The organism is Psychrobacter sp. NG25 (assembly GCF_015234355.1).
In the GTDB taxonomy this organism is placed as follows: Bacteria; Pseudomonadota; Gammaproteobacteria; order Pseudomonadales; family Moraxellaceae; genus Psychrobacter.
In genome coordinates this window covers 115343-156528 of the sequence record NZ_JADGMV010000009.1, presented here as the reverse complement: position 1 = coordinate 156528, position 41186 = coordinate 115343, and the positions used below count along the sequence as shown (strand labels likewise).

The window sequence follows — 41186 nt, the reverse complement described above, 5'->3', positions numbered from 1 at the left end:
CCCATGATGGCGATGACGATTGCTGATATGATGAAGGCTTGCTGAGAGGTGATATGGGTGAGGATTCTTGGAGGCATGATGCGCCCTTATGATGCAGGTTGGTTTGAGATATTTAAGGGTTTACTGGTTTCGTCTGTAGCCATACTCTCTACTGGTTGCTGGCTTTTTATTGGTACCCTGTACTTCTACTGGATTCATCGGCCAAATGCTTTGAATACGAATGAGTGGTTGTTTATAATCAGTCTCGACCAAATTTTATCCATAAAAAAAAGCCTCACTGTGAAGTGAGGCTTTTTGCGCTTTTTCAAGCCATATTTGGAGCGGGAAAAGAGATTCGAACTCTCGACCCCAACCTTGGCAAGGTTATGCTCTACCACTGAGCTATTCCCGCTGATTATCGAATTGTAGTGTTGTTAACAACAACTCCGTCTCGATAGGCTGGCTATTCTATCAAAATTCCTGAGTGTGTCAACACCTTTTTTCATATTTATTTCTAATATTTTCACTTTAAGTCTCTATTTCTAGAGAGTCTACCTATAAGTAATTGATTTTATAATAACTATCTCATTTAATAAAATCATCATTATTTTTTACTAATGATGAAAATATTATGTACCGTCATCATGAACTATGTTTAATCGCGTCTATGACCCTCAGCCAAACTGCTATTTTCGGAGTGCATCGCTACGTTATTCTATAAATAAACCTTAAAAATATTTTCCACTCTAATACATACGATAACTGTCAAAAATCAAGGTGTTCGATACAAACCAACCAAGTAGAGATAATACGTATAGCAAAGTTGATACAGTAGCAGAGCAAGCAATGTTTGATGATATTCCACTTACAATCATACGTTATGTTGTTACTGTTTCTACATTGGTTTTAGGCTATTAACATTATTATACTTATGGGCAATGCCAGTTCGGGTAGAATTTTACTATTAAGACAGATAAATCGAGTAATAAGTGCTGGCCACATACTAGCCAAGAATTATCATTTGACCTATTTTATAGATATATACTTTGTACAACTTTTACTTTTATCATTTACAGCGAGGATATTTTTATGAAAAAGCTACTGACCACTACCGTGATGGCAGTGTCACTGTCCACACTGACTTTAGCAGGCTGTACTAGCACGACCAACACGGGTGCCGTTGGTGTCAACCGTCAGCAGCTGCTATTAGTTTCTAGTGAGCAAGTCCTTCAGTTATCAGCGGAAAGCTATGCGAATACGCTGAAAGAAGCCAAATCAAAGGGCGTACTGGACAAAAATACAGCTCAGCTTAATCGTCTAAAGATTATTGCTAATCGTTTAATCGGCCAAGTTGGTACCTACCGTACAGATGCGGCAGCGTGGGACTGGGAAGTGCATACTATCCAATCTGATGAACTGAATGCTTTTGTTGTACCTGGTGGTAAGATTATGTTTTATTCAGGTATTATCGACCGCTTGAGCCTAACTGACGATGAGATTGCAGCGATTATGGGACATGAAATGTCACATGCGCTACGTGAACACTCACGTGAGCGTCTGTCGCGTGAATATGCGACGCAAACAAGTATTGGTGTGGCTGCCAGTATATTTGGCTTATCACAAGGACAGGCTGAGTTAGCAGGTACTGCTGGCAATTTAGGTTTGAGCCTACCCCATAGTCGTACTCAAGAGTCTGAAGCTGACCAAATTGGTCTTGAGCTGATGGCACGTGCAGGCTACAACCCACAGGCAGCGGTCAGCTTATGGCAAAAAATGCAGAAAGCAAGCGAAGGTGAGCCACCACAATTCTTAAGCACTCACCCATCTAGTAGCAATCGTATTTCTCAACTACAATCATTGATGCCTAAAGTAATGCCGTTGTATCAGCAAGCTCGTCGTTAGTCAGAACTTATTTGTAAATATCACGCTTTGAGTCCATATTTATAGATTATAAGAGCAGAGTTCACATTAAGTATTGTGCTCTGCTCTTTTCATTTTTAATCAGCAAAGATAGTAATTATTAAGCTTGGCAATTGAGCGTATCGCAATTAAGTGCTTTATCACTGATGACTATATTTTTTAGCCATATGAATGGCGAGTAAGAGCGATTGATTTGTCTACGGAGTTTAAGAGCACGCAGTTTAGATAATTGCGTCTGCTATAATGTACAAAATATATTATCTACACATTGCTAAATATTATTGAAAAAAATACTGTTAAGCAAAACATATGGAAGGATTGTTATGACAACTACACCCACTGCTGATGCACTTAATGCGGAGCTACAATCTTTACAGCCACAACATTTAGAACTATTAAATGAGTCAATGAATCATGCTGGTTATTTCGATGGTAAAGAAAGCCACTTTAAGCTCACTGTTGTCAGTGACGCTTTTGAAGGCAAGCGCTTGGTCGCACGACATCAGCTTGTATATGGATTGGTTCATGCACTATTGACCTCACAAGGTGGTCAAGTACATGCTCTAGCTATTCATGCTTATACTCCCGTTGAGTGGCAAGGCCAAAGCCCTGATAGCCCGTTATGCGCTGGACAAAACAAAGCTTAGAATGTTGTTGTTTAGATCACATGTTTTCATATAATAATTGAATACTATAAACAAGCTGACCAATGCAAATTTAAGGAAAACCATATTCAATGAAACATTTACATATGCTAATGGCATTACTGATCATTGTGGTATTTATATACCAGAGTTATTTAGTATTAAGCTCTAATAGACGAGCGCCACGTGCGGTGAAGATAGCGTCTCATATTCTCTATGCGCTCATTATCGTATCAGGCGCAGTGATGCTCATGCAGCTAATGAGTGTCAACGCCCCTGTCCAATGGGCATTCGCCAAAATAATTTTGCTCTTCACTGCTATTAGCGCTAGTGTAAAAGCATTCAAGAATCATGCAACACCTGCCCAAAGAAAAGCGGGTATTGTCATTGCGGGTATCGCGTATTTTGGTATTGTAGTACTGGCCTTTACAAAGCCTGGCAATTTATTTTGATCCGTCTGCCGTATTAAAGTTGCACATATAGCAAACATAATAAGAGGCAAAATATTGGATAATCGATGGACTTTCAATATCTTAATCACATTATTTTTGCTATCTTGAATACATACAAAGACAATAATTCAGCCTAATGGAGCCACCATGAAAACTCTTACTACAGCGACGTTACTAGCCACAGCTGGTATTTTGGGGCTCTCAGGCTGTGCTTCTACAGGTAATGTCACACCGCAGTATGTGCCGCCAAGCACCTATCAAAACTACGATTGCCAAGCACTCAGCCAAGAATATACTCGTGTTAATCGCTATGCAGACGCAGCACGTAACGAGCAGTCAAGCTTATCTGCCTCAGGTGTGGGTGTTGGAATTTCTGCAGGGCGTTGGGGTATCTCTCCTAACATCAGCTTTGGTCTTGGCAAAAGCAACAGTACTCAAGCACGCGATGCCAAGTTATCACGGCTCTATGGCGAGAGTGATGCCATAGTACAATCTGCACGTATTCAACGTTGTAGCTTCGTCAACGGTATCAAGATTTATGGTGAGTAGCATCTAAATAAGATGAGCTATATTCGATAGCTTCGAGTGTCCATAGTGTTAGACAGTTGTAGTGATTAAAAAAAAGCCAATACGTTGATCGCGTATTGGCTTTTTTATGACTAATTATCACGACTATAAACTTATCTGAAGCTTAAGCGCTCAAGCTTCGCACCCACTGGGCGATTTGGTCGCTAGGCAGCGCGCCTGACTGCCGCGCGATTTCTTTACCGCCTCTAAAAGCAACCATGGTCGGCAAGCTGCGGATATTATAAGGGGCTGCTGCTTGCTCATATTTATCTGTTTGTATCTTTGCAAAAACTACCTGCGGCAATTGACTGGCGGCCACTTTGAATTGCGGCGCCATCATAATACAAGGCTGACACCAACTTGCCCAAAAATCAACGATGGTCAACACATCATTCTTTTGAATGAATTTGCTGACCGTTTGCGCGTTCAACTCGTGAGGGCTTGCCGTCAGTAGTGGCTGACCACATTTACCACATTTTGGTTCAGCACTTAATCTGACTGCTGGTACGCGGTTGGTCGCATGACAATGTGGGCATACTAAATGAAAACTTTGTTCGCTCATAATTTGATTCCTATTCTAATTATTCTATTGTCTTAACAGTTCGTCTTGTATAGATTGATTATACAAGCAAATTTATTATAATTATTCATGGACATTTTCTATACCACTTGCGCTGCCACACCACTATACACATAACTCATTGGTCGTGGACCTGGCAAGTATGCTTCGCTTAACTCATCGATGACAAAACCACCTGCTCTAATTAGCGCTGGAATATCACGATCTAGATGACACCCTCCCGCCATAGGTTTCCAAAAAGGCGTCAATCGATGCTGCCAACGCTCAACAGAAAGATCTGGCGCTAAGCCATGCTCACAAAATAACAAGCGACCATCAGGTTTTAGCACTCGTGCCATTTCTTGAAGTGCCGATACCGGATCATTGATGCTACATAAAGTAAAGGTCATCACAATCGTATCAAATCGATCCGTATCAGCGTGAATGCCTTGGACATCCACTGCTATCACTTCAACTGGAATGCTAATGTCACTCGCCCGCTTACGTGCGAGCGTCTGCATCTGCGCCGCTGGGTCGATACCAATAATAGAAGTGACTCGTTTGGCATCATAATACTGTAGATTCAAACCGCTACCAATCCCAACTTCGAGTACTTCACCTAGCGCTTGAGGAACAATTTTAGACCGCGCTTTCATCACATTACCTGCGCTACAAGCGACATCGATTAGCTTGGGCAATACATAACGTTCGTAAGGGTTCATTGCTATCTCCAGTTATTACCGACCTTAGCGCTTGCAGGTATTCATACCAAGCATGCTGTACAACGGACAGAAGCGTGATAGTCCTGTTAGCAAAGGCACCAAGCCTATCATGCCCCACCAACTTCCATAATACATACCTAATCCGATAATCACCACGCCAGCAATAATACGTAATAACCGTTCAGTACTTCCAATATTCATTTTCATGGCTGTATCCTTTATGGTTTAATTATTAGGTAACAATGGTCAATCATGGCGCGGTGTGGTTTACTCACCGAGCGCATTAATCGGTATCTTTAGATAGCGGATGCCATTGTCTTCTGGTTTTGGAAAGTGACCCGCATCGATATTAACTTGTACCGAAGGAATAATTAGACGCGGCATATCAAGCGTAGCATCACGGCGCTCACGCATTTCTACAAATTCTGCTTCATTAATACCCTCTTTCACATGGATATTACCCAATTTTTGCGCTGCCACGGTAGTGGTTGGACAGTGTTTGCGGCCCTTGCTTGGATAGTCATGACATAGATACATCATCGTATCTTCAGAGAGTGCTAGCAGCCTTTTGATTGAATGATATAAGGTTTTGGCATCCCCACCTGGAAAATCGCAGCGAGCCGTACCCACATCTGGTGCAAACAAGGTATCTCCGACGAAGACCACTGTTTTTTCATTATCAGCAGCAACATACGCCATGTCAGCTCGCGTGTGACCTGGTACATACATAACCGTAATGGTGATATCGCCAAGCGCCAATGTCTCACCATCATCTGTCAAAATATCGAATTGACTGGCATCGGTGCGAAAACTGGTATCGAAATTAAAGATTTGCTTAAATATTTTTTGTACTTCGGTGATATGCTGACCTATGACTAGCTGACCACCTAGCAACTCTTTGACGTGGGCAGCACCGGAGATATGATCTGCATGGGCATGGGTTTCTATAATATAAACCAGCTTCCAACCATGCTCACGGACAAACTCAATCACCTCATCGACACTCTTAGTGCCAGTACGTCCTGACTTGGCATCAAAATCTAATACCGGATCAATGATGGCACACACTTGCTTCTGAACATCTGCCAGTACATGAGTATAGGTCTCTGTATCGCTATGTAAGAATGAATGGACTTGCATGGCTGCCTCTTTGCATTTTTATGAATATTTTAGTTTTTTATAGATTCTTAAGTATAATATGCGCTTGGTTCTCATATCTGCAGCGCCATATTAATTGACTATGCATACTAACATAGCAACCACTATACATTTTATCAATTTATATAATGTAAATAAATATAACTTGATAAAACTTGTAATATAATTGATAATCAATTACGTTTACTCGTAGTACTATTTATATTCTATATAAGGAGCTCGCTCTGAATACTTCAGCACTGAGCACATCTACAGCGAATACTGATGGCAATATGTCATACAGTGACGCAGATTTTGCCCCTCAAGATCTTGCCACACAAATGAAACAAGCCTCGATGCAGGCCAGCCAGTTGTTAAAGTCACTCTCGCATCCTGATCGCCTGTTACTGCTATGTCAGCTGACTCAAGGAGAGTATTGCGTCAGTGAACTGGAAAGCTTAGTCGGTGTTGGCCAACCAAGCTTGTCACAGCAACTCGGTATTTTGCGCAAAGATGGGCTGGTCTCGACACGCCGTGAAGGTAAGCAAATTTACTATAGCATCGTCAGCGAAGATGCTTTAGCCGTACTAGAACTACTTTATCAACGCTTTTGCGCCAAAACAGGCGTATAGCTTGCACGCTAGATGATAATTGCTTTTTTATTCTGACGAGGTATTGTTATGCCTTCTATTGCCACTCATCTAATTCCTGCTTGGCTGCGTCAATATAAGCTGTCTGCGCTGCCGACTGACGTCATCGCAGGATTGGTCGTTGGTGTGCTCGTGATTCCACAAAGCTTAGGCTATGCGGTGCTAGCAGGGCTGCCCCCTGTATATGGCCTATACGCCGCTATCGTACCTGTCATGGTCTATGCATGGATAGGCTCAAGTAATATTCAAGCGGTGGGGCCTGTCGCTATCACTGCGATTATGACGGCCAGTAGTCTGCATCCTTATGTTGCAGAAGGCTCTCAACAGTATGTGTTGATGGCTAGCTTGTTATCATTGATGGTTGGGGCGATGTTATCGCTAGCTGGTTGGCTGAAGCTTGGTTGGATCATGCAGTTTATCAGTCGCGGGGTTTCTGCTGGTTTTATCAGTGGTGCTGCGGTGCTTATCTTTGTCAGTCAGCTGAAATACTTAACGGCTATTCCCATAGCGGGAAATGGCTTATTTGGCTATTTATCCAGTATGCAACTGTATGCTCGTCAGCTGCATCCGCTCACCTTACTTATTGGTGTGATCGCTTTTGCTCTTTTGGTTGCCAACCGCTATGCAAGTAAATGGGTATGGCAATCTTGGTTACCATCTACGTATGCTAAATGGGCAGAGCGTTTGTTTCCGCTTATCCTACTCAGTATTGCGATTGTCATGAGTATGAGCTTACACTGGACCACAAGCGGTGTGGCAACGATTGGTAATATTCCGCAAGGGCTACCGACCTTTACCTTTCCCTATGTACCCAACTTCGATGTCGCCCTCAACTTATTACCTAGCGCAGGGCTAATGGCGCTGATTGTGTTTGTCTCAAGCAGTTCAGTCGCTAGCAATTATGCCCGTCTACGCGGTGAAAGCTTTAACGCCAATCGTGAGCTGACTGGACTTGGCTTTGCCAATATTGCAGGTGGGTTCTTTCAAAGCTTTGCAGTCGCTGGCGGATTTTCTCGCACTGCTATCAATGCTGACTCAGGTGCCAAAACGCCTGTTGCCAGCTTGGTAACGGTGCTGGTTATGATTGCAGCCTTGATCGCTTTTGGTAGTGCATTATCACCCCTGCCCTATGCGATATTAGGCGCGACCATCATGGCCTCTATTATCAGCCTCATTGATATCACGACATTGAAGTCAGCATGGCAACGTGACCGTCTAGATGCTGCTAGCTTTATGGCGGCATTTGTAGGTGTGCTGATATTTGGTCTAAATACAGGCCTAGTCATTGGTCTTATGGTGTCTTTTGCTAGCCTGATTTGGCAATCGAGCAAACCACATGTGGCTATCGTCGGACAGCTAGCCGGTACGGGGCACTTTCGCAATATCAATCGTCATGATGTGCTGACGTTTAGTCACTTATTGATGCTACGTGTCGATGAAAGCTTGTTTTTTGGTAATAGTGAATCCGTACACCGCCGCGTGATACATGCCACCCAACAATACCCTCAAGCGTACGAGATTGTCCTTATCATGTCAGCCGTCAATCACATTGATTTGACTGGACAAGAGATGCTCATCAGCTTAAATAAAGAGCTACTAATTCAGGATAAGCACTTAAATTTCAGCTTTATCAAAGGGCCGGTCATGGATATCATTGAGCAAACACCTGTGATCACCGACCTCTCAGGACACGTTTATTTGAGTACGATGGATGCAGTAGATGCGCTAAAGGATATATGAACCAACGCTTATAGGCTAAATCAATGACCATTATTGTCTGTGGCAAGATATAGCTATGATAAAAGCTGTGTTATGCTAGTCATTAAACATATTATAGAGAGACGGCACCTAGCCATACTTCTATCTTCAAATGCCTTTTTATACCCGTAACCGAAGCGACTTATGACCGATAACATCACTATCTATAAGCAAATCTATCCAAGCCAATGTCTCAAAATTGCTGAGCTTGGCTACCGCTCTGTGCTCAATATTCGTCCTGATGCTGAGACAGAAACGCAGCCGAATAGCTGTGACTTTGCCAGTGCCACTGCAAACGCTAATTTAACCTATCATCATCTGCCGTTTGATGATGAGCGCTTGAGCATGCTGACTGTCGAACAGTTTGCTGATTTTTATCACTCTATGCCCAAACCTATACTTATGTTCTGTGGTACTGGTGCACGCGCCAAACTGCTTTATCAAAGTGCCTTAATGCAAGGTCTGCTATAAAATCGTTGAATTTATAAAGACTGTTACGATGTTTACATAGCTCATCTTTAGAATTTTGCGCATTCAGCTTAGGCTTAGTACAGTCATTAAAGACCAAACACTTCATTCTCTCATATAAAAAATAACAAGGAGCTCCTATGAGCCATCAAGTTAGTTTTACTGGACAAATCACCCCTGACCAAGTACCGATGATTGCTGAAAACGGTTTCAAAACCATCATCAATAACCGTCCAGATGGTGAAGAACCAAATCAACCGACCAGCGCTGATATTGAAGCCGCTGCGAAAGAAGCAGGACTTGCTTATAAAGAAATTTCTTTTGCAGGTAATGAGCTAAATCAAACCCACGTCGAAACGTTTGCGGACTTTTTTAATCAAGCTGAACAGCCAATGTTGATATTCTGCCGTACGGGTAACCGCTCAAACGGTATCTATGAAGCAGCCAAGCAAATGGATTTGTTAGACGATTAATTCGTTGATTGATGCATTAAGACAATCATCATAGATCATTAATACTTGCGCCCATCCAACATTTGGATGGGCGTTTTCTGTTATAGCTATCATTAATAATGAGCTTGCTATTGCTCCTATACTAATAGAATATCGTACTAATAAGATTGTAGTGCTGAGAATATAATTAAATGCTACTTATAAAACTTAATAGGAAACCGTTATGAGACATTCACAAAGACCTCTACTCATTATTGGTAATAAAAACTATTCGTCATGGTCATTGCGGGCTTGGTTATTGCTAAAGGCATTCGACATTGATTTTGATGAGCATCTGATCGAGTTGCTTCATCCGTCATCTAAGCAAATTCTTGACGAGCACGCGCCAACGGGCAAAGTGCCCGTTTTAGTATATGGTCAAGGTGATGATAAGGTGACGGTATGGGATACTTTAGCGATTGCCATTCATGCCAATGATTACCTGACAGATATAGATATTTGGACGGGGTTGAGCAAATCTGACGCTGACACTACTGATGATAATAGCCACAGAATAAATAGCGCCTATTGCCAGAGTATCGTTGCTGAGATGCATTCAGGGCTGATGGGTATTCGTAGTGAGATGCCGATGAATATCAGAGCCACGGCGAAAATACAGCCAAGTGCTGCATGTTTGAGTGACATCGCTCGTATAGAAGATATCTTTGCAGATTGTTTAAAAAGTCGCTCAACAGACAGCTATCTGTTTGGTCAATTTACGGCTGCCGATGCGTTTTTTGCCCCTGTGGTTCTACGCTTGCAGACTTATGCGGATGCCTCAAGCGTAAAGTTAAAACCAATGACCAAGCAGTACTGCGAGGCAATGCTAAACAACCCTCATATACAAGCGTGGCGAAATGCTGCGCTTACAGAAACTCGCATCATTGAAGAAGATGAAGCGGGCCAGATAGTCTCATTGGTTGGTGCATTAGCGGAGTAAAACTGAATCGAACCCACATCAAACTTTAGGTGAAAGGTTTACTAAATTTTTAATAACACTTAAGATGATAGAGACACAAGGAATGTGATCTATTTAGAAAGTCATTTTAATATGGCTTTTAATTCAACAAGGAATGTTTTATGAGCGGTACTGCTCTGGCTTTACTCCCACTGGCTCTTGCCTACATTATGTTTACCTTAGGAACAGGGCTAAAACCCAGTGACTTTAAGGTTATCGTCAATTACCCCAAAGCTTTTTTTGTAGGCCTCGTCAATCAAGTTATTTTCGTGCCTTTGATTGCTTTGGCAGTGATTTTAGTAATGGCACCACCACCAGAAATCGCTTTTGGCATTATGCTGATTAGCTTTTGTCCAGGCGGCGTCACGAGCAACATGCTCACCTATTATGCCAAAGGCAATGTCGCGCTGTCAGTCGCCCTCACTGGCGTGGTCAGCCTATTATCTGTCATTACCTTGCCTATTCTAATCACCTTAGCTTTTAACCACTTTATGCAAGACCAAACGGGCTCTATTAGCGCGGTAAAGATTGGCGCTGTCATGTTTCTCTTGACAACGTTACCGGTTACCCTTGGTATGCTCGCTCGCTATAAATTCACCGATTTTATGGTACGTAGGAGCAGTGTTTTAAATGGCTTGGCCAGTATCTTTTTCATATTGATAGTCTTCGCTGCCATCGCTTCTAACTGGGAGCTGCTAAAGTCACAGTTGACATCAATGGGGCTTGAGCTTGTCCTTATCATTATGGCTTTATTTATATTTAGTATTTTGACTTCTAAATTATTAAAGCTGAGCTGGTTTGATACCAAAACCATCTCTATAGAGACGAGCATTCAGAACAGTACGACTGCGATTACTTTAGCACCTATCATTATGGGAACAGCTGTTGGCCTGCCTGCCATCGCTTTGCCTGCGGCGGTATATGGTGTGTTGATGTATGTGATTGCGCTACCAGTTATTGCGTTGATTCGGAATAAGAACTGATTTTAGTGAACATAAAAAAACCACCTCAAAAGAGGTGGCTTCTTAGGCTAACTTTAGTACTTTACAGTTTCTATCTAAACAGCTTATTGCATGACTAAATATTCAAACGCTGACAGTGCTGCTTTACTACCCTCACCCATCGCAATGTTGATCTGTTTAAAAGGAACAGTCGTTACATCACCACAAGCAAAGATACCTTTGCGATCCGTACGGCAGCGCTCATCAATCTCAATCTCACCGAAACGGTTCAAATCAACAAAACCTTTGATAAATCCAGTATTCGGTACTAAGCCAATTTGTACAAACACCGCTGCCAAATCTAACTCTTTGGTGTCACCCGAGTTGCGGTCTTCATAAACAATAGAGCTAACTTTACCGTCTGTGGCTTTAATTTCTTTGGTCGCCGCGCTGGTAATGATGTCAATATTGGCTTTTTCTTTGGCCTTGTTGATGAGCACCTGATCCGCTTTTAAGTCGTCAGCAAACTCGAATACCGTGACATGTTTCACGATACCTGATAAATCAATCGCGGCTTCAATACCAGAGTTACCACCACCAACGACCGATACATCTTTACCTTTGAAGAAAGGTCCATCACAGTGAGCACAGAACGCTACGCCTTTACCGATGTTCTCATCTTCGCCCGGTACGCCAAGCTTACGCCATTGAGCACCTGTCGCTAGGATAATACTACGAGTCTCAAACATCTCACCAGTATTCAGATGGATACGGTAGTTCTCATCTTCAGTTTCACTGATTTCTTTCACGCTCACGTGTTCTTTTAGCGTGATGTTGTATTCGTGCAGATGCTTAACAAAGTTGTTTGATAAGTCAGTACCGTTCGTTAATGGTACCGAAATCAAGTTTTCGATGTCTTGCGTGTCTTTGACCTGACCACCGATACGATCAGCAACCATAGTTACTTTTAGGCCTTTGCGAGCGGTATAAATAGCTGCCGCCACACCTGCAGGACCAGCACCGATGATAGTAACGTCTTGCTGCTCTAGTTGCTCAGCATCGTCTTCTACTTCTGACAATAAATCAGGGAACTGCTCTTGCAATTTTCCGATCAATTTAGCAGTGTCAATCAAACCATTAGCAAATGGCTTACCGTTTAAAAATACCGCTGGTACACCTTGGATATTGTTCGCTTCTACCTGCTCTTGGAACAATGCACCGTCGATCATCTCATTGCTGATGTCATCATTGAGTAGCGCAAATTGGTTTAACGCTTGGACCACTTCTGGGCAGCTATGGCACGACAGAGATACATAGGTTTGGAACTGTAAGGGCTTATTAAAACGCTTGATTAACTTCTGGATACCTTCATCCAATTTTAGCGTATGACCGCCCGCTTGCAAGATAGCCAAAATAAGCGAGGTAAATTCATGACCACCTGGAATACCGCTAAAGACGATACCCGTATCTGTCAATACGCCATCGATATGGCCAACTACTTTAAAACTGATTGGGCTTGGCAAACTGTCATCATTCGCTGTCGCATCAAAATTGATTTTATCCGTCGTACCAGCAATTTTAGTCAAAAAATCAATCAATTCGGCACGCTTACTATGCTCACCGCTACCCAATACAAAAGTAATAGGACGAGTCATGTTTTCACTGTAGCTCTTAATCGCGTCTAATAAACCTTGATCTATCATGTTTGTTCCTCTTCATTACTGGATATGTAACGGCAACTGTTATGTTGCGCGTTCAAATAGGGATTATTTAGTATTAATAATGTTGTCTAAAATATTATAGGCAATAAGCTTATGCCCTTTGATGTCTCTATTATCATAGGTTTGAAGGATTTGGGCAAGCTGAGAAACTCAAACCTTATGTTTTATAAAACCAATCGTAGATCATTATTTAAAATTAAATATTAATCCATATGCAGATTAATTATCATAGTATAGAGGTTGTTTTTTCGCTACAATCAAGTAAGGCCGATAAGAAAAATTCTTATTTGTCTCGTAACAGATTGGCTTTTTCATAGGTTTATCATGAGGCCTCTCTGCTGGTATTAAGCCTTATCAATATTGAGTGAGCGTTTTGGCTTAATAAAAATCAAGTCTCAAAATCATAACGACAATGCGCGGATGCTTATTGTTAGCTTGCGCTTCATAACAAGGATGAACACATGAGAAAGACTGATACTTTGCAAGACAACCGAGATGTTATTACTGAACTTAGGCAAAAAGACAGCCATTTTGCCAATATTTTTGATGAGCATACTCAGCTTGATCAACAGATTAATCATCTGGAAAAAGATTTGGTAAAGCATGCTAGCCGTGATGAAGAAATAGAACAAATGAAGCGGCGAAAGCTGCAACTAAAAGATGAGATTTATAAAATAATCGATAAAAACAAACTACAATCTCATGCTTAATACATCATTTATGATTACGCAATAAAAACTCTGATTAGTAAACGACATAAAAAGACCCCATCAACTTATGCTGATGGGGTCTTTATTCATAACACTGATATAACCAATAGCTTTATATACAACACTACAAATATCTAAATAATTTGACTGATTAAGCCATTACTTAGATTTTACCAACAAGATCAAGACTTGGTTTTAGCGTTTCTTGACCAGCTTCCCAAGCTGCTGGGCAAACTTCGCCATCGTTTTCACGAACGTACTGTGCTGCTTTCACTTTACGTAGCATGTCTTTTGCACTACGACCGATACCGCCAGCATGGATTTCAGCAACCTGAATCAAGCCATCTGGATCTACTAGGAACGTACCACGTTCAGCTAGACCAGCTTCTTCGATCATAACGTTGAAGCCACGGGTGATTTTACCAGTAGGATCGCCGATCATTGGATACTGTACTTTACCGATTGCATCTGAAGAATCATGCCATGCTTTGTGCGTGAAATGAGTGTCAGTTGATACTGAGTATACTTCTACGCCTAGGCCTTTTAGCTCGTCATAATGAGCTGCCATGTCTTCAAGTTCAGTTGGGCAAACAAAAGTAAAATCGGCTGGGTAGAATAAGAAAATAGCCCAGTTGCCTTTTACGTCTTCTGAAGTGATAGTTTTGAACTCACCGTTTACGTACGCATCTGCTGAAAATTCTGGGATTTCTTGATTGATGATAGACGCCATGATTGGCTCCTTTATAGTTAAGTTAATTGGAGTTTATTGGTATGAATGTTTCTGTTAAGCCTTTAGTACTTTGGGCTACCTGACAGACTATACGCGAATTCTATCGTTAATCCAGTTAAAAGTTTTTAATGTGATGTTTTGTTTTATTAAACTTGTTAAACTATTATCTCTATTTTTTATCATCAGTGCGTGATACGTCATTGACTATATAACACATAGATTACATTAAGGTGACACCAAGGTCAGATATCGAACGGATACACCAAATAAGTCACCACAGTGTACCTTGTTAAAAGCCCATTAATAGAGAGGTTTTATGATTACTTTACGTCAGCTTGAGTTTGCCTTAGCAGTGGCCAAACACCGTCATTTTAAACGTGCAGCGGAAGACTGTAACATCTCTCAGTCTGCGCTGAGCTTGGGTATTGCCGAGTTAGAAAAGCAGTTGGATACACAGATTTTTGAGCGTAACAATAAGCAAGTATTGATTACCCCTATTGGCGAAGACATTCTAACGCGGGCGCAGCGAGTATTTTCTGAGGTTAGTGATTTGACCACACGTGCCCACAGCCATCAATCACCGCTTGCATATCCGATGACCGTCGGCATCATTCCAACGATTGCGCCGTACCTGCTACCGAAAGTATTGCCTGCCCTGCGAGCTCACCATCCAGAGTTTCGCATGACCATCGTTGAGCAACAGACAGAGCGCTTGCTAGAGCAAGTACGTTACGGTCATATCGACACTGCTATTATTGCATTACCTTATGCGGTAGATGGACTACATAGCTTTGAGTTTTGGAGCGAGGATTTCTTTGCTGTATTCCCAAAAGAAGACGTGCATGCCAAGCTTGAAACCATCAATGCAGATGAGCTAGCAACTGCCAATCTCATGCTGCTGGGCGAAGGGCATTGCTTGACCGACCAGACGCTCTCTGTCTGTCATTTTGATCGTGCACAGATGAAATCAAGTTTCTCAGATGCCAGTTTGAACACACTTATTCAAATGGCACTTGCCAATATGGGCACAACGTTAGTACCAGAGATGGCATTAGATCAACTTCATCTACAAAACCAAAATGCCGTTGCGGTACCATTAGCTGAGCAAGGCCCTCATCGCCATATTGCCTTTGTCACCCGTCTGAATTACGCCCGTGTCGATGATGTCAATCTGCTTGGCAAAGTATTCAAGCAAGCTTTTGAAGATGCGGCCAATAAAGTATAAATGGTAGGTTATAAAGGATGAATATGAACGAGTTGTCGCAAATGAACACTGAGCTAGGCAATCGTTTCTATGTTCATCTATCTGCTATTAACAGGGATGTCACGCCAAAAGAAGCACAAGCACTCTGGCAAGATATCGCTGTGCGTTATAACGAAGAACAACGCGCCTATCATACCCTGCACCATATTCAGCAATTATTTGGACAGTTCGAACAGATTAAACCCCACTTTAACGAGCCAGATATTATCGCATTAGCAATGTATTATCATGATGTGATATATGAGCCGACACGCTCAGACAATGAGCTAAAAAGTGCAGAATTTGCAGTAGAAGTGTTAGGGCATTATTTAGACGCTGATCAATGCCGACATATATATGCCCTGATTATGATGACTGCTAGCCATGAAATTGACAAGATTGATGAATGGTCAGACATAGCTAAAGAGAAAAACAGCTATAGCGATGCAGCGTATTTATTGGATATCGATTTAAGTATTTTGGGTACCTCGTGGTCGGCATATGAGAAATATGCCAAAGCGGTACGCCAAGAATACCTGCATGTTCCGATAGCAGATTATTGCGCCGGACGAATGGCCGTCTTAAAAGGGTTATTAGCACATCCCAAACTCTATCTGACTGACTATTACTATGAGCAGTTAGAAGCGCAAGCTCGGGATAATATCAAGCGTGAGATTAACTCACTACTTCACGCGCAGCTTAACGAATAGCTCACTACCCTGCCGTGCAGAATGCGAGTTATAGCTCGGCTCCATTACTTCGATATCGAAAAGACTTTCAAAACGCTGTTGGTATTCTTCTTTCGTGCCACCGAATGGTGGTTCTTGTCGCCCAAAATCTCTATCAAATAGCAGACCGATCAGCTTACCTTTAGGTTTTAGCAACGCAGCCATTTGCTCGACATACTCATCACGGCGTGCTGGATTTATCGCACAAAAAAATGTCTGCTCAAGTACCCAATCAAACTGATGTTGCTCAGGCGATAAACCAAAGAAATCTGCGCAGATTAAATGCTCAGCTGGAAAGTCGGGATAACGCTCAGCAAATGCTTCAATCGGAGCAGGTGCAAAATCAACCAAGGTAACATTGGTAAAACCTTGCTCATGCAGATAACCTACTTCGTATGCATTGCCCGCACCCGGTACTAAAATCGTCTGACCTTTCGCAGCCTCAGGTAACTGATCAATATAAGCTTTGAGCGGTGGTGATACCTCTCCCATGTCCCAACCGATACGGTCTTGCTCATAACGCTGCTGCCAAAAATCAGCCTGATTGACATTGTTCATAGAATATCCTTATCCACCTGACTCTATCATAAACTCTAAATTTCATTTAAACGGTACAAAATACACCGTTATAATTTAGCATGTTTGGCTTATTAACGTTACAGATATTGAAGATTAGATTTAATCTAGCTTTCCCGTTTTACCTGCCAGCATATTATGCCAATGCTGATAATCTGGCATCGCTGTCGCTACAGTCTGCCAAAATGCAGAACTATGATTGGCATGATGCAAATGACACAGCTCGTGGACGATGACATATTCGGTGCATTCAATGGGATAAGCGGGAAGGTAGACAGATAACCAGACCCGACGCACACGCGTATTGCAGCTGCCCCAGCGTGTATGCATTTTTTTTAGGCGGACTTCATTGGCACGGGCACCAACGATGGGTTGCCATTTGTCAAACAAAGAAGGGATAACGTCGGAGAGCTGTTGCCGATAATAGGCGATTGTGTCATCAGGGCTGAGTGTAAAGGACTGTGCTATCCCCCATAATAACAGCGGGCTATTGGCAGTTGAGGACTCAGTTAAGGTGTGCTGTTTACGCTTATATTGTTCCAATACTTGTGCATGGTTAGCCACTGCCCATGATACGCGCTGAGCAATGGCCTGTGCAATCTGTGCTGTACTCATAGATACTGGTACAGACACCATCAACAGATAAGGCTTTAGACGAAAATTGATATTTTTGACACGTTTTTTAGTAACCTGTAGCTCAATGCCTGCTTGTGCCAGTTGTTGCTTAGCGAGTATTGATATCGATGTCGTATCCTGTGTCGCCATCGTTATCCCCTGCCTCTCTCACTTATCACAACAATGCCTGCAAGTGATTATCAAAAGACATTTTGTGTCGCTGACTGTCTTGAATAATTCGATCAGCTAACGCCATTCTCTCATCTCGTTTTTCATCTGTTTGGTTTGCTGCTTGTGTTGATGGAGCCACATTCAAAGTTGTCAGTTGCCCTTGCCCATCGCTAACGATAAAACCTAGTAGTTGATTGTCTGATAACTGCGCATTATACCCGTTAGACTCGTTATAACTATCACGAGAAGATACCGATGCCCCTGCACAATCTGGCAAACTTACTGTATCAATCAGCGCACGAGTGGTTAAATCATAAATAGCCGCACATCCACCAATAGGCGTCGTTACGCATAATAGATTGCGCTCACTGTCGACCGCCACACTGGCGATATATTGATGAAAGCGTTGCCATTGATTATTCGGCATCGTAAGCGGCTCAAAATCAGTATCGCCGCGCTTATGTGTGAGCACTAATGGCACATTAATATGCCTCTCACCTTGGAACTGGATACCAATCATCACCGTACCATCGTCATGCATGGCTAAATGGCGTACGCTCATCTGATTGTGTTCAGGAATGACCTGTTCAAGCAATGTGCCGTCATGACGGTTCAGATACACCAACGATGGTCGCATGGTATCTAAATTTAGCTCTTCACGAGAAGCTTGCTCAGTCTTAATACCACCATTCGCGATAACGAGCGTCTCACCATCTGGATGCATAATCAGCTCATGTGGACCGATGCCATGTGAGTCAAACTCTGCAATTTTTTGATAGCCTTGATTGATATCATAGATACCAACTTTACCTGCTAAATCAACCGTATTGTTTTCGGTGACATACAGCAACGTGCCGTCCAAACTGTAGCAAGCATGACCATAAAAATGACGATCGACAGATGCTTCGATAGCATACTTTACTTGACCAGTTGCCGTGTCCAACACCCAAAACTTTTCACTGGGACGGCGACCCATGACGACGACATCACGAGTTACTTGGCTACTAGAGTCAGCTAAAGATGGCTGAACGACAATATCATGTACACGCTCTGGCATCGTCGTCTGCCAAACAATTTGGCGATCTGCATCGATGCCGACCACCCCATAGCCATCGACGCTTTCCTCATCGCTCGTTAAAACGGCTGACTGTGGCATTGATGCGACACCGCTCACCCAACATACGGGTCGTACCAGCATGGTAGTAGTATGGGCTGCTGAAAAATCTGCAACCACGTCAGCACTATTAATATGACTATCAACATGACTATTAACACAACTATCGCCATCATAATCCATGCTCGATGAGTAGCTTTGATAAGCCTTATGCCAAGCATTCGTGGTCTGCTGATAGGCGTACTGTAGCCTTGATAGTTGTTGCGTAGCGGCTGACTGGGGTGACGTCAGTAATGATAGCTGTGATGACACCTTTAACGACAGTGACTGAAGTTGTGTTCCCACTCCTATTGCATAGTCTTGCAAACGCGCAGATGGATAACGCTGCTTACGGTAGCGATGATGTATTCCAACCAACGCTGCCGTACTAAGCACTGTCAGTGCCGACGTTTTCAGCACTTCCGGCTTAAAGCATCTATCCAAAAGACCTAAACGCTTGATACCGTTTGTTTCAGTAGCGTCTATTTCGGTAGTATCTTTTACTGTATCACCCTGTGTCTGCATAGCTTAATCACCATCTGTGCTATTAAATCCGACACGAATACCGAGTGTGGGAATCAATTGACGTTTAATCAGGCGTGTTATCGTCGTTAGATGGTCATACAACGCTTGCTGCGAGTCTTTATCTGCCGTCGCCAAATCCTCTGGCATTTGCGCCAATAGCGTGGTGGTTTCAGCCAGTTCGGTTGATAAATTATTACCCACTTCGCTGTCGTTATTACTGTTTAGTATTTCGGTCAATACTGGATCAGTCAGCACTTTATTCAATGTCGCAAGCTTCGCATTAATAATCGCGCGACTTTGTGCGGCAGTAGCAGCAGGTAGATGACCTTTCGCTTTACCAGTTAGACCCAATGGTTGATCGATGGCGTTAGACTTCATGGTTTCGACCAACGATAGCAAAGAGTTGAACCATTGATTCAGTCCTTGGTCGCTATCAGATACTTTATCGATTGCCAATAACTGCGTTGAATTCTGCTGCCAGTTTTTCTCAATCTCTTTTAGGCGTGTGCTCAACGCACTGCTTGCACTGATGACATAAGCACATTGACCAGCGTCTAAACTGTCATTCGCATATAGTGCTTCTTCTAGCCCTGGGACACCTTGGACAATCGCACTTTCGTTAGCGAGTTGCTCAGCGGTCAGCTGCGGGTTGGCAGTGATGAGATCTGCAACGCCACTATGTACCAAGCCACGTTCGTCAGGATAGTAATTGATATATAGATTACTCATGCTGGCAGTCGCAGGACCAAAGTTAATCATCTCAGCGCCCGCCCATGCTTGTGCTAAAACGAGCCATTGATCGCGCAGCGCTTGTAGTTCCTCACCACTGACTGGTCCTGACTGGCAATGCGTTTGTGCCAAATCATGCAGTAGGTCGCTTTGTTTGGCCACATCAGCATATGCTGGAATGACAATATCATTGGCCACATGGGTCAGATAAGCGGTTTCGGTATCGGTACTGATGTCTACTGCATTAATTTTAGCAGTAATATCACCATTCTCTTCTGCTGGGCTGCTAGCAGCAGCGCTGTCTTGCGCAACTTCTTGGCTGTCCGTCTCTGGTGCTTTATTGTCATCAGCAGGCTTAACACAGCTGATTAGCAATCCAGCGCTTAATGCAGATAACGCCATTGCCAAAGCATGGTTTATTTTCATAGGTTTCTCGGTATTTATATGAGTAATTATTTCAATCGTTGTATCTGTAATAGGGCAGATTGTATTATTAACATCTGCCCTATTTAGGTATTAAATGTAAATAAACAACCGCGCTTTTATAATGATTTTAAGAACGCATTCAATTCAGCACGCCCTTGTTTATCAAGTTTAAGCACTTCTTTCTGTTGTTTTTCAGACTCTCCACCATGCCATAGAACGGCTTCCATCAAGGTGCGAGCACGACCATCATGCAAGAACGTTGCTTGTGGATCCACAATCTGAGCAAGACCCACACCCCATAACGCAGGGGTACGCCACTCATAAGAATTGGCCAAAAATTCAACTTGCGCCTCTTTTGGTGGTAGCTTGCCAGCAATCGTACGATCAGCAAGATCATCACCCATATCATGTATCAGCAGATCCGTATAAGGATAAATCACTTGTCCATGCTGCTCAAGACGATCATCGTCGGTTTTTGGCAACTGATATCTTGGTGTATGACAGCTCTGGCAGCCAATGTCATAGAAGCGTTTTTTGCCAGCCAAGACCAATTCATCATCCGCATCACGACGATTTGGAACCGCTAGGTTACGAGTATAAAACTCTACAAACTTTGCCACGTCATCATTAACTTCAACAGGTGGTTTACCGTTACCTTGCTCATCAGCACCCGTCGTCGCATTCAGACAAGCGGTTTGCGTCGGCATACAAGACTCATTAGGGCGGATATTTGACGTTAGCCCCATGTCTTCATTAAAGGCACTTTGGTTTTGGGTAATCAGCTTGGTTTGTCCCGCTTTCCAACCAAAACGTCCGAGTGCATTTTTACCCGTTTGCGGATCCATAACCCAGTTGAATTTTCCGCTAATATCACCTTTTGACTTCATAGCTTGATTCTTGATAGCCTCATCTGGAATCTGCTCCAGTAGCCCAAGCCCAATCATAGGTAGAGCCACACGCGGTGATACCATCAATTCATCATCTAATTTACCGTAACCAGGTTGGGTTAGGTTAAAAGTAGGTGCACGTAACGTTTCGACGTAGCCATCAGCGAAAGTGACTGGCTTATCTGTCCACTGTACAGATATCCTAGCTTCAGCAGGCACACCTTGGATGCCACGATCCTGAAGCTGACCACCATACATGGGATGCACTACTTTTTCGATCAAAGAATCCCGTAACTGTTGACGCTGCTCATCAGTCGTCGCAGGCATAGCCAGACGAATGAGCAAGCTATCGGCATCATCATCGGCGTTCATAGGCGCATGACCACGCCCGTCTTTTACATGACAGGACTGACAAGCAGCAACATTAAATAATGCGCCCAGACCATCACGACTGTCTGTACTAGCAGGTGCGATGACCCACGGCTGCTTAAAGAACGCATTACCAATAAAAAACGAGCCTTTACGTGATGCCGTCAGATTGGATGAAGGCTTCGAGTAACTCTCTGCACTACTAATACTGATACCAGTATCACCGCCCTGTTTGATCTCTTGTGGGTCAAAACTTGCTAACTGCTGCATTGGCACGCCAGCGAGCGTTTCTATCGTCTCCATACGCTCAGGAACGACTGCCTGGTTTTCACCACTTTCGACTTCAGCTTGTTCATTAACATTAGCATCAGCGCCATCAGACGTACTGTCATTCGGCTGACAAGCACTGAGAGACAGCGCACAGAAGATACCAATTGTCAGTTTTGACGGTACATTTTTATTGATAAAAGAAGAATAAAATGAGGCAGGTTTTTTGACTTTTGAGACGTTTGCGGTGTTCATAGAATTTGCGGTGTTCATAGAAAAGGTACCTTAGTTCTAGCATAGAACCATTAAAATCGCGGGCTATAAAGTTCTTCACTTTTAGTCGATAAGGCACAGCTAGACACCGACCTCTCAAGCTATTTTAATACGGCAAAAAAACACGTTGCCAACTTGGTCGACAACGTGCGTATTATACCTAAATTATTTTGCTAGGAAAATAATTCTCATTAGGGCGCATCCTCATTTTAAAAATGGTAATAAAAATGAGATAAATTGCAGTCAAACAAGGAAAATAGCGCAAATAATATCGAGATATTAGTCAGCTATTTGACGCTGTTTGGCAAGATTTAGCCATTTTTAACCCATTTAGATAACTATCGATTGAATTGAGGACATGCCCTAGCTTATAGCGACTTATCAGGCATTATAAACAAATACAGTTGGGCTTTTGGCATACTGAGAATGTATAGCTCTCAACTTAAAATTGCGAACCTGCATCAGCGTCTAAATTATCGATACCAACTGCTTTTGCAGCATTTTCGATACCAACAGTCAGCTCTTGTAAGCTAGTGATACCAGCCTCAACCCATCCACGGCGAACGTTTTGTTCTTCAGCAGAGATACCTTGCTTGCTTACTTGACCTGCAGTAGCAATCATTTGATCAATTTTGATACCTTCTTTTTCGCCTTTTTCAACAATCACGTTAAAGGCAGCTTCTACTTTAGCAAAATCTGTAACCAATTGATCAGCAGCTGCTTTGTTATCAGTATCAACGAGGTAGTCTTTTAGGCCATAACCGCCAACCGTTTTACCAGCGACTGTCTTGTAGTTACCGTTAAAGACATTTTGAATGCCGCGAGCATTATTGGCATAGCTTAGATGTGTTAAGTCACTGAAGCACTCATGCTCATCTTCGGTAGAGCCAGTAACAAACGCAACCTGCATACGCTCAGAGGCAAGCTCGCCCAATGCTAGACTGCCCATTTGATACATAATCTGGCGTAGGCCATTGTCATATTTACGTGCCATCAGATCGCTACGCAGGGTGTTTTCGCTCTCAGGCTGCCACTCGGCTTCCATCGCGGTTAGATCGTCTACTAGTAACTGCGTAGCAGATGTTAAAAACTCGCCGCGACGCTCACATATACTAGCATCATCATTGACAGTATCACCACTGGTACATTGACCTGCTTCTGTTGCATAATCAGTCACAGGGCGATTACCAGCACCTTCGTTAACGCCATTGGTATCTTGACCCCATAGCATGAATTCGATGGCATGGTAGCCAGTCGTCACATTGGCTTCACTACCACCAATCTCATTCATCTCTGCTAACAGCTCAGGCGTAATAGTGCTGGTATCTTGATTGATGCTACCAACCGTAATAGTATCGCTATTGATGATGTTGTCTTGACTGTTGTACTCGCCTTCATAGCTGTCACTGACATAATCAATCAATGCTTCGTCAAGTGGCCAAGCGTTCATTTGTCCTTCCCAACCATCGATGCTACCAATAGCACGTTTGTCGTTTGCAGTCACAAAACCTTCATCAAAACGGAAAATCTCAGTTTGTGAGTACGGTTGGCGGGCAGCTTTATAAGCAGCTTTTGCTGCATCAAGGTTTTCTTGAGTTGGTGTTGCCACGTATGCTTCTACTGCAGTTTGCAACAATTTAGCCGTATCTAACGAGTCTTTGTATGCAGCGTGTGCCATGTTTGCATAACTGCTGATCAGTCTGTCATTGTGCGCTTTATCAGCAGCTGACAACTCTGTACTGTCAGTAGCTTCTGCGTTTTGCACCTCTGTTTGCGTATCCGCACTAGTATCAGTATTTTCTTCGGTTTGCTTGGTACAACCTGACACCAATAACAACCCTGCAAGCGCAGCAGCTAAAGTAGTTGGTAAAGTCTTGCGGCTCATTACGGTAGTAATCGTCATACATATCCTCAAAATATAGCAAAAAATTGGTTTTGATGAACAAGCATCAATGATATTAGTGTGTGTTGCCGCAAAACATTCTAACCAAGCACGTGAGCTATTTGTTGTGCAAGGTAAGAGAAATAGAATTACAACATTAAAAAACTTTACAAAGTATAGTAGTATTGATAATCATTATCAATATTTAATTTTGAACTGGCCTTCTACTAGCTTTCTAATTAACTAAAAAAGCAGTCATATTAAAAGTACTATTCAAGCGCCTGTCTACTATGTTGATTTTCTGCTATCAATGCTTCCTGGTCTAAAAAACAAATAATCAAATTTAACTCACAAAAAAAGACCAGCTTATCGCTGATCTTTTTTATGAATAATCCTAATACTTATAAAGATTATTTAAACAATCATTATATCGGACTATTAATTAGTTTACGCTCTGTGGAGCGTTAACAGTTAACTCAACACGGCGGTTTTGTTGACGACCATAGTCAGTGCTGTTATCGGCTACTGGACGTGACTCACCATAAGCAACAACATTAACACGGTTAGAAGCAACACCGCGAGCCGTTAGATAGTTAGCAACTGAGTAAGCACGATCACGTGACAGACCCATGTTGTAAGAATCTGAACCTTGGCTATCAGTGTGACCTGCGATAGTAATCGTGTTTTGATTATACTGGTTCATGGTAGTAGCAAGTTTATCAAGCGTTGGCTTGAAAGATGAGCTAAGAGTCGCATTATCAAAAGAGAATGTGATGCTACCTGGCATTACTAGATCGATGTTGCCTGTCGTTGGATTCTGTTCAACAGTTACACCAGTACCAGCCATTTGTTGCTCAAGCTGCTTAGCTTGACGCTCCATATAATAACCAACACCAGCACCTAAAGCTGCGCCGATAGCTGCATCACGACCAGTTTTATCGCCACCAGTTGCCTTAGAAATTGCTGCACCACCAACGGCACCAGCTAAGCTACCAATAGCTGTTTTATTCAGACGTTGTTGTCCGTCAGCAGTAGTAGTACAACCGCTAAGAACTAGACCTGATGCTACCGCTGCAATCATTAATGTATTACGCATAATATTTCCTCTTAAGTTTAAAAAATTGTGCTTTTTATAGATATTGTCTATTAATTGACGCTATGTAGTTACATACACTCTTCATCATTATGGCAATTGCAGTCTAACTATGTGTAATATTTTGTCACAACTGTGTACGAGAAGTGAAGACTAACTTTTCATAATTCTAGCGATCAACATGAGACCTTTTGCTACTGACTATAAGGTGTTATCACAAGTCACGTTTGTATTCGTACACTATGATTTGTTTCTGCTAAAATTATGCTGCAGCAATACTCAGAGCCAAAAATATGAACAACCTTGCTAAATAAACACCCATATTCGTCGGAATTTTAACTTTATTTATCTTTTTAAGCGTATCTGACGAAAGAGTTACTAGTGAAGCACTGAATAATTTATAGACCAATAAGACTGACCTAAAAGGATTAGCATGCGACTGACCTCCACTATTAAAAAAATACACAAACGCACGCCTAAACTAGCAAAAGCGATCTCACTTGCGACGGCAACTGGCGTTATCGCAGCCAATAGCTTCGGCGGTAGTATTCCTCTATGGTTGATGGGCGTTGGAAAGATTATCACTGGTGCTCCTATTGCGGATAAAACCGTGATAAAAATCGCCACTCACTGGATCAGTAGTAATAATGCTTTAATCGACAACATGTTGCCACGTAAAGATTGGCGTATTAACTTACCAGATGATGTTCATATCAATGGCAAATACCTACTGGTCAGCAATCATCAGTCTTGGGTCGATACCAGTATCGTGCAGTACATTAGCGAAAAACGCCTACCGCTGACACGGTTCTTTACCAAGTTTGAATTAATCTATATCCCCATTGTTGGTCAAGCTTTTTACTTTTTAGATTTTCCAATGATGCGTCGACATTCCAAAGAAGCCGTTGCGAAAAACCCTGCATTAAAAGGTAAGGACATCGAAGAAGCCAAACGTGCCTGTGCATTATTAAAAAACAAGCCTTTTACCTTATTAAATTACCTAGAAGGCACGCGCTTCACCAAAGCCAAACAGGCTAAGCAGCAGTCGCCTTATACTCACCTATTAAAACCACGAGCGGGTGGCCTATCATTAGCAATTAACGCACTGGGTGAAGATATCGATGGCATGCTCGATATGACGATTGTTTATCCCGATGGTGTACCGACTTATAGCGATCTATGGAAAGGTAATATTAAGCGCTTGGGCGTCGATGTACGATATATCGAGATACCTGACTCATTATTTGCTGGTATCCAAAACGGTGGCTACGAAAATGATGAGGCAGTAAAGGCGCAGATGTTTGATTGGGTTGAGCAGATATGGCACGAAAAAGACCAACTCATTACCGATATGCTGGCTGATTTTGACACCAACCCTAAAATCCAAGATGCTTCAAACCACTAAAAAAATAAAGGCAAAGTAGTAACCTTATTGAGCGCGTATTAGCGTCATAAGTAATCACTAGTTTTTTAAACACTGACCTTAAATGATAACTCGTAAATAGTAATGCTTAATTATAATCAAAGATGGGTTGTTTTTTAGCCCTATTCATTGATAATGTGAGCAGTCACTAGCGTATGAATTTCTGAACAGTAGCGACTTTCATAACGCTATATTAGGGCGTATCATCAATTAGCACATAAATATATTTAGTGGCCTTAAAATGGCTAAATTTTGCTAAACATCGTCAGTAATTTTGCCAATATGTTCATATTAACGGCAATTGCTTCCTTGTTTATCTACAATTTTTCTCATTTTAAGTCTCACAATCTAATTGATGACACGCCCTCGCTAAGCCGCTTACTTCTTATGCCATTTATCATTTATAAGGTTTGACTGTGCCCGCCTCTCCTACTACTAGCCCGCAGCTAGACTCAGCGTCATTACCGGACCAATCCCCTAATCAGTCGGATAATAAGCCGTCACGACCAAATAGACCCAAGCCAAATCGTCTAAAGCTGACTTACGATATCGTAATGATGATCATCATTAGTATTGATCTCTTATTGATTAGTATTGATGCTATTTTGATGAGTAATTTTAGTGCTCATATCGCAGGGTGGCTGACCATTGGTGAGGCTCTCAGTTGGTATCAAAACACCTTGCATGATCCTTTGCGTACTGCTGGTGGCTTCTTTACGATATTCTTAATCGTTGAGCTATCACTGCGTTGGATGATTGCTATTAAAGAAAAAGCCTATTACCGCTGGTTCTTTTTTCCCTTTGTACACTGGTATGAAGTATTGGGTTGCTTTCCGCAGCTGCGCGCTTTACGTTTGTTTCGGGCAGTGGTCATCGGACGACGCTTATATCAGCTTGGCTACCCAGTGCTGCCGCAGCCGTGGATTAATCGCATCAAGTTCTATATTAACTTACTGCTAGAAGAGTTATCGGACCGTGTCATATTGACAACCATCCAAAACTTTCGGCAAGAGCTGACCGACCCTGAAGCGCACAAATCATTTATCGAATCGACGATTTCACGAAATCGTGATGAAATCGAATCGGTGTTGTTGTCTTTACTACGTACAGAGCTAACACCCAAATTGCAGGAATTAACGGCAGCATCAGGTGGCGGCAGTATCTTAGCAGCCGAGGTTGGCAATGCCATTGAAGAAGGCTTGGCCAATACGCCTGAGCTACGTCGTTATCTACGCATGATTCCTATCGCTGGCAGTTTAATTGAATCACAGTTGCAACATGTTGGGCATAATATAGGCGAAAACGTCGTTTACGCACTGAATCAACGTCTCCTTGACCCTAAACTTCTCGATTCATTAATGGTCGCGATTGCCCGTGGTGTTGCACAAATAAATACGGATAATACAGCGCTAGACACTTTGATTTCGAGTATCATTGAAGACAGTTTGACTGAGTTTGAAGCGCAAGTAAAAGTGCAACAGTGGAAACACCAAGACATGCTTAACCTATAAGCCCTACTGCTAATAATATGCTTCGATGATAAAATAGTATGGCAGAGTTATAACATAGACTAAAGTCATAGCACAAAACAGTATGGCTCGATAATAAAAACAGCACCGTGAACACAGCGATAGAATGAATTTTTGAGGATTTATATATGACAGTTTTAGATAGTGACAACCAGACCTCGAACGCAGCACCAACGCCAGCACCAACGCCAGCACTGGCATTTTATGGCAAGATGCTGACCTTTTCACGTTTGCAGTTCAATACAAATGATTTGAGCGCTATTGAATCACAGCTGAATGAAACCTTTAGCAACAAATCTAGCAACATTCCCATTCTTATTGATAGTGAAGTCGAGCAAGATTTGTCAGCGTTAGTAGAACTGTTATGGTCATGTGGTCTACAACCCATCGGTGTAGTCACGGGTATGATGGATTCTCAAGCGCGCGCGCAACGGTTGGCAATATTTCCCGCCGATGGTAAACGTATCGAGCGTATCGTACCCACTAAAAAGTCCACTGCTCCAGTGAGTAAAGCTCTAGAAGACAGTGAAACAGATTCAGCCATTAACGACCATGCGACTTACGTCAGCGAGTCACCTACTGAAACAACCATATCTGATACCTCAACAGAGTCACTAGCAAGTGATGATCATATCACTAGCCTAATCTATGACCAAATGCTACGCTCAGGACAAAGTCTCAATCACGTCGGTGGCGACTTGATTTTGACCAACAGTGTCAATAGTGGTGCTGAAGCAATTACTGACAACAGTCTTCATGTTTACGGCCGTGCTCAAGGCCGATTGGTTGCAGGTGCTACTGGTGACAAAGATGCTCGCATTTTTTGTCAGGTTTTCAATCCTTCACTGGTATCAGTTGCAGGTACTTATTGCTTACGAGATAACTTACCGCCACATGTCGTTGATAAAGCCGTACAAGTAAGATTTGTAGAAGGTGAAGGCTTGGTGTTTACTGTAATAAGTGATACCTAATTTGAATGGCTTTTAAATAAACTCTCAAATGCTATAGTAAGTTTATTTAACAAAACTGTTCTATGATGAATCACTAGCTATGCCACTATTTGTACCTTTCATAAGCGTTTATTTTATTATTCATCATAGGCAGTATTGGCTAATAAATTTTAGGCAATATTACCTTGTAGCCTATATATGAGCAGTTTCCCTGCTTTAGTGCAGACTCGCTATAAATTTTTGTTTATTTATGCTAGGCTAGCTTCGCAGGTAGTGTATATATGCTATAAATGTAATATACAATTGCGCTATTCATATAAAGATATCTCATTGATTCATAGGAGTGTGCCATTGTGGCGAAGATAGTTGTAATCACTTCAGGTAAAGGCGGTGTGGGCAAAACCACTACAAGTGCCTCTTTTGCCGCTGGTTTAGCATTGCGTGGCTATAAAACAGTCGTTATCGATTTTGATGTAGGTCTACGTAATCTAGACTTGATCATGGGTTGTGAGAACCGAATTGTTTATGACTTTGTTGACGTTATTAACGGCAATGCACGTTTGTCTCAAGCTCTGGTTAAAGACAAACAGCTTGAAAACTTGTTCATTCTACCCGCCAGTCAAACGCGTGATAAAGACGCATTGACAGATGAGGGTGTAGCAGAAATAATGGCTGAGCTGTCTAAGCAGTTTGATTATATTATCTGCGATTCACCTGCTGGTATCGAACGCGGTGCTCAGTTGGCTATGTATCATGCTGATGAAGCGATCATCGTCACCAACCCTGAGATTTCTTCAGTACGTGACTCAGATCGTATTATTGGTATTTTGCAAAGTCAGACCAAAAAGGTTGAAGAAAATCAAGGCTCTGTACGTGAGCACTTGATTATTACTCGTTATAACCCTGAACGTGCAGCGGCTAATGAAATGATGGATATCGATACGATTTCTAATGATATTCTAAAAGTACCTTTGCTTGGTGTTGTTCCTGAGAGCCATACTGTGCTTGAAGCATCTAACCATGGCGAGCCTGTCATCCATTATACCGACTCGGTTGCTGGTCAGTGTTATGATGATATTGTTGCCCGTTTCTTGGGTGAAGAGCGTCCACTCCGTCATCTTGACGTGAAGAAGAAAAGTTTATTACAGCGCTGGTTTGGGGGTTAATGATGACTAAGAAAAAAGGATTTTGGAGTAGCCTATTTGGTACTGATGACAGCAACGGCACAGCAGGTAGCGCTAATTTGGCGACTGAACGCCTTAAGGTTATTGTTGCTAGTGAAAACCGCTTAAATAACCGTCTCACTGCTGATCGTATCGAAAAGATGAAGCGTGAAATTTTAGAAGTGGTCAATAAATACGTTAATGGCGTGCAGATTGATGATGTCAATATCAATCATCGTTCTGAAGATAGCCTAGACGTACTAGAGATGAATATCAGCTTGCCTGAGCACAAAAAGTAAAGTTATCGTCATTCCATTATAAAAGCATTACTGAGTTAACCTCGCTTGAAGTATTTAATATATATCTTCACTCGGTTGCTTTGTACTACTTTTAAATTGAATCGACTATATAACAGCAGACAGTTTCAGTTGATGCTTTTATGCTGTATTTCAAAAAAGCCCTCAGTATTATTACTGAGGGCTTTTTTAGTTTGAGTCATGACATTTCTGCTAGCAATATTTAAAACTTTTAGCAACACACAGCTATTTTACAATGGACTATTTCATACGCGCTATCAGATTATCTTTTTTGACAAACTGATGATATAAAGCCGCGCTAATATGAACAGCCGTAAACGCAATAATAGCTTGCCAAATAACATCAGTATGCAGGTTGTTATAGAAACGAGCCAAAGTTCTGTCTGGCGTGACAAATACAGGTATTTGAAACAAGCCAAAAATATCAACAGGTCGACCACCATAGACAGTCATCAACAAACCAACCGTTGGCATTGCTATTAGCAAAGCATATAGTCCAAAATGCGACAAGTGAGACAATAGTAACTGCCATTTAGGCATTGATATAGATGGCGGCGCTTTAGTAAATACACGATTAATCACTCGCGCTATCATCCAAAACAGTAAACTAACGCCAAAAGCTTTGTGCAGTCCGATATAGATATTACTATCAAGATTATTGTTCAACAGCATCATTATCCACGTAATCAATAATAAAACAGCACTGATCCAGTGAAAAATCCGGCTACTGACTGACCACTTTGAATTTGCATTACTCATGAGCTACCCTATTACCCTTATTACTAGTTATCTGTCATCAGCAATATAGATAAAAACAGCTATTTATTCAGGACTCAAAGGCCGTTGAGATAATTTGAACATTCAATTCACTTCATAGTAAACGAATAGAAAGTAGAAGCGAGTCTAGCTGCTTACATCAACCAACTGATGAGCAATTTTATCTAAGTCTGGTATTAAATATACTTTATCCTCAATCATAACGGTCTGAAAAAGGTAGGATAGCATAACGTTTTCATTAAAGGGTACTGCTGTTTCGTTGATATTTGTTTTATCGAAATTTTCAGGTACTTCTATATCTTTAACATCTGAAATACGTACTTGTAATTGGTGTAGCTCACCTGCCGTTTGTAACGCTAAGCGATGCTCTGAGGTATTACCTTCTAGTACGATTATTTTATCTCCTACCTCATTTTGCGGTAGCAAATGGAACACGGCAACTTCTTGTTCCTGCCAGTTATAAGTTGATATGTGCTCGTCATACTCATCCACACTCAAAATCAGACTACTTGGAATCACCCAATCAGGCTGGTTGAATGCCGGAACAATAGTAACGTCGAGCATCCCATTGGTAGTGGTCAACAAACTCACTGCTTCAAACGAATGTTTCAAAATTTGTTTCATACATCACTCACAATAAGTTAGGGTGGAAAGGCTTTGACTGCCCTTTCACTAATATAGTCTGTCAGTTTTTGCGCCAAATCTGTAGGACTACCAATAAAACCACAGTATCCTGAATCGATAATGGCCTGAGGTTGACTCGAACAGGCACTCATGCTGGGGTCTTGGACCCAAAGTTGACTATTATTATCTTGAATGAGATCCAGATACTGAGAGCCGTCATTACCCATACCTGAAAATATGATATTAATAAGCTCACTACCATAAACATCACTAGTGTTTTTCAGGATTTGACCAATTGCAGGCTTATACTCACCTTTCCAAGCTTGGTCTAACAGTATAACTCGACCTGTCGAATCACAGACAATCTGTTTATCAATAGGTGCTATGAGACACTGACCAGCTCGTAAGCGCTGCGAAGAAGTAATGACCTGACAATGCCAATCATTGTGACGGTTCAAAATACGTGGCAATGTATCAATCATGGTTCTATTAAAATGATGTGCTAATAAGATACAAACTGGCAGCGTAGCCGACAAGTTGTCTAAAAACTCTTTGATAGCACTTGGACCACCCATAGAGGCGCCCAGAAAAACCACATAATGCCAATCGGTATCAGTACTATCATGTTTATGAGCTGGTGCATCCATTAGCATGGGTAGTTTAAGCATATGTGCAAGCTTACGTTTGAGCTTACGCTGCCATTTCGCATACTGGGTGGCTTCATTAAGATAAGGTGCTTGACTAAAGCCCACCAACACTGCAGCGGGTCTAGAAACGGTAGTCGCAGTCACAATATTGTCATCGTATTCACTATCTATCAGCCAGATATCAACAACCACATCAGAAAGCACAGTTTTTGCTTGCAACTGCGCCTGTGACATACAACCAACAAGGATAAAGCCGCAACTGCGGACGGTATCCGAAAATGCCATACGCTGATGATGGTCTTCTGCCACGACCATCACCTTAATATCATTCTTGTTTTTATTCCTCAGTGCCACAACACCTGTATTATCATTCATGAGTGAGACTGACCCTCTGACCCAGTATATGCTGTATTTTATTGAGCAGTACTTGTTCTTGGAAAGGCTTACCCATGTAATCATTGACACCAATCTCTAATGCACGCTCGCGATGCTTTTCACCAGTACGCGATGTAATCATAATAATTGGAATATGCTGTAAGCGCTTGCTATATCTGACTTGGGTAGCCACCTCGAAACCATCCATGCGTGGCATTTCAATATCTAATAATATCATGTCCGGTATCATATCTTGTAATATCTCAATCGCATCGACACCATCTTTCGCAAGCGCCACATTGAACCCTTGACGCTCCAAGAAGCGCGACGTCACTTTACGTACCGTGACTGAGTCATCGACCACTAAGATAGTAGACTTAGACTCTAAACCTCTTCGTTTGAAGTCTATAGGTTGCGGTATATTTTGAATCATCTGTGCATTGCGCATTAAAGCGATCAGATCCAAAATTAACATTACCGAACCATCACCCATAATAGTAGCTGCTGAGATACCCGATAGATGTGATAGTTGTTGCCCTAAAGGTTTTACAACTACCTCAATACGTGAGCCTGCGATCTGATCAACTTGTAGCGCAATATTCTGTCCAGTACGGTTCTTAATAATAATTAGTGGTAAACTTGTATTGGTATTAACAACCAACTCGTTCAGTTTATTACCTGATAAAATCTCATTTAAGTAGCGCACCCGATAATCAACATCTTCAAAATTCAGCGTTGGAGCACCGGATTGATAGTAGTCGTACAGTTTTTCAGGATTAACGCGAACCACTCGTTCAATCTGTACCAGTGGTATCGCATAGTAACGATCCGCTGCACGTACAACTAGAGCATCAGATACCGCAACCGTCAATGGTAAGCGCATCGTAAAGCGTGAGCCTTTACCGAGCTCTGAGACAACTGACACAGAGCCGCCTAATTGACGAATCTCACTAATTACCACATCCATGCCTACGCCGCGTCCAGAAATCTGCGTCACCTGTTTGCTGGTACTTAATCCCGCATTAAAGATATATTGCATGATATCAAGGTCAGTTAGACTGGTATCGCTGGCATCAATAAGCCCTTGGGAAATAGCTTTGTTACGAACTGCTTCTACGTCAATCCCCCTACCATCATCCGTTAACTGGATGACAATCTCACTACCTTCGCGATTGACCTCTAGAGTGATGTGCCCGCTACGTTCCTTGCCTGCTCTGAGACGTGTTGAGGTATTTTCGATACCATGATCGACAGCATTACGTAGCATATGCTCAAGTGGTGAAGTCATACGCTCGAGGATGGTTCTATCCATCTCATCATCAGCATTGACGATCGTTAGCTCAACAGATTTGTTAAGTTCATTGGCTGTCTGGCGTACAATACGTTCAAGACGTGGGGTCAAGTGCGTGAATGGCACCATACGCGAGTTCATAAGACCGTCTTGTAGTTCAGTTTGTGTCCTTGATAATTGCAATAGAAGGCTTTCACTATCACGCGTTTTTTCTAATAACGTATGATTAATATCAATCAAATCCGATGCTGATTCTGTCAAAGATTTTGATAGTTGATTTAAAGAAGAGTATTGATCCATCTCGAGAGGGTCAAAATCTTCATTTTGAATCAATTCATCGTCTATCTGAGACAAGATTTGTGCTTCAAGCTCGATTTCCATTCGACGTAACTGATCAGCCAATCGCTGTACGGTAATACCCATATCTTCAAGGCTGTTAGTCAAGCTACTCATACCCATGTCAATACGAGCACGGTTAATGGCTGACTCACCAGACAAGTTAATCATATGCTCAATCAAACCACCTGAGATACGAATCATTTCATTGTTACTGGCACTCTGATCTTCTTCGCTTGTACTGATGATCATAGATGGCATTTCACTAATATCTTTTGCCAGATACTGTGAATCTTGATTTTCTCTAGCAGTCAAGAGTGCTTCACGTTGAGATTGTAGAGACTCTTTAGGTACTTGCTTTAAACTATCAGGATTTTTGCTAAATTGCTGTAATGCCTCAATGAGTAACGCAGGTGTTGGCGGGTTGACATGTTGTCTAAGAATAGACACCGCATCAGCTAGCCAATCATGACTAGCGACTAATAATTCTAATACTTTTTTGGTGGCAGGACGGCGGTTGTCCACAAAATCTTGATACACAGATTCCATTTCATGAGCCAGATCTGCAATACCACTAGCAGTAACCATTCGTGCACCACCTTTGATAGTATGCAAGTCACGCTGTAGGGCTTGTAGTGCTGTTCTATTGCCCGTATCTTCTAAGAATAATTGCAGATACTTATTACGATTGGTAAGCTCCTCTGCTTCTTCTAGAAATACCGCTAATATATCAGGATCAGGCAAACCATTAGCCCATGATTGTTTAATCATTCTATCTAGGCTTGAGCTATCTAATACGTCATCTCTACTAGGCGTATTATTAATAATTTTACTTTGCGTTTCAGGTTCAAAATGATTTTTTGGTACAGGTATGATTAGCTCTACCATTTCTGGCAAGACTTTTACTTTTAAAAGCTGTTGTAACTGCTCAATAAGCTCTGATGCAAAAAATGATTTTTTATAGCTCACGATATGCATGACTTGCAATGACATTGTGTCCTGCACCATTTGCATAACTTCAAGCCATTGGGCTGTCGGTACTCGTCTGTTTTCTACAAATGCTTCATAAACGCTTTCGGCTTCGTGGGTCAGATCACCAATACTGCGAATGCCAGCCATCCGTGCCCCACCTTTGATGGTGTGCAGATGACGCTGCAAAACCTTTAGAGCATTAACGTTACTAATATCCACACGCCATTTATTGAAGCTCTCATCTAATGCGGTATCAAGCTCTTGCGCTTCTTCCAAAAATATTTCTAATAGCTCAGCATCAGTATCGATAGACTCAAGTTGTAGATCGGGTGCTGAGATGGCTCGAACGACGAAAACATCTTCATCTTCACTGCCGTTATCCGCATGGTAAATACTTTGCAGATTCGCAAGAACTTTTTGATCTACTTTCAGTGAGGTACTACCCGCTAACGCATCAAACAAACCAACCAACTGAGCATGACCAGTATGTAAAATAGCTTGAATGTCTGTATCCCTTGCTTTTTCAGGATTGTCGTTTAAATAACCATAGGTGTTACCCAGCTCATCGAGAATTGAGATGAACTTTGGAAATGGTTGTGCTTTATTGGCCAAATATTTTATTTGTGAGATTTGCTGCTCTATATAGTCCTGAATATTTGCTATTTCAGCTTGGTTAAGCGCATCATCCAACTCCCATTGAGCATCTAGTAATTCATCGATATTATCATCTAATAATTGCTCTATCGTTGGTTTGTTATCAAACATAACCTCAGTATCACTAGCGACATGTTGTCCACCAAGCATCGCCTGTAATGAGGCTAGGTCTTGTTGGCTTTGTGCATCTTTTACCAATATATTTTTTGGTTGAACGTTTTGCTTGTAGCTGTTCAAATAACCATCCATGAGTGTAGAAGACTTCGCTAATGCCTCTAAATGTTGAGCATTCATGGCCGTATCTTTCTGCTGTAATAACTCTAAACTATGCTCTATGGTCGCACTTACCTCACTAATAGCAGCTAGAGCACTAGAACCAGAGGCCCCTCTCAAAGTATGGAATGCACGTACAATATCATCTGTTACTTCAATATGAGACTCATCTTGATGCTCATCAACGAATTGATCTATTTCCTGCAATAACTCTTCCGCTTCGTCGATAAAAATCTCACAAAACTCTTTCTCTTCATCGCTTTGAGGCGCTATGATAATAGACGCTTCTGCTATCATTTCATTGACAGAGTTAATCGTCTGCAGCGTAGCATCCATTTCTTTGTTGGCATTATCATAAGCAGGAGTAGCTTCACCTAGCTCAGAAGACAATAATGATGCTTGAGTACTCTCAAGGCCAGACGCATTGGATGCTTTATCATTCTGATATAAAGCAGAGTAGCTGAATTCATCACCTTGCTGCTTACTATAAGCATTGGCGCAGGCGATCCAAAGTGGTAGCGTAGTTGGGTAGTCTTGACTGTCATTTTCAAACACTACTAGCATTGAGGGGTAAGCAGCTAATACATCAGCAATAAGCTGACTCATATCTTCTGAGACCGTAATACTATTATCTAAGATACGATTGAGCATATTTTCTATCGCCCAGGCCAACTCAGCAGTATAGTTGGCACCTACCATGCGGCCTGAACCTTTTAAGGTATGGAAGCCTCGACGAATATCTGTCAGCCCGCTTAAATCATTTGGTGACTGGCACCAATGCTCATATAGAGGTACGATTTCAGCCAGTACTTCATTGGCTTCTTCTATAAATATCTCTTTAATATCGGGATCTGCATCGTTAGCATCAGCTGATAGTTGATCTGGGCCTTGCATGAATGGTACGAGTACCGCAGGAATCTTTATATCAGATAATGAAGCAGCTATATGTCTGCTTTCATCTTTATCATCTGTCGTTTGAGAGTCATAAATCGTGTCGGGAGTGACTCTCAACTCGGCTTCAACAGGCTCAGACACGTTTAGCCCAGCATTCATGGGTTGCTGAGTCATTAAATTATGACTTTGTAGAACCGTAACAGCAGGGTCAAAACTTGGCAATTGCTGCACTTCAAAATCTGTGACTAATGCAGGCAGTTTTTTTGCTGTTTCAATGACTAGATTGACAACATTATCAGTGACAGGCAATGTTTTATCTAAAAGACGATTAAGCAAATTTTCAATTGACCACGCCATCTCACTAATACTAAAAGCACCTACCATACGGCCTGAGCCTTTTAAAGTATGGAAACCCCTACGCACTTCAGTTAGTGGTGTTAAATCTTGTGCATCCTGCTTCCAAATAGGTAAAAAGTCTTCTAAGTCAGCGATGACTTCAGTCGCCTCTTCAATGAAAATGTCACGAATATCTGCATCCATTTCAAAGTTATCAGGCTGAACTTGCGTGCGGGCTTTTGCTAAAGCTTCACTCTCTAGACTATCACTCTCGACAGCACCTTGCTCCTGTATAAGAACATCGTCTACACGTGAATCAGTCAAAGATTCAGCATGAGTGGACTGAGCACTAGTAGGGGCCAATTCACCATTATCGTCATAACGAATTACATTAGTTGCGACTGGCTTTTGCGTGAGAAAGGTTTCATCAACGCTATCTGGTGCGGTAATATAGTTATTAAGTAGATCTGTGGCCTTAGCAGTATACTCATATGCCTGATTCAATAACTTTTGATCGAACACCTGCTGCGCAAGATAATCCAGTAACAGCTCAATAGATGTCAATCCCTCAGCCAATGCCTGAGTGACATCCCAACTAAGCGCGGCAATCTCATGAGCTGCCAACTGTGTAAATATGTTGGATAGCGCATTGATGGTTTCATGAATCTCTGGTAAACCCATCTCAACAAAAGCATCACCAATCTTTGAGAAATCGGTAGCCGTGGGTAGCAAAGTAATATCTTGGCGCTGTACATATTCATGAAAGCTTTGTTTGACGTCTTCTACTGTGATGCGAAGCTCACGCAAGTTACCATCGCTAGCAGTCACAACCTGAACACTTTCAGCTTGTGTATCGATATCATCAGGTATTGTGATAAAAGAGGCCGCATCTCCGATCTTTAGAGATATCGTCTGTTCGGTATTATACAAAGCATTATATAGCTCTTGAAGCTGACGCTCGATTTGCCATTGTTCTTGTGCAAATCCTGTTCTTGATGACAGTGCATGCTCTAGATCTGTAAGAATAGACTCTACTTGTGCAACATAATATATCCAGCCTCGATTCTCGAGTTGGCGCTGTATATTCTGTAAAGGATCTAAAATTGTGTCTGGCTTATCCAGATTAAAAATAAGCGTTTCAAGCTCACTGAGTATACGTGGTAAAAAACGCGATGCTGATGCAGCGCTGTGCGGCAAAATATTCAGTACGGACTGAGTGCTATTACTATTTTGCGCAAGGCTACTTAATTCGATATATACCCTGATGATCAAGCTTCTGACAGTACTCGATGATAGCTCGGTTTGCGCAGCATGCAACTCTATCACTTGATCCAACTGACTTAACAGTGGGGCATAATTCTCAGGTAGTGGTGTCTCATTATTTGCAAGATCGTTTAGCCACAAGTCTGTTAGATACCAGAGACGTTGCTCATCTTCATTTTGAGAAGCTTGCCATAAATATTGGCTTACTCTACCTAATACCGTTAACAAAGATGATTGATTGGTATTGGCCACCAATAATTTTTGTACTTGCTGACGCCAGACCAATAATAACTGTTGGTAGTGATAAATCTCTAGATATATGGTTTCTTTACTTTCTAGAAATTTTACTTCAATACTATCAATGATGTTGTCATCGATCGTATGACCATCTAAGACTTCATGCTGATTAGCCGCAAGAGTTTCTGTTGACTCTATCGCTATACCTAGCTCTGATAGTGCGCGTGCAAGGTTATTAGCAGCATTATTAATCAGCGTTGTGTTGTGACTAGTAGTACGCATATACTGATTCAGCTCACGCTCTAATAATCTATGAGCAGACTGACCGATACGACTGTTATTGATAGAAATACCATCGTGACCACTTGCCTCTACCAATAAACTCAGCTTATTGGCAAGATCTGCTAACAGGGGTAGGCGAATCATTGTTAGCGCGCCGCCAACTTGATGGTAGTTTTTCACCATCTGCTCGTGATTAGTACTGTCATTGACTAGTTGCCAGCCATCAGATATCTGTGATAGTTGCTGATTAAATAGTGGCAATAACCACTCGAGCGTCACTATGTCATTGGGCTGGTTTTTCATAGGGTCATCCTAACTCGTCTAAGCACTAATTTAGGCATTAATTTTTTGCCACACATTAACCTGTGGGTGCGCGATACGGCGCATATTTGAAGGACGCCAAAATAGCGCCTCACCTGGAGCCAATATAATATAACCACCTAATGCACATTGCTCTGATAGCCTTGCTAAAACATCGCGCTGATCAAACTTGCGGAAGTACAGCAACATATTTTGGCAAATGATGACATTTTGGAGATGCGGAGTGGGTGGTTTTTGTTTGATAATATTATGTAAAGCAAAGCTAACATATTGTTGCAAGCTCGGCACTATTTGCCAGTGTGCTTGGTTGCTTGCTATCATTTCTTTAGTAATAGTTGAATCACAAAAATTTAGTTTTCTAATCGCACTATTAGCACACAATGGCTGGATAAACTGCTGGCAACTGTCTGGGATTAACGATTTCTGCCGCTGATCATAATGCCCTGACTGTGCTCGCTTAATGGCTTGATGGCTAATATCTGTACCCAGTATCGTATAATTTTCCAATTTCTCTGAGGCTAAGCTCATTGCTAAGGACCAAACTTCTTGTCCACTTGCACAGCCGACACTCCAAATACGAAACAACTCATCAGAATCACGTTTAATACTATTATCAGTATTGGTAGCAGTTAACCGTGCTCGCTGATGCTGTACTGCATACTCTGTGACGAAATTGATAGAAGGTATATAACGAAAAAATCGACTTTCATGAATCAGTACGTTATCTAATAGCTGTTGACGCATCTCATTATTCGTTGGCAACCGATGCCATAGAGTTTTAGCAGTCAACCCATACGACGATGCAGTGTGGTCAATCGCATTGATTAACCACTGCAACTGAACATCTGGTAGCACAAAACCAATTTCTTGTTCTATGTATCGTCGCCATTGCTGTACATCAAAGCTATTGTTCTGCGAAGAGGCCTCAACCAGTATTGGTTTAATGTGCTTGTTACCATGGTCGTCTGTTTGAATAATTTTATTCACGTCAACTGCTACCTATGATTGCCAATGTAAACCACTATCATTTACATGGTATGTAATTAACATATTAATATAAAATACTGTAGAAACTCTAAATCTTAACTTACTAGTGCTCAAATAATGCCCAACATGATTATCATGCACTTGCTGATAATGCTTGCTCGTTATCTAGCAGCTCATCATCACTCAATACT

At 41.9% G+C, this 41186-nt stretch carries 37 protein-coding genes, 1 tRNA gene and 1 pseudogene (1 of these 39 cut by a window edge); 18 read left to right on the top strand and 21 right to left on the bottom strand.

The features are described from left to right. Window positions 1–120: 120 nt before the first annotated feature. Window positions 121–252: a hypothetical protein gene (locus IPZ60_RS14295; protein WP_265087467.1), complete on the bottom strand. Its 132-nt coding sequence runs from the start codon at window positions 250–252 to the stop codon at window positions 121–123. Between the two features lie 64 nt (window positions 253–316). Further along, window positions 317–391: transfer RNA gene (locus IPZ60_RS13225), tRNA-Gly, on the bottom strand. A gap of 677 nt (window positions 392–1068) precedes the next feature. On the opposite strand from IPZ60_RS13225, the gene IPZ60_RS13220 reads away from it, so the two are divergent. The 4 genes from IPZ60_RS13220 (at window position 1069) to IPZ60_RS13205 (ending at window position 3544) form a co-directional block, all read left to right on the top strand. Beyond that, a complete protein-coding gene (locus IPZ60_RS13220) occupies window positions 1069–1881 on the top strand; it encodes a M48 family metallopeptidase (RefSeq protein ID WP_194198194.1) in 813 nt (270 codons plus the stop codon). Window positions 1882–2222: 341 nt separating this feature from the next. After that, window positions 2223–2546, top strand: a complete 324-nt coding sequence (locus IPZ60_RS13215) for a BolA family transcriptional regulator (protein ID WP_194198193.1) — start codon at window positions 2223–2225, stop codon at window positions 2544–2546. A gap of 89 nt (window positions 2547–2635) precedes the next feature. Beyond that, window positions 2636–2995, top strand: coding sequence for a SirB2 family protein (locus IPZ60_RS13210; RefSeq protein WP_194198192.1), 360 nt, complete (start codon window positions 2636–2638; stop codon window positions 2993–2995). 147 nt (window positions 2996–3142) lie between these two features. After that, window positions 3143–3544, top strand: coding sequence for a hypothetical protein (locus IPZ60_RS13205; RefSeq protein ID WP_194198191.1), 402 nt, complete (start codon window positions 3143–3145; stop codon window positions 3542–3544). Window positions 3545–3686: 142 nt separating this feature from the next. Here the strand turns inward: IPZ60_RS13205 and IPZ60_RS13200 are convergent, their stop codons facing one another. The 4 genes from IPZ60_RS13200 to IPZ60_RS13185 all read right to left on the bottom strand — a co-directional run bounded on the left by IPZ60_RS13200 (window position 3687) and on the right by IPZ60_RS13185 (window position 5983). Further along, window positions 3687–4124, bottom strand: a complete 438-nt coding sequence (locus IPZ60_RS13200; RefSeq protein ID WP_194198190.1) for a thioredoxin domain-containing protein — start codon at window positions 4122–4124, stop codon at window positions 3687–3689. Between the two features lie 98 nt (window positions 4125–4222). Beyond that, entirely contained in the window at window positions 4223–4843 is a 621-nt protein-coding gene (locus IPZ60_RS13195) for a class I SAM-dependent methyltransferase (RefSeq protein WP_194198189.1), read from the bottom strand. 24 nt (window positions 4844–4867) lie between these two features. Beyond that, window positions 4868–5050: a DUF2892 domain-containing protein gene (locus IPZ60_RS13190; RefSeq protein ID WP_194198188.1), complete on the bottom strand. Its 183-nt coding sequence runs from the start codon at window positions 5048–5050 to the stop codon at window positions 4868–4870. A gap of 60 nt (window positions 5051–5110) precedes the next feature. After that, the gene (locus tag IPZ60_RS13185; protein WP_194198187.1) at window positions 5111–5983 is read right to left on the bottom strand and encodes an MBL fold metallo-hydrolase; all 873 of its coding nucleotides are present in this window, start codon (window positions 5981–5983) and stop codon (window positions 5111–5113) included. 290 nt (window positions 5984–6273) lie between these two features. Here IPZ60_RS13185 and IPZ60_RS13180 point away from each other — a divergent pair, with 290 nt between their 5' ends. The 6 genes from IPZ60_RS13180 (at window position 6274) to IPZ60_RS13155 (ending at window position 11288) form a co-directional block, all read left to right on the top strand. Then, complete coding sequence (locus tag IPZ60_RS13180) at window positions 6274–6612, top strand: helix-turn-helix transcriptional regulator (protein WP_227669365.1); 339 nt, start codon at window positions 6274–6276, stop codon at window positions 6610–6612. A 48-nt stretch (window positions 6613–6660) separates the two neighbouring features. Next, the gene (locus IPZ60_RS13175; protein WP_194198186.1) at window positions 6661–8370 is read left to right on the top strand and encodes a SulP family inorganic anion transporter; all 1710 of its coding nucleotides are present in this window, start codon (window positions 6661–6663) and stop codon (window positions 8368–8370) included. Window positions 8371–8532: 162 nt separating this feature from the next. After that, on the top strand, window positions 8533–8859 hold the full coding sequence (locus IPZ60_RS13170; protein WP_110924008.1) for a beta-lactamase hydrolase domain-containing protein: 327 nt from the start codon (window positions 8533–8535) through the stop codon (window positions 8857–8859). A 137-nt stretch (window positions 8860–8996) separates the two neighbouring features. Beyond that, window positions 8997–9329, top strand: a complete 333-nt coding sequence (locus IPZ60_RS13165) for a TIGR01244 family sulfur transferase (RefSeq protein ID WP_110924009.1) — start codon at window positions 8997–8999, stop codon at window positions 9327–9329. A 202-nt stretch (window positions 9330–9531) separates the two neighbouring features. Further along, complete coding sequence (locus IPZ60_RS13160) at window positions 9532–10287, top strand: glutathione S-transferase family protein (RefSeq protein ID WP_194198185.1); 756 nt, start codon at window positions 9532–9534, stop codon at window positions 10285–10287. A gap of 140 nt (window positions 10288–10427) precedes the next feature. Next, on the top strand, window positions 10428–11288 hold the full coding sequence (locus IPZ60_RS13155; RefSeq protein WP_194198184.1) for a bile acid:sodium symporter family protein: 861 nt from the start codon (window positions 10428–10430) through the stop codon (window positions 11286–11288). Between the two features lie 83 nt (window positions 11289–11371). Here IPZ60_RS13155 and ahpF read toward each other — a convergent pair whose 3' ends face one another. Then, the gene (ahpF, locus tag IPZ60_RS13150) at window positions 11372–12949 is read right to left on the bottom strand and encodes an alkyl hydroperoxide reductase subunit F (protein ID WP_194198183.1); all 1578 of its coding nucleotides are present in this window, start codon (window positions 12947–12949) and stop codon (window positions 11372–11374) included. Window positions 12950–13428: 479 nt separating this feature from the next. Here ahpF and IPZ60_RS13145 point away from each other — a divergent pair, with 479 nt between their 5' ends. Beyond that, window positions 13429–13677 carry a YdcH family protein gene (locus IPZ60_RS13145; protein WP_110924013.1) on the top strand — a complete coding sequence of 83 codons (249 nt, stop codon included), beginning with the start codon at window positions 13429–13431 and terminating at the stop codon, window positions 13675–13677. Between the two features lie 163 nt (window positions 13678–13840). On the opposite strand, the gene ahpC is transcribed toward IPZ60_RS13145, so the two are convergent. Beyond that, entirely contained in the window at window positions 13841–14407 is a 567-nt protein-coding gene (gene ahpC, locus IPZ60_RS13140; RefSeq protein WP_110924014.1) for an alkyl hydroperoxide reductase subunit C, read from the bottom strand. A gap of 316 nt (window positions 14408–14723) precedes the next feature. Between ahpC and IPZ60_RS13135 the strand changes: the two genes are divergently transcribed. Next, window positions 14724–15632 carry a hydrogen peroxide-inducible genes activator gene (locus tag IPZ60_RS13135; RefSeq protein WP_194198182.1) on the top strand — a complete coding sequence of 303 codons (909 nt, stop codon included), beginning with the start codon at window positions 14724–14726 and terminating at the stop codon, window positions 15630–15632. A gap of 23 nt (window positions 15633–15655) precedes the next feature. Continuing rightward, window positions 15656–16360, top strand: a complete 705-nt coding sequence (locus IPZ60_RS13130; RefSeq protein ID WP_194198181.1) for a hypothetical protein — start codon at window positions 15656–15658, stop codon at window positions 16358–16360. Here the strand turns inward: IPZ60_RS13130 and IPZ60_RS13125 are convergent. The 7 genes from IPZ60_RS13125 to IPZ60_RS13095 all read right to left on the bottom strand — a co-directional run bounded on the left by IPZ60_RS13125 (window position 16334) and on the right by IPZ60_RS13095 (window position 25347). Next, window positions 16334–16936 (bottom strand): methyltransferase domain-containing protein, encoded by a 603-nt coding sequence (locus IPZ60_RS13125; protein WP_194198180.1) that lies wholly within the window; start codon window positions 16934–16936, stop codon window positions 16334–16336. The genes IPZ60_RS13130 and IPZ60_RS13125 overlap by 27 nt on opposite strands. A gap of 120 nt (window positions 16937–17056) precedes the next feature. Then, the gene (locus tag IPZ60_RS13120) at window positions 17057–17719 is read right to left on the bottom strand and encodes a M48 family metallopeptidase (RefSeq protein ID WP_194198179.1); all 663 of its coding nucleotides are present in this window, start codon (window positions 17717–17719) and stop codon (window positions 17057–17059) included. Between the two features lie 25 nt (window positions 17720–17744). Beyond that, complete coding sequence (locus IPZ60_RS13115; RefSeq protein WP_194198178.1) at window positions 17745–19418, bottom strand: DUF1513 domain-containing protein; 1674 nt, start codon at window positions 19416–19418, stop codon at window positions 17745–17747. Window positions 19419–19421: 3 nt separating this feature from the next. Further along, window positions 19422–20573: an imelysin family protein gene (locus tag IPZ60_RS13110; RefSeq protein ID WP_194198177.1), complete on the bottom strand. Its 1152-nt coding sequence runs from the start codon at window positions 20571–20573 to the stop codon at window positions 19422–19424. A gap of 116 nt (window positions 20574–20689) precedes the next feature. Next, a complete protein-coding gene (locus tag IPZ60_RS13105) occupies window positions 20690–22369 on the bottom strand; it encodes a di-heme oxidoredictase family protein (protein WP_227669364.1) in 1680 nt (559 codons plus the stop codon). A 442-nt stretch (window positions 22370–22811) separates the two neighbouring features. Next, on the bottom strand, window positions 22812–24272 hold the full coding sequence (locus IPZ60_RS13100; protein ID WP_194198176.1) for an imelysin family protein: 1461 nt from the start codon (window positions 24270–24272) through the stop codon (window positions 22812–22814). 421 nt (window positions 24273–24693) lie between these two features. Continuing rightward, window positions 24694–25347 carry an OmpA family protein gene (locus IPZ60_RS13095; protein WP_194198175.1) on the bottom strand — a complete coding sequence of 218 codons (654 nt, stop codon included), beginning with the start codon at window positions 25345–25347 and terminating at the stop codon, window positions 24694–24696. Between the two features lie 430 nt (window positions 25348–25777). Between IPZ60_RS13095 and IPZ60_RS13090 the strand changes: the two genes are divergently transcribed. The 5 genes from IPZ60_RS13090 (at window position 25778) to minE (ending at window position 30708) form a co-directional block, all read left to right on the top strand. After that, window positions 25778–26749 carry an acyltransferase gene (locus IPZ60_RS13090; RefSeq protein WP_194198174.1) on the top strand — a complete coding sequence of 324 codons (972 nt, stop codon included), beginning with the start codon at window positions 25778–25780 and terminating at the stop codon, window positions 26747–26749. 434 nt (window positions 26750–27183) lie between these two features. Beyond that, window positions 27184–28278 carry a hypothetical protein gene (locus IPZ60_RS13085; RefSeq protein WP_194198173.1) on the top strand — a complete coding sequence of 365 codons (1095 nt, stop codon included), beginning with the start codon at window positions 27184–27186 and terminating at the stop codon, window positions 28276–28278. Between the two features lie 146 nt (window positions 28279–28424). After that, window positions 28425–29267 carry a septum site-determining protein MinC gene (gene minC / locus IPZ60_RS13080; protein ID WP_194198172.1) on the top strand — a complete coding sequence of 281 codons (843 nt, stop codon included), beginning with the start codon at window positions 28425–28427 and terminating at the stop codon, window positions 29265–29267. Window positions 29268–29599: 332 nt separating this feature from the next. Then, window positions 29600–30412, top strand: a complete 813-nt coding sequence (minD, locus tag IPZ60_RS13075; RefSeq protein ID WP_194198171.1) for a septum site-determining protein MinD — start codon at window positions 29600–29602, stop codon at window positions 30410–30412. A gap of 2 nt (window positions 30413–30414) precedes the next feature. Continuing rightward, window positions 30415–30708 carry a cell division topological specificity factor MinE gene (minE, locus tag IPZ60_RS13070; protein WP_110924026.1) on the top strand — a complete coding sequence of 98 codons (294 nt, stop codon included), beginning with the start codon at window positions 30415–30417 and terminating at the stop codon, window positions 30706–30708. Window positions 30709–30966: 258 nt separating this feature from the next. Here minE and IPZ60_RS13065 read toward each other — a convergent pair whose 3' ends face one another. The 6 genes and pseudogenes from IPZ60_RS13065 to IPZ60_RS13040 form a co-directional block, all read right to left on the bottom strand. Next, window positions 30967–31485 carry a cytochrome b gene (locus tag IPZ60_RS13065; protein WP_194198170.1) on the bottom strand — a complete coding sequence of 173 codons (519 nt, stop codon included), beginning with the start codon at window positions 31483–31485 and terminating at the stop codon, window positions 30967–30969. Window positions 31486–31629: 144 nt separating this feature from the next. After that, the gene (locus IPZ60_RS13060; RefSeq protein ID WP_194198169.1) at window positions 31630–32127 is read right to left on the bottom strand and encodes a hypothetical protein; all 498 of its coding nucleotides are present in this window, start codon (window positions 32125–32127) and stop codon (window positions 31630–31632) included. A gap of 17 nt (window positions 32128–32144) precedes the next feature. Then, window positions 32145–33149, bottom strand: coding sequence for a chemotaxis protein CheB (locus IPZ60_RS13055; RefSeq protein WP_194198168.1), 1005 nt, complete (start codon window positions 33147–33149; stop codon window positions 32145–32147). Then, window positions 33142–39990, bottom strand: a complete 6849-nt coding sequence (locus IPZ60_RS13050) for an Hpt domain-containing protein (RefSeq protein ID WP_194198167.1) — start codon at window positions 39988–39990, stop codon at window positions 33142–33144. The genes IPZ60_RS13055 and IPZ60_RS13050 overlap by 8 nt, the downstream gene beginning before the upstream one ends. A 30-nt stretch (window positions 39991–40020) precedes the next feature. Then, a complete protein-coding gene (locus IPZ60_RS13045; protein ID WP_194198166.1) occupies window positions 40021–40995 on the bottom strand; it encodes a protein-glutamate O-methyltransferase CheR in 975 nt (324 codons plus the stop codon). 133 nt (window positions 40996–41128) lie between these two features. Continuing rightward, a pseudogene (locus IPZ60_RS13040) lies at window positions 41129–41186 on the bottom strand (methyl-accepting chemotaxis protein) (its annotated part continues 989 nt past the right edge of the window); the annotation flags it as partial.

What these genes read in the sequence shown, in the direction of transcription:
- IPZ60_RS13220 (WP_194198194.1), top strand. Translation starts at nt 1,069, where the DNA reads ATGAAAAAGCTACTGACCACTACCGTGATGGCAGTGTCACTGTCCACA.
- IPZ60_RS13215 (WP_194198193.1), top strand. Translation starts at nt 2,223, where the DNA reads ATGACAACTACACCCACTGCTGATGCACTTAATGCGGAGCTACAATCT.
- IPZ60_RS13210 (WP_194198192.1), top strand. Translation starts at nt 2,636, where the DNA reads ATGAAACATTTACATATGCTAATGGCATTACTGATCATTGTGGTATTT.
- IPZ60_RS13205 (WP_194198191.1), top strand. Translation starts at nt 3,143, where the DNA reads ATGAAAACTCTTACTACAGCGACGTTACTAGCCACAGCTGGTATTTTG.
- IPZ60_RS13200 (WP_194198190.1), bottom strand. Translation starts at nt 4,124, where the DNA reads ATGAGCGAACAAAGTTTTCATTTAGTATGCCCACATTGTCATGCGACC.
- IPZ60_RS13195 (WP_194198189.1), bottom strand. Translation starts at nt 4,843, where the DNA reads ATGAACCCTTACGAACGTTATGTATTGCCCAAGCTAATCGATGTCGCT.
- IPZ60_RS13190 (WP_194198188.1), bottom strand. Translation starts at nt 5,050, where the DNA reads ATGAAAATGAATATTGGAAGTACTGAACGGTTATTACGTATTATTGCT.
- IPZ60_RS13185 (WP_194198187.1), bottom strand. Translation starts at nt 5,983, where the DNA reads ATGCAAGTCCATTCATTCTTACATAGCGATACAGAGACCTATACTCAT.
- IPZ60_RS13180 (WP_227669365.1), top strand. Translation starts at nt 6,274, where the DNA reads ATGTCATACAGTGACGCAGATTTTGCCCCTCAAGATCTTGCCACACAA.
- IPZ60_RS13175 (WP_194198186.1), top strand. Translation starts at nt 6,661, where the DNA reads ATGCCTTCTATTGCCACTCATCTAATTCCTGCTTGGCTGCGTCAATAT.
- IPZ60_RS13170 (WP_110924008.1), top strand. Translation starts at nt 8,533, where the DNA reads ATGACCGATAACATCACTATCTATAAGCAAATCTATCCAAGCCAATGT.
- IPZ60_RS13165 (WP_110924009.1), top strand. Translation starts at nt 8,997, where the DNA reads ATGAGCCATCAAGTTAGTTTTACTGGACAAATCACCCCTGACCAAGTA.
- IPZ60_RS13160 (WP_194198185.1), top strand. Translation starts at nt 9,532, where the DNA reads ATGAGACATTCACAAAGACCTCTACTCATTATTGGTAATAAAAACTAT.
- IPZ60_RS13155 (WP_194198184.1), top strand. Translation starts at nt 10,428, where the DNA reads ATGAGCGGTACTGCTCTGGCTTTACTCCCACTGGCTCTTGCCTACATT.
- ahpF (WP_194198183.1), bottom strand. Translation starts at nt 12,949, where the DNA reads ATGATAGATCAAGGTTTATTAGACGCGATTAAGAGCTACAGTGAAAAC.
- IPZ60_RS13145 (WP_110924013.1), top strand. Translation starts at nt 13,429, where the DNA reads ATGAGAAAGACTGATACTTTGCAAGACAACCGAGATGTTATTACTGAA.
- ahpC (WP_110924014.1), bottom strand. Translation starts at nt 14,407, where the DNA reads ATGGCGTCTATCATCAATCAAGAAATCCCAGAATTTTCAGCAGATGCG.
- IPZ60_RS13135 (WP_194198182.1), top strand. Translation starts at nt 14,724, where the DNA reads ATGATTACTTTACGTCAGCTTGAGTTTGCCTTAGCAGTGGCCAAACAC.
- IPZ60_RS13130 (WP_194198181.1), top strand. Translation starts at nt 15,656, where the DNA reads ATGAACGAGTTGTCGCAAATGAACACTGAGCTAGGCAATCGTTTCTAT.
- IPZ60_RS13125 (WP_194198180.1), bottom strand. Translation starts at nt 16,936, where the DNA reads ATGAACAATGTCAATCAGGCTGATTTTTGGCAGCAGCGTTATGAGCAA.
- IPZ60_RS13120 (WP_194198179.1), bottom strand. Translation starts at nt 17,719, where the DNA reads ATGGCGACACAGGATACGACATCGATATCAATACTCGCTAAGCAACAA.
- IPZ60_RS13115 (WP_194198178.1), bottom strand. Translation starts at nt 19,418, where the DNA reads ATGCAGACACAGGGTGATACAGTAAAAGATACTACCGAAATAGACGCT.
- IPZ60_RS13110 (WP_194198177.1), bottom strand. Translation starts at nt 20,573, where the DNA reads ATGAAAATAAACCATGCTTTGGCAATGGCGTTATCTGCATTAAGCGCT.
- IPZ60_RS13105 (WP_227669364.1), bottom strand. Translation starts at nt 22,369, where the DNA reads ATGAACACCGCAAATTCTATGAACACCGCAAACGTCTCAAAAGTCAAA.
- IPZ60_RS13100 (WP_194198176.1), bottom strand. Translation starts at nt 24,272, where the DNA reads ATGACGATTACTACCGTAATGAGCCGCAAGACTTTACCAACTACTTTA.
- IPZ60_RS13095 (WP_194198175.1), bottom strand. Translation starts at nt 25,347, where the DNA reads ATGCGTAATACATTAATGATTGCAGCGGTAGCATCAGGTCTAGTTCTT.
- IPZ60_RS13090 (WP_194198174.1), top strand. Translation starts at nt 25,778, where the DNA reads ATGCGACTGACCTCCACTATTAAAAAAATACACAAACGCACGCCTAAA.
- minC (WP_194198172.1), top strand. Translation starts at nt 28,425, where the DNA reads ATGACAGTTTTAGATAGTGACAACCAGACCTCGAACGCAGCACCAACG.
- minE (WP_110924026.1), top strand. Translation starts at nt 30,415, where the DNA reads ATGACTAAGAAAAAAGGATTTTGGAGTAGCCTATTTGGTACTGATGAC.
- IPZ60_RS13065 (WP_194198170.1), bottom strand. Translation starts at nt 31,485, where the DNA reads ATGAGTAATGCAAATTCAAAGTGGTCAGTCAGTAGCCGGATTTTTCAC.
- IPZ60_RS13060 (WP_194198169.1), bottom strand. Translation starts at nt 32,127, where the DNA reads ATGAAACAAATTTTGAAACATTCGTTTGAAGCAGTGAGTTTGTTGACC.
- IPZ60_RS13055 (WP_194198168.1), bottom strand. Translation starts at nt 33,149, where the DNA reads ATGAATGATAATACAGGTGTTGTGGCACTGAGGAATAAAAACAAGAAT.
- IPZ60_RS13050 (WP_194198167.1), bottom strand. Translation starts at nt 39,990, where the DNA reads ATGAAAAACCAGCCCAATGACATAGTGACGCTCGAGTGGTTATTGCCA.